This is a genomic window from Pseudolysinimonas sp. (assembly GCF_039912695.1).
In the GTDB taxonomy this organism is placed as follows: Bacteria; Actinomycetota; Actinomycetes; order Actinomycetales; family Microbacteriaceae; genus Pseudolysinimonas_A.
On the sequence record NZ_JBDSPJ010000004.1, the window covers coordinates 1 to 55,763 of the forward strand.

A 55,763-nucleotide genomic window follows, 5' to 3' on the forward strand; every position below is an offset into this window, starting at 1 on the left:
AGGGCGGTTTCAAGCGGTGGAAGCAACAGGGGCTCTCCCTGTGTTCGAGAGTAGCTCGCTGAGCAGGCCGGCTGGCGTTCTGCGTCCGAGTGTTTTGCGGGGTCGCTCGTTGAGTTCGGTGGCGACGTCGAGAAGGTGCCGGGCACTGTGGGCGTTCAGATCGGTGCCTTTCGGGAAGTACTGCCTTAAGAGCCCGTTCATGTTCTCGTTTGATCCGCGTTGCCAAGGGGAGTGTGGATCGCAGAAGAAGATCGGAACTCCAGTGGCTTTGGTGATTTCAACGTGCCTGGCCATCTCGGTTCCTTGATCCCACGTCAACGACCGCCGCAGCTGAATGGGCAGAACGTTGAGGGCGCGAATCAGGGCGTCACGCAGCGCCGGCGCGCTGTGACCGTTCGGCAGCTGAACCAAGACCACGAACCGGGTAGTGCGTTCCACGAGCGTGACGACCGCGGATCCAGAGGCCGAACCGACGATGAGGTCACCCTCCCAGTGCCCCGCAACCAGTCGGCCGGTGGCCTCTGCGGGCCGCTCGCTCAGTAGAACTTTGTCTCGGATGCGACCTGGAGAAACGAGATGTAAACCGCGTGGTTTCCGGGCCGAGCGGCCCCGCCTCAGGTGACGGTGCAGACGCAATCCCACGTATCCGCGGCCCTGAACGAACAAGCTCTGATAGATCGTCTCGTGCGATACCTGCAGTTCTGGCCGGCCGGCGAATACCACAGCGAGGTCATCGCTGATCTGCTGCGGACTCCAATTCTTTCGAAGCCGTTCCTCGACAACTGCCGCCAGTTCTCTTTCATCGAGCCTGCCCGGTTTGGGGCGGCACGCTCTGATCTCCGACCGTTTCTGCGCAGCATACGGCCGGTAAGAACCAGTCGACGGGTGTGCGTTTCGGCGCAGCTCGCGACTGATCGTCGAAGCGGCCCGGCCCAGATCCCGAGCGATCTCCCGTACGCTTGCGCCGCTCACGCTCAGATCCGCCACTCTCAGCCGTTCATCCAGTCCGAGGTAGCGTCCGGACGACGCGACCTTCGGAACAGGTATTCGTCCGCCGGCAGCCTTGATCCACCGGTATCCCTGCTTACGATTCACTCCAATAGATTCACACGCGGCCGACGCCGACAGACCTTCTCGAACCCGATCCCAGAACGCATTCTCGCGATCGTTCAGAACTACTCTCGACGCCATTCCAACCACCTCACACAGCAGGTGTTGCAACGACCCCTTGAGACCAATCAAGCCTCCGGAGTCACCAGGCCTCCAACCGCAGACCCAGCCACTCCGCGAGATCTTCGATCTCGAGCCGCACGATCTCGTGTTCCTCAGGGTCGAACGGCAGCATCTCGTGCACCGCGTTCACCTTCAGCACCTCGCGTTTGCGGTCGACCTCCGCGTCGAGCTGCCCGATGAAGCGGTCGCCGAACAGGATCGGGTGCGCGAAGTAGCCGTAGATGCGCTGTGCCTTCGGTTTGAACTGTTCCAGCACGTACTCGAAGTCGAACAGCTCTTTGATAGCTGCCCGGTGAAAGAGCATCCCGTCATAGGGGCTGAGGAACGCGACCCGCCCGCCGGGGTCGTCGTCGAGGGCGGCGACCGCTTCGGGATCGACCCGCCACTTCCAGTCCGATCCTTCGACCGTCGCGGGTTCGCCCGCTGTGCCAACCGGAATCCACGGGGAGTTCTGCTTCGCGATGCCGTAGGAGCGCAGCCGCGCCTCGTTGAGAAGCTGCTCGGCTTCGGCCGTTTCATACACCGGGAGATTCTGCGGGTAGATGCGCTCGGCGAGATCCCAGCGGCGGTGGCGGCCCTCGCGACCGGCGATCGCCACCACCCCTTGCCGGGCCAAGAACTCGAGCATGATCCCGGTCTGGTTCGAACCTGACCAACCGTCCGGCGGGCGACTCACCTCGGCGATGTCCGGGATCTCGCTCGCGAACAACGGCCCCTCCGCCTTGAGCCGGGCAAGCACGTCGGCGCGGAACTTCGCGTTGGCCTCGAGCCACTCCTTCGTCGACGCACGGCGCGGCCAGGCGCGCATCGAAGTCTGCATCGGCGCCAGGCGCGAGATCGGGCGAAACGACCCGTCGAACTCGAAAAGCAGTCGGTCGCGCTCGACGGCCTTCGACAACTGTGCGGGTTCGTAGCCACGACCGAGGCGCGACCAGAGGATCGTGTGCTCGGCGGGGGCGATCGCGGTAGTCGGGTCAATCTTGATCGCGCCGAGGTCTTCGGCGATCTCCACGACATCCCCCGCCCGCTCGGCGTCGAGCCGCTGGGCTCGCACCGCGAGGCGCCGCGCCTCGTCGCGCGTCAGGTGGTGCGTCACGGTTCGAGGCTAGTCAGGGGCGACGACGTTCACCACGAGAGAGACCGGTGCCCTCGCTGGGGTTCGAACCCAGACTGAAGCGATTTTAAGTCGCTCGCCTCTGCCAATTGGGCTACGAGGGCGCGCTCGAAACCCTACGCCTTGGGACGCGAAGCGAACTCTTCGAAGGCAGCCCGCGGCACATCCCGAGCAGGGATGCCGACCAGGTCGCGGCGCACCAGGAAGTTGATGATCCAGTTGCCGAAGACGCGGATCTTGCGCTCCCACATCGGCATCGCGAACCCGTGGTAACCGCGGTGCATGAACCAGGCGATGAGGCCCTTGAACGCGATCGGGCCGCTCTGGAAGACGCCGTAGTACAGACCGATGCCGGCCACAGCACCCTGGTTGTTGTGGCGGTACTCACGCGGCGCTTCACCGCGCAGGTCTGCGACGAGGTTCTTCGCGAGGAGCTTGCCCTGACGCACGGCGTGCTGCGCGTTCGGAACGCAGTAACCGCCCGGTCCGGGAGTCTTCGAGATGTCGGGTACTGCCGCGACGTCGCCAGCTCCCCAGGCATCAGCTACGACTCCGGCGTCGTTGACGACGCGCAGGTCGGTCTGAACGCGGAGTCGACCGCGATCGTCGATCGGAAGATCGGTTCCGCGCACCACCGGGTTGGCCATGACGCCCGCGGTCCACATGATGGTGTCCGACTCGAACTTCTCGCCCGTCGAAAGCTCGACGACCCCTCCAACGGCGCTCGCGAGCTGGGTGTCGAGGTGCACGGTGGCGGCGCGCTGGGCGAGGTTCTTGATCACCCAGAGGCTGGTCTTGAGCGACACCTCGGGCATGATGCGGCCCGCCGCCTCGATGAGGTGAAAGTGCGTGTCGTCGATCGTGAGGTTGCGGTACTGCCGCAGCAGCGCCGAAGCGTAGGAGCGCAGTTCGCCGAACAGCTCGATGCCCGCAAATCCTCCACCGACGACCACGAAGGTCAGCAGCCGCTGACGTTCCGGCCCGGCCGGCAGATTGGATGCCCGGGCAAAGCAGTCGGCGACACGGTCGCGGATCGCGATGGCCTCTTCGATGTTCTTAAGGCCGATCGCCTCGTCGGCAACACCCGGGATCGGGAAGGTGCGCGAGACGGCGCCGGCGGTGACGACGATGGTGTCGTAGTCGATCTCCCACGACTCTCCGACCGGCGGGGTCACGGTGACCTTCTTCGCGGCGTGGTCGACCTTACTCACGCTCGCGGTGATGACGGTGGTCTTTGTGAGGTGACGGCGGTGTGAGACGACAGCGTGCCGGGGTTCGATGGACCCTGCCGCGACCTCGGGGAGGAAGGGCTGGTAGGTCATGTACGGCAACGGGTCGATGATGGTGACCTGCGCCTCGCCACGGGCGAGCTGCTTTTGCAGCTTTTTGGCCGTGTAGAAGCCGGCGTAGCCGCCGCCGACGATCAGGATCTTGCGCACGATGTGAAAACTCCTCGCTGGAAGAACAACAATCTACCGTGCCCGAGGGGGGCGAAATCGCCGCACCGCGGCAACGGTGAGTCCGCCCGCCACGAAAGCGAGAATGGCGAGCACGAGCGCCGGAAGTCCGTACACCTGGAGGTTCGTGAGACGGGGGAGCAACGTCCCGGTTGGATCCGCAACGCCGTCCTCGGGAACAGCCTGCGGGGTCGGCTGGAAGGTGTCCGTCGGCTCCGGGGTCGCGGCCGCTGCCCGCCGGTTCACCCGGATCCAGTCAGCCAGGTCGCCCATCGGGTTCGCGGTCACCGTTGGCACGTCGGCCGAGACCGCGGCGGCTGCGTCGACGTAGCCGAACCCGTAGGTGAAGTCGTCGCCAGGAGGGCCGGCATCCCGTGCTGTCGCGATCAGCCGGTTGATGACGTTCGCCGCATCTAGTTCGGGGTGCGCAGCCCGCACCAGCGCGACGATGCCCGCCACGATCGGCGTTGCGCCACTCGTGCCCGCCCAGGTAACGACGCTTCCGCTCGGCGTGACCCCGACGAGCCCCTCGCTCGGAGCGGCGACCGCGATCGTGATCCCCTGCGACGAGGCCTTTGCCGAGGCGACGCCGTTGCGGTCAACGCCGCCGACCGTTAGCACTCCGGGCATGGTGGCCGGCGCGCCGACCTCCTCCGTACCGTTGCCCCGGTTGCCTGCCGCCGCGACCACGACCACGTCGTGTTGTGCGGCGTAGAGAAACGCGGTATCCCACGAGGGCGGCCACTCGAGGGTGTTGCGGGTGAGCGACAGGTTGATCACGTCGGCACCGTGATCAACGGCCCAGGTCACGGCATCCGCGACCTGGGTGTCGGAGTCGCGGGCGCCCGCGCCGAAACTCATCGAGATGGACAAAATGGATGCCTCCGGCGCCGATCCGATCACGCCTGTTCCCGCGCCGGTGCCGCGCCCCGCGAGCAGTGACGCGACCATCGTGCCGTGGGAGGGGAGGTCGCGGCCGACCGGGGTTCGACCGTCAGCTGCGCCCAGCCCCGAGAAGTCGGTGCCCCCCACGACCGCATCGCCAAGGTCGGCGACTCGGGCGACTCCTGTATCGATGATCGCAATCGTCACCCCGGCACCGCGGGTCACCGACCACGCGTCGCCGATGCCGTAATCGTCGAGCCAATACTCCTGGTCGCGCGCCGCGTCGTTCGGGCTTGCGTGGTCGGTCGCAACAGCGGGTTCGGTCGGCACGGCGCGGCTGGATGCCGCGGGCGCCAGCACGGTGATCGCGACCAGCGCGACGGCGAGCAGCGCTCTCATGCCGACCGAGCCGCGCCGGGGTCGGCACATTCGCACCGTTGTGGCGACCAGGCCGAAAGTTTCAGGGCCGCATCCCCGACGGGGTTGACCCCGGGACCCGCTGCGAGAGCGTGGCCGACGAGGGCATGCAGGCACTTCACCCGGTCGGGCATTCCCCCCGCCGAGTATCCGGCGATCTCGGGAACGATCTCGATGCTCTCGCGATCGGCCAGGTACGACTCGTGAGCCGCACGGTACGCGGCGGCCGCATCGGCATCCTCAAGCTGCGCCGCCAGAATCGGCATCATTCCGGTGGCTTCGAGGGTCGAGATCGCGGCCGTCGCCGCCGGATGCGACAGGTAGTACAGCGTCGGAAACGGCGTGCCGTCGTCGAGGCGCGGCTGGGTCGCGACGACAGTCGGATTGCCGCACAGGCACCGGGCGGCGATCCCGATCACACCGCGGGCAGGGCGACCGAGTTGTGCTGAGACGACCGAGATCTCGGCCGAGGTCGGCGCCGGAAAGGGCGGGCGCATCAGCCGCCCTGAGTGGGGCTGCCGACCTGACCGCCGTCGAGCTGGTCAGGGGTCGCGTCGGTGAGGCCCGCACGGTAGACGGTGTCGAGGAGTGCGTGCACCCAGTCGACTGTTCCGGTTTGGATGCTGCCGCTCACCGGCAGACCGTCAGGACTGCCCGTGGCCGGGTCGTCACCGATCACCAGAAACGTGATGTCCCCGGGATAGACGTAGTACAGCCGGTCGCGGGCTTGCGACTCAATGTAGGCAGGGTCGCTCCAGCGCGCGATCTCGCCATTCAATTCGTCGACACTCGTTTGAGCGTCGGTGAGCGATTTCTCGAGCTGAGCGATCTGCTGTTGCTGTTCCACAAAGGTCTTCAGATTCGGCGCCAGCACGACGAGCGCGCACACGACGAGCAGGAGCAGCGAGAGCGCAAAACCCGACATGCGGAAGTTGCGCAACCAGGCGGCCGCGCGTGACTCGGGTGCCATCGCGACCGGAATCTGTCGCTGCTTCCGGGCCATGCGTCAACGTTAAGTCGTTAGGCCTTCCAACGGGGGAAGGCGGACCGGCCGGCGTAGACCGCGGCGTCGCCCAACTCCTCTTCGATGCGCAGCAACTGGTTGTACTTCGCCACACGGTCGGTGCGTGCCGGGGCACCCGTCTTGATCTGACCGCCGTCAACCGCGACCGCGAGGTCGGCGATCGTGGTGTCTTCGGTCTCCCCGGAACGGTGAGACAGGATGGCGGTGTAGCCAGCGCGCTGGGCGAGAGCCACGGCATCCAGGGTCTCGGTCAGGGTGCCGATCTGGTTGACCTTCACCAGGATCGAGTTCGCGACCTTGAGGTCGAGACCCTTCTGCAGACGCACCGGGTTGGTGACGAAGAGGTCGTCGCCGACGATCTGCACCTTGTCGCCGAGCTTTTCGGTGAGGTGCACGTAGCCGTCCCAGTCGTCTTCGGCCAGCGGGTCTTCGATCGTGGCGAGCGGGTAGTCCTTGACCAGCGCCTCCCAGAATTCGGTGAGCTGCTCACCCGACAACTTCTGCTTCTCGAACGAGTAGACGCCGTCGGCGAAGAACTCGGTCGCGGCGACGTCGAGGCCGAGCACGAAGTCGGTGCCGGCCTTGAAGCCTGCAGACCCGATCGCCTCGACGATGAAGTCGAGCGCGGCGCGCGCACCCGGGAGGTCAGGGGCGAAGCCGCCCTCGTCGCCGAGGCCGGTCGACAGGCCTTTCTTCTTCAGCAGACCCTTGAGCGTGTGGTACACCTCGGAGCCCCAGCGCAACGCGTCGGCGAAGGTGTCAGCCCCGACCGGGATGACCATGAACTCCTGGATGTCGAGTGCGGTGTCGGCGTGAGCGCCACCGTTGATGATGTTCATCAGAGGCACCGGAAGGGTGTGCGCGTTCACGCCGCCGATGTAACGGAACAGCGGCAGGTCGACCGAATCGGCGGCAGCCTTCGCGACGGCGAGCGAAACGCCGAGGATCGCGTTCGCGCCCACTTTGCTCTTGTTGTCGGTGCCGTCAGCGGCGATCAGTTCGGCATCCACCAAGCGCTGGTCGGTCGCGTCGAAGCCTTCGATGGCCGGGCCGAGAATGTCGAGAACCCCGGCGACGGCCTTCAGAACACCTTTGCCGCCGTAGCGGTTCGGGTCTTCGTCGCGCAGCTCGTAGGCCTCGAACGCCCCGGTCGATGCACCCGACGGAACGGCAGCACGTGCGACGGTGCCGTCTTCGAGGAGTACCTCCACCTCGACGGTGGGGTTGCCTCGGGAGTCAAGAATCTCGCGAGCGCCGACGGCTTCGATAGCAGACAATTTTTCCTTCATTCTGTTCGTGAGGGCTGGTGGCGTGCCCGCGTCGATCCTAAGGCTGGCTGGTTTGGGTCAGAGGACGCAGGTCGATGGATGCCGCGGTACTTCCGCCGGAAACGAACGCGAACCTGGTGAAGCCTTCGATCGCGAGGGCTTCGAGGGTGGGCTTGGTGTTCTTCGGACGCACAACGAGCCGCACCCGCGAGCCTTCGGCGATCAGAGCCGCTTTGAGGCTCATCAACTCCCCGAGTGGGACGTCGGCGTCGTGCAGCAGCGCAACGGCATCCGCCCCTTCCGCTGCGGTCAGGGTGACCAGGTCGACCAGGCGCTCGAACCCGAGCGAGAACCCGGTGGCGGGCACCTCCGTGCCGAGGAAGCGACCGATCATCCCGTCGTAGCGGCCGCCGCCGCCGAGCGAGTAGTCGACGCTCGGGTGCGCGAGTTCGAAGATCGGGCCGGTGTAGTACCCCATGCCCCGCACCAGGAAGGGATCGAAGCGCAGGAGGCTCGCATCGGGATCGGCACCGCGAGCCGCGAGCACAGCGTCACCGATCGCGACGAGCCCGGCGAGGGCGTCAGTGTTCGGGTTGGCGGGAAGAGCCTTGCGGATGGCGGCCTCACCGAAGGGCAAAAACTCCTTCGTCGTCGGGCGTCGGAAGAACTCTTCGAGCGCATCCACGGCGGCGGGAGTGACACCCCGCTCGCGCAGTTCGGCGATGACGCCCGGCTGCGCGATCTTGTCGAGTTTGTCGATCGTGATCAGCACGCCGTCGAACTCGGACTCAGCAAACCCGAGGGTGGTGAGCATCCCGATCAAAAGTCGGCGGTCGTTGACGCGGATGAAGCCGTCGTTCAGACCGAGGGCATCGAGAGCGTCGAGACTTGCGACCAAAAGTTCAGCCTCGGCGAGTGGGCCCGGTTCGCCCAGGATGTCGATGTCGCACTGCACGAACTGGCGGTAGCGACCCTTCTGCGGGCGCTCGGCGCGCCACACCGGGGCGATTTGGATGGCGCGGAACACCGCCGGCAACTCCGCACGGTGCGAGGCGTAGAAGCGGGCCAGCGGCACGGTCAGATCGAAGCGCAGCCCGAGATCGGCAAGCTCGAGCGGTGCGGTCGCAGCCTGCAGGTCGTCGCGGGTCAGACCGCGTTTGAGGATGCCGTAGGCCAACTTCTCGTTGTCGCCGCCGAGGCCAGCGTGCAGGCGCTCGGAATCTTCGGCGACCGGAGTCTCAATCTCGTCGAATCCGTGCGCCCGATAGACGTCGCGGATGACGGTGAGGATCGCCTCACGGCGGGCTTTCTCGGCGGGGAGGAAGTCGCGCATCCCGCGGGGCGGGTTCACCTGCTGTGCCACAGATCCATTCTGGACGTGCGACGCAGTGCGACATGCGGCTACGTCCGACTACGCTTGACGCATGACCCTTGTTGCCGCGCGTGAACTCCGCAACAACACCGCCGATCTCCTCCGACGTGTCGCGCGGGGCGAGAAGATCACGATCACGTTGAACGGGGTCGAGGTGGCGGAGATCATCCCGATCAAGAGTCGCGGCAAACGCCGTTTCATCTCGAAAGAGGAGTTTTTCCGCACGGCGCGCTTTGCCGACCCTGGTCTACGCGAGGATCTCGCCGAGCTCGCGGGCGACACGACCGACGACCTGGGCCTCTTCGAGTGACCACCTACGGGCTCCTCGACACGAGTGCAGTCATCGCGTGGGAGCAGCGTCACATCGGTGATCTCGATGGCATCCCCGACCAGGTTGCGATCAGCGTCGTAACGCTCGGCGAATTGCAGCTCGGGATCTACGCAGCACGTGACACGGAGATACGAGCCCAGAGAATGGGAACACTCGATTGGGTCAGCGGCTTCGAGACCCTCGACGCGGACGCCGATGCTGCCACCGAATGGTCGAGACTGACCTACCGTCTGCGGGAGCAAGGGCGGCGGATCAACGTGAACGACCTATGGATCGCATCCATCGCACTTGCTCACGGACTGCCGGTCGTCACCCAGGATGACGACTTCGGGGTGCTCGAAGACCTCGGCGGTCCGGTAGTTATCAGGGTCTGAGGGCGAGCGCCCGGCCCATCTGAACTTTCGTCAGCCGAGCGGCGGGCAGCCGAGCCCTTGCACGACCCGCGCCCAGTAGTCGACCTGGGCGACTGTGGTGGCCAGCACGACAATCTCGCGCTCGGTGAAATGTTCCCGAAGGCGATCGCCCATCTCCCGAGGCACGGCAATGGGGGTTGCCGTGAGCAGTCGGGAGTACTCGATCGCGAGCCGCTCGGCCGCGTCCAGCGAGGCCACCCCGACCGCATCCCGCCGACCCTGCACGACGGCGAGTTCGTCTTCGGTGAGGTGCTTCTCCCAGTCGCGACCGTTGAATCCGATGCAGAACGGGCATTCCACGGCTGACGACACCGTCATGCGCACGATCTTCAGCATCCGTTCGTCGACCCGTCCGACGCCTTTCGCGACCAGCGACTCAAGCACCCCTGACCCGATTGCCGCCCGCGGGTACCAAGTCAACAACCGCGCGACGAGCACGTCTTCGCCGGTCGCGCGGCGCGAGATCCACAACCCGAATCGCAGCAGCAGGGGGACGCGGCGCGGCGGCGCAATGAAGGCCTCAGTAAGCGCGCCCGCGGTCATGGCGCGGGGTCGACGGCGACGTCTTCAGCGTGCCGCGAGAGGTGTCGCGCGTATCGCTCGGTCAGCTGCACCATCAGGTCGGGCGTCTCGCGGTCAAGGCCGAACACGTAGCCGGGAAAGTCGAGTTCGCTCTGCCGCGCCCAGATGTCGTCGTGCCGCTCGGGCGAGAGGATGTCGACCGGATCCCCGACCGCAACCCACCCGATCGGAACCGTCGAGTTCGGCGGCAGCACCGTGCGCAGATGCACGACCGCATTGATGCGCACCTCGCTGCCGTCACCGATCACCGCGCCATTGAAGACTCGGGCGCCGGTGGCGATGAAGACCTCGTTGCCGATCCTCGCCCCCGAGATGGATGCCAGCGGGCCGACCAAGCAGTGGTCGCCGATCCTCAGCGGGTCGCTCGCACTGGCGCGCAGAACCGCGTTCTCCATCACGATGACGTGCTCGCCCAGCACGATTGGACCGCCCTCGGCGCTGATCACAGCACCGTGCAGCACCTGGCAGTCGGCGCCGATCGTGACATCGCCGCTGATCAGTGCCCCGGGCGCTATGACCGCGTCGGGGTGAATTTTCGGGGACCGCCCCAGGTGTTCGACGAGCATGCGCTCACCCTAACTCTGCGGTCACAACCTCAGTACGGAGTTGCCGAATCGCCCCTCGTAGGGCGCGATCGGCATCCAGCCCTGCGGCTTTCGCCCCCGACACGAGGGCGAGCAGTTCGGCGCCGAGTTCTTCTTCGGTCGCTGGCACCGCAGCCGGGTCGCGAGTGACGCCGAGCTTCGCGGCACGCCCGAGAGTCTTGTCGGCGAGTGCGAGCGAGGGCATCCCGTCGGGGATCCCGTCGAGCACGCTCGTGCGGTGAGACTTCTCGACCGCTTTGATCGCCTCCCAGTTGGCGACGACCTGATCGGAGGTGTCGGCCACGACATCCCCAAAGACGTGCGGATGGCGCCCGATCATCTTCTGCGTCATGTGCGCCGCGACGTCTTCCAGGGTGAACTCCCCCGCCTCGGCAGCAAGGTCGGCGTGAAACAGCACCTGGTAGAGCACGTCCCCGAGCTCCTCGACGAGGTCGTCGCGGGTGCCCGACTCGATCGCCTCAACCAGTTCGGCGCTCTCCTCGACGAGGTACTGCACGAGCGAGGCGTGGGTCTGCTCGCGATCCCAGGCGCAGCCGCCGGGGGCGCGGAGGCGCTCCATGGTCGCGATCAGCTCATCCATCCGGGGATGCGGCGCGTCGGTCATGCGACCATCCTGCCGTCAGCTAGACGCCGGGGCCTCGACCGGTTGCGTGCGGCCCGGCAGGGCGATCGCCGCGGCCAGCAGCAGAACGGCAACGACGGCCGCGCCGATGAAGACGGCACTCGACGCCGCGATCAAGGTGGCGCGGTCGGTTTGGTCACCACCGTGGCCGGCGATGACCGCGTTCGCGATGGCACCCAGAATCGCGACCCCGAATGCCTGACCGATCGAGCGACCGAACATATTCAGCCCGGTCACCACTCCGCGCTCCTGCCATTCGACGCTGGACTGCGCGGCGACAAGACTCGGTACGGCGCTCAGGCCGAATCCAAATCCGATGACGAAGCACGAAATCGCGACGAACGCGATCGATGGTGTTGCGGCAGTCGCGGCGAGGAACGCCGTTCCCACCAGGACGAGCGCCGCGCCGACGAGCACGACGGGGCGAAACCCGAAACGCAGGTAGAACCAGCCCGAGATCGCGGCCGCGAGGGGCCACCCGATCGTGAGGGTAGCCAGTGACAGACCGGCGATCACCGGACTCGTCGGCACGGTGCCTTCGAGATAGGTCGGAACGTAGGCGGTCAGGCCGACGAGTGCGGCACCGATCGTGACACCCAGGATGACCGAGGTCGACACGATCCGTCGCCGGAACAGACCGAGAGCGATGATGGGATCGCTCGCACGGAGCTCGACCGCGACGAAGCCCATGAGCAGTGCCGCGCCGACGACGAAAATACCGACGCCGAGGGGCGACCCCCATTCCCATCCCCGGCCGCCTTCGAGCACTCCGAGCAGAATGAGCGACGAGGCGGAGGTGAGCAGAACGGCACCGGGGATGTCGAGCGAGCGTTTGCGTCGTTCGACCTTTTCCCGGTAGGCGCGAATCAGAAGGAAGCCGGACACGAGAGCCAGCGGGATGTTGATGAAGAAGATCGCACGCCAGATGTTGAACTGAGCGAAAAGGCCGCCCAGGGTCGGGCCGAGCACGCTCGCAACGCCCCAGACGCTCGCGACATAACCCTGCACCCGAGCCCGCTCCTGAAGCGAGTAGATGTCACCGATGATCGTGATCGAGATCGGCAGGATGGCGCCAGCGCCGATGCCCTGCACGACGCGAAAAGCGATGAGCGACTCCATGTTCCAGGCGAGACCGCAGAGCACCGACCCCAACAAAAAGGCGGCGACGCCAAACAGGATGACCGGCTTTCGCCCAATCGTGTCGGCGAGTTTGGAGTAGACCGGCACCGTCACCGCCGAGGCGAGGAGGTAGCTCGAGAACAGCCAGGGGAAAGAGGCGAAACCGCCCAGGTCGCCGACGATCGACGGCACGGCGGTCGCGAGGATCGTCGCGTCGATCGCAACCAGCCCGGTAACGACCATGACGGCCAATAGCACCGGACCGCGCTCCGACCGCAACCCGACGCCGTTCGACACGAGTCCACCCTTCTGCGGCGTGCGAGCCACACCCTCGTGATGAAAGGCGACCGGCGCGTCAGGTATTCCCGACTGGCGACAGGGAGGATGGGGTCATGGATTTCACCGCCCTTGCCCTGCTCGGCGTTGTGGTCGGCATCCTGGTCTGGCGGGCGGCGAATCGGGAGCGCGGCGAGTACGCACGCTTCAAGCTCCTGCGCGCGACGGAGGCGCGGCAGAAGGTCTACCGGCGCTGGGTGATCGAAGCGGCGATCACACTCGGTGGTCTGTCGATCGCGGTGATCGTCGCGACCTGGGTCGACATCCCGGCGCTGCTGGCCGACGCCCAGACCTGGCCACCGGTTGCGGCGGTGCACGCGCTCCTCAGCACCCCGGTCGGCCTGACCGTCGCGATCGGGGTCGCCGTTCTGGTGCTGGCTGCTCTCGTGGTGCCGGTGCTGCTCATCCGCAATTCTGGGGAGGAGCCGCCAGCCCTCGGCGACATCCGCGCGCTGCTGCCGCGCGCTCGTGCGGAGTTGCCCTACGGGGCCGCGCTCTCGTTGGGTGCTGGCGTCTACGAAGAGCTGCTGTTTCGGCTCGGGATGCCGGCCCTGATCTTCGCGGTCACCGGCAACGCGATCGTCGCGTTCGTCGGCGCGACGGTGCTGTTCGGGTTGCTGCACGTTTACCAGGGACCGGTCGGGGTCCTGTTCGCGACGTTGCTCGGTGTCATCTTCGCGTTCCTGTATCTGGTGACCGGAAGCATCCTGGTGGCCATCGTCTTTCACGCGCTCATCGATCTGCGCTCGATGGTGCTCATCCCGGTGGCGCTCGGCTGGGTTCGGCCGACCGGTGTGACGCCCGAGCCACCCAAACCGCCCGAACTCTAGACCGCGTCGGCGGTCGGTGGGAAGGTGGGCACATGCTCACAACGACCGGTGCTTTCAGCGGAATTTCTGTCGACGATCAGGCGGCCGCACTCGCCTTCTACCGCGACACTCTCGGCCTCCCCGTCGACCAGACGCCGATGGGGCTGCGTCTGACGCTCGACGGCGCGACAGTCTTTCTCTACGAAAAGGGTGACCACCAGCCCGCGTCGTTCACGGTGCTCAACTTCGAGGTGCTCTCGATCGACGCGGCGGTGCGCGAACTGGTTGAGGCCGGCGTGACCCTCGAGCGTTACCCCGGGATGCACCAAGACGACGACGGCATCCTGCGCGGCAAGAAAGCCAACATGGGTCCCGATATCGCGTGGTTCACCGACCCGGCGGGCAACATCCTCTCGGTGCTCGAGGCTTAGTTCGCCAGGTTGTCGCGAAGCCGCTCGAGCGCGGGCAACAGGGAACGGGGTTCTCGGATCGCTCGACGCGCCTCGCCAAGAGCGCCACGCGGTGGTATCTCGGGACGGGCGGCAGCGATCTGACGGGTGAGGGCGATCCAGCGTCCGTTGCGGCGGGCGCGGGCGATCGGGATGCGGGCAAGCGCCCGCCACGGCTTCGCCACCTCTTCGAGTCTCACGAGCGCACGATCGACCGGACCGTACGAGGCATCGGGAGTCGCCCAGGCCTCCCCCACCGCTTCGAACACCGCCGCGATCCGCAGCCGCAGCACGCCATCCGATCGGATCGGCAACACGAACCAGGCAACGAGGATGCCGATGAGGCAACCCGCGGCGATCGCGAGCACGCGCATCGGGAGGTCGACCGGAGCGCTCACGAGCTCCTGCTGCAGGATCGTCACGACGAGGGTCATGATCAGCGCCCACCAGGCGTAGCTGAGCGACCGCAGCAGGACTCCGATCCCGAGCAGCGCGACGATGAGCGCCGCGACCGGCCAGCCATCGAGTCCCGGCAGTGCGGAGACCGGGAGGGCGATCAGACTGCCGGCCAGCGCGCCGCCGAAGCGGAGACCAGCGGTATGGATGACGTCGGCGCGGCCGCGGTTGCGCGACAGCACCAGGTACGCCGACAGCACGATCGAGGTCGCGTGCTCGGGGATCACCAGCAGGCCCAGCACCCAGGCGAGGGCGACCGCGAGGGCGAGTTGGATCGCCATCCGCGTGCTCGGGATCGGGCGCAGCCGGCTCGGTGCGGGCGGGTCCTGGTCGGCGGGATCGGCGGGTTCGGTCCGCGGAATCAGGCGCACCGCCTGCGCACCGACTCGAACCGCGACGACCACGATGAGGGCGAAGATCGCAACGAGCGGCACAGCGACCGCGACGTCGGCGAAACCGCCCGCGACGTTCACTCGCACAGGCGTCACCAGCAGGGTGATGAACGGCACCGCGATCAGCGCCCCGATACGTCGACCCTGCTCACCGAACCGTCGCATCCATACCGAGGCGAACATTGCGAGTGTGAACAGTGCGGCGCCCAGCCACGGGTTGACGTGTGTCGCCAGGCCGACCCCGGCAACAGCAACGGCGAGCACGGGCAGCGCGACCAGCGCCTCGACGCGGCCGCGCCAAGATTCAACCAGTCGACTGCGCGAGAGCATGAGGGCGATCGCGGCGCCCAGGATGACGACATCCCCCCGCGGGAACAGCAGCCAGGTGACACCCGCGACCACCGCCATCGCGACGGCTGCGCACAGTCCCACCCCGGAGGCTGCCCGCAGCGTCGCGCGCATCAGTTCACGGGTTCCTCGGGTGCGACGACCGGCGCGACGACCTCGGGTGCGACGACCGGGGGCGGGAAGAGTGCGGTGAGCACCCCGGCGACCCAGGCGATCAGTTGGGTGTCGGTTCCGGTCGGCAGCGGGATGCTGAGCGCCTTCGCCTGCACGAAGATCTTCGATCCCGGATACATCCGCTGCAGCCGCACCTGCTTGGAATCGGGAAGGTCGGCCGGCGCGACGCGGAGGTTGCCGCCGACGGCCACGACATCCGAGAGTCCTGCCTTCTGCGCGGTGCGCCGCAGCCGCGAGATCGCGATGAGGTTCGACACCGCTTCGGGAAGGTCGCCGTACCGATCGGCGAGTTCTTCGGCGACCGAGTCGATCGCGTCATCAGGGGAAGCTGGGGCGGCTGCCGTCGAGAGCTTCTGGTACGCCTCGAGCCGCAGTCGCTCGCTTTCGAGATACTCCTCCGGGATGCGCGCATCCACGGGCAGTTCGAGCCTGAGTTCGGTCTGCCCTTCCGCGACATCCCCGCGGAATGTGGCCACGGCCTCACCGATCATCCGCAGGTAGAGGTCGAAGCCCACCCCGGCGATGTGGCCCGACTGCTCGCCGCCGAGCAGGTTGCCCGCGCCGCGGATTTCGAGGTCCTTGAGCGCGACCTGCATGCCCGAGCCGAGCTCGGTGTTCGCAGCGATCGTCTCGAGGCGATCTTGGGCCGTCTCGGTCAGCGGCTTGTCATCGTCGTAGAGGAAGTAGGCGTAGGCGCGCTCCCGGCCGCGCCCGACCCGTCCCCGGATCTGGTGCAACTGCGACAGGCCGTACTTGTCGGCGGCGTCGATGATCAGGGTGTTGGCGTTGGCGATGTCGATGCCGGTCTCGATGATCGTCGTCGAGACGAGCACGTCGAATCTGCGCTCCCAGAAGTCGACGATGACCTGCTCGAGCACGCTCTCGGGAAGCTGGCCGTGCGCCACTGCGATCCGCGCCTCGGGAACCAGGTCAGCGATCTGCGCGGCGACTCTGTTGATCGACGAGACCCGGTTGTGCACGAAGAACACCTGCCCTTCGCGCAACAGTTCGCGGCGGATCGCGGCCCCGACCTGCTTCTCGTTGTACGGCCCGACGAAGGTGAGAATCGGATGCCGGTCTTCGGGCGGAGTCGCCAGAGTCGACATTTCGCGGATGCCGGTGACCGCCATCTCGAGCGTGCGCGGAATCGGGGTGGCCGACATCGCCAGGATGTCGACGTTCGTCTTCAGTTTCTTGAGCGCGTCCTTGTGTTCAACGCCGAACCGCTGCTCCTCGTCGATGATGACGAGCCCGAGATCCTTAAATCGGATGCCGTCGCTCAGCAGTCGATGGGTGCCGATCACGACATCCACCACTCCACTCGCGAGACCCTCGATCGTGTCTTTCGACTCTTTGTCGGTCTGGAACCGGCTGAGCGCGCGCAGGTGCACGGGGAACCCGGCGAAGCGTTCGGCGAAGGTCTCCATATGCTGGCGAACCAGCAGCGTCGTCGGGACCAGCATTGCGACCTGCTTGCCGTCTTGCACGGCCTTGAACGCCGCGCGAATCGCGATCTCGGTCTTGCCGTAGCCGACGTCGCCCGAGACCAGGCGGTCCATCGGGATCGGCCTCTCCATGTCGGCCTTGACCTCGTCGATCGTGATCAACTGGTCGGGCGTCTCGACGAACGGGAACGCCTCTTCCAGTTCCCGCTGCCACGGGGTGTCGGGCGGGAAAGCGTGCCCGACGCTCGCCATGCGGGCCGAGTAGAGCTTCACGAGTTCGACCGCGATGTCGCGAACAGCCTTGCGGGCCTTGCCCTTCGCCGCGGCCCAGTCGGAGCCGCCCATCTTCGACAGCGCAGGTGCCTCGCCGCCGACATAGCGGGTGAGCAGATCGAGTTGGTCGGTGGGGACCGACAGTCGGTCGGCGGGATGTCCACGCCTCGACGAGGCGTACTCGATGACCAGGTACTCGCGCACGACCTTCGCGTGAGTGCTGCCCAGCGGCCCGCGCGCGGTGCGCTCCCCCGACGCGACTTCGCGCTGGATGAGTTCGACAAACCGCCCGATGCCGTGGGTCTCGTGCACCACGTAGTCGCCCGCCTTCAGTTGTAGCGGGTCAACGACACTGCGCCGCTTGCTCGCCAGGCGCTTCACCTGCCGGGAGTCGACCCCGGCAGCGCGACCGTAGAACTCCGCCTCGGAGAGCACCGCGATCTTCTCTCCCTGCAGAGCGAACCCGGCTTCGACGCTCGCCTGCTCAACCCGAGGCTCGACCCCTGCCTGCGCCAAAACGTCACGCGCGCGCTCGACCATGCCGGTGCCGGCGGCGGTGACCGTGACATCCCAGCCGTCACGCACCAGGTCGGCGACGTAGTCAACGGCGCCGTCGACCTGACCGGCGAAGGCCGGGATCGAGAACGCCTGCACCCGGATCACCTCATCCGCGTCGGAGTCGAACGGGCTGAGTGTCCACCAGGTGCGACTGCCGGCGGCCCGCCTCAGTGCGTTGACGGTCAGGAAGTCGCCCGACCCCAGGTCGATCGGTGCCTGGGCGCCCGCGGTCGCTGCGCTCCACGCTGCTTCGAGAAACTCGCGGTTCGTCTCGGCCAGATTGACGGCTCGAGTCGCGACGCGCTCAGGAGCCAGGATGGCGACCGCAGCATCCTCGGGGAAGGCATCGGTGAGCGGCACCAGGGTTCCGAGCAGTGCCGGCGCGAGACTCTCCATCCCGTCGGCCGGGATGCCTTCCGCAAGTTTGGCGAGCATGCCCGACAGGTTCGGAAACTCGCGCTCCATCTCGCGGGCACGCTGCCGCACACTGTCGGTCAGCAACAGCTCCCGTGCCGGGAGTAGTTCAACGGTCTCAACATCCCCCGGCAACGACCTCTGGTCAGCAACCGAGAACTGGCGAAGCTGCTCGAGCTCGTCGCCAAAGAACTCGGCGCGAACGGGATGCTCGGCGTCCGGCGGGAACACATCGAGAATGCCGCCGCGCACCGCGAACTCACCGCGACGGGTGACCAGATCGACCCGCGCGTACGCGAGCGAGGCGAGGCGAAGCGCCAGTGCGGCGAGTTCGTAGCCGCGACCTTTGCCGGTCAGAACGATCGACTCGATCTCGGCCAGTCCCGGAGCCATCGGCTGGAGGGCGGCCCTCACACTTGCCACAACGATCAAGTGACCTTTTCGGTCCCAGGCTTTGATCTGCCGAAGGGCGCGCAGGCGCGTGCCCACAGTCTCGGCGCTCGGGCTCAGGCGTTCGTGCGGCAGCGTCTCCCAGGCGGGAAACTCGAGCACTGTCGAATCTGGGGAGTAACAGCGGAAGGCCGCGGAGACCGCCTCGACGTCGCGACTCGTGGCGACAACCGCGAGCAGTGCCTGCGCGGACCCCCGGGTGCCTAGGAGGGAAACCAGGAGCGGAACCCTCAGGCCGTCGACGAGGCTAAAGTCAGCATCCCGGTCTGCCGCATTCAGGGCGTCGTGGAGCTCGGGGGCGCGCGTCAGCGCCAGAATCGTCGTCTCGAGACCCACTCGTTCGAGCTTAGGCGGGTCCTCCGACCCTCGCCGCTCAGTCCTTCGGGGAGTGGTGACGCTGTTGCGCGGCGACCAGACCGTCGCGGATGACATCCTCAACCGCGTCGGCGGCATCCGACAGCAGGTTGGGCAGCACCTTCTTTTCCGCGGTCGAGAAGGCGGTCAACACGAAGTCGGCGGGATCCTGGCGGCCCGGAGGACGCCCGATCCCCACCCGTACGCGGACGAAGTCGGGCGTGCCGAGGGCAGCGATGATGTCTTTCACGCCGTTGTGGCCGCCCGGTCCGCCGCCGGTCTTCAGTCGCACCTCGTCGAACGGAATGTCGAGTTCGTCGTGCACGACGATGATGCGGTCAGGCGAGGTCTTGTAGAACTTCACCAGCGCGGCGACGGGCCCGCCGGAGTTGTTCATGAAACTCGACGGCGCCGCGAGAACGACGCGGGCTCCGCCGGGAGCGAGTCGCCCTTCGGCGACCGACGACCGGGTTTTGTGCACCTTGAAGCGTGCTCCAAGACGTTCGGCGAGCGTGCCGATGACCATCTGCCCGACGTTGTGACGGTGGGCGGCGTAGCCAGGCCCGGGATTCCCGAGCCCGACCACGAGCCAGCCGTCAGCAACGTCGGCCATGAAAGGAGAGAACTACTCGGCGGCGGGAGCGTCGGCGTCGGCCGACTCGCCCTCAGCGGTCTCACCCTCAGCGGTCTCGCCCTCAGCGCCCTCCGCCTCGGCCTCTTCGCCGAGGTCAACTTGCGCCTCGCCCGTGATGCCGACGATAAGAACCTCGGGGTCGGTGATGAGGGTCGCGCCGGAGGGAAGCTTGACGTCTTTCGCGTAGATCATCGAGCCTTCGCGCAGGCCTTCGATGCTCACGACAACGTTTTCCGGGATGTGCGTGGCTTCGACCTCAAGCGAGATCGTGTTGGCATCCTGGTTGACGCTCGTCTCGGGGGCCGACTCGCCTTCGAGGTGCACGGGGATGTCGACGGTGACCTTCTCGCCCTTGCGCACGACGACCAGGTCGAGGTGCTCGATGATCTGACGAACCGGGTCCTTCTGCACGTCCTTGACGAGCGCGAGCTGGCTCTTGCCGGCAATGTCGAGTTCGAGAACCTGGTTGGCCTTGCGCAGGATGAGCCCCACCTCGTGACCGGGGAGCGCGACATGCTGCGGCTCGGTGCCGTGGCCATAAATGACGGCGGGAATCTTGCCGGCGGCGCGGAGGCGGCGGGCGTAGCCCTTGCCGAACTCGGTGCGCAGTTCGGCGTTGAGCTTGTTGTCGTCGTTGTGGTCGACGACCTTCTTGGCGGCCTTGCCGTATTCAGCCATGGCTGTACTCCTTGGTATTCGGGGCGTCGCCCCGTCGTGGCTCTTGTGTCACAAGACTGGTTCAACTCAAGCGCTTCGCAAGCGCGAGGAAGACGGATGCCGCCCACCGCGTCGATCACGGCTTCCCAACGGAAGCCCTCGCCGAAGTTCAGTGGCCCATGCTACAGGGCGAGAGTGTGCCCGGGAACCGCTGTTCGGGAGCGAACCGCTCCCCCGATGGCGACCCCGAGAAATGTGAAGCCCAGCAGCACCAGCTCGCCATAGGCGACCGGAAGTTGTGCCGTTACGGCGGCGGGGAGCATCCGATCCCCCAGGATCGCGACGGTTCCGGCGATCGCGACCACCAGACCACTCAGAATCGCGCCCCTCGAACTCCATCGAAGGCACAGGCCCGCCACCCCGGCGAGCGCCGTCGCACCCACCAACAGAACCGCAGAAACCAGGTCGTACTGGAACAGGGTCACGTACTGCTGGCCGAACCATCCGCCCGCAAAGACCACGAGGAGCACCGCCCCGATCAGCGCGGGGCCGCTCACGATCGCGGCGACGACCTGCGACCGCTTGGTGGCAGAACGCGACGAGAGCCGCGACCTCACCCCGAGCGCCGCGGCCGCGAGGAAGGTGCCCAGCACGAGTGCCGTACCGCTGAAGTAGAAGATCGCCGAGGGTGCGCCGAAGTCCGAGCTCACCCCGCCGAGCATCTCCGAGATCTCAAGCACCGGATTGAGGGTGCCCGAGAACATCCCGAAAGTCGGTGCGAGCAGCACCGCTAACGCCCCCAGCAGCGCATGCACGGCACCGACCGTGAAGATCCCGAGCCAGTGGAGGGCGACCGTTGCGCCGGCAGCCGCCAGCAGCAGACCGCCGATTCCGACGAGGCCGGAGCCAACGAAATCGGCAACGAGGCCCGTGGTCGCGCGCTGGTGGATCCCGATTCCGATCCAGGCCGCGACCAAACCGACGACGGTCGCCCCGGAGGCGGCCAGCAGGCTCAGCAGGGGGCGAAACACGGCGTCAGCCTAGCGAGCCAGTACGCGAGCGGTCACGGCTGATCCGGGGCGTTCGTGACCTGCGCGACGATCGACGCGACCAACTCTGCAAGCGGCAGCGCGACATCCACCTCGATCGGATGCTCGTCGGCCCCCGGCACCTCGAGAGTGGCGAGTTGCGAGTCGAGCAGCGACGCCGGCATGTAGGCGTGGTGGCGGGCGGCGATCCGCGACGCCAACAGTTCGCGTGACCCGTGGAGGGAGACGAGCAGCAGGTCGGGGGCGGCCCGACGCAGACGGTCGCGGTAGGCCCGCTTGAGTGCCGAGCAGGCGACGACGCACGGGTCATCGGCGAGCACATCGGCGATCCGGTCGAGCCACGGCGCTCGGTCGGCGTCGGTCAACGGGATGCCGTGCGCCATCTTGGCGCGATTGGCCTCGGGATGTAGGTCGTCGCCTTCCACGAACGGAAGACCCAGCGCTTCGGCGAGCGCAGCCCCCACCGTGGACTTGCCCGAGCCCGAGACGCCCATCACAACGACGGAGTGAGGGAACGACATCGGCCCACGCTAGCCTGAATCCGTGGCCTCATCCTCTTCAGCAACCGCCAATATCGGAGTCGTCGGACTCGCCGTCATGGGTTCGAATCTCGCCCGCAACCTCGCCAGTCGCGCGGGGAATGTGGTGGCGATCTACAACCGCTCGTACGAGAAGACCCAGACCCTGATGGATGACCATCCCGAGGCTGGGTTCGTGCCCTCCCCCGACTACGCCGCATTCGCCGCGTCGCTGTCGAAGCCGCGCGCCGCGCTCATCATGGTGCAGGCCGGTGCAGGCACCGACGCTGTGATCGACGAACTGGTCAAGGTTTTCGAGCCGGGCGACATCATCGTCGACGGCGGCAACGCTCTGTTCACCGACACCATCCGCCGCGAGAAGGCCGTTCGGGCGACCGGGATCAACTTCGTCGGGGCCGGCATTTCCGGCGGCGAGGAAGGCGCACTGCTCGGTCCGTCGATCATGCCCGGCGGATCCGACGAGTCGTGGGTCACACTCGGCCCGATCCTGAAGTCCATCGCTGCCATCGCCGAGGGCGAGCCCTGCGTCACCCACGTCGGCCACGACGGCGCCGGGCATTTCGTGAAGATGGTGCACAACGGCATCGAGTACGCCGACATGCAGCTCATCGCCGAGGCCTACGACCTCATCCGTCGCGGCACCGGCAAGTCGCCCGCCGAAATCGCGGAGATCTTCGCGGAGTGGAACAAGGGCGAACTCGAGTCGTACCTGATCGAGATCACCGCCGAGGTTCTGCGCCAGGTTGATGCGTCGACCGGCACACCACTGGTGGATGTCATCCTCGACCAGGCGGGCGCGAAGGGCACCGGTGCCTGGACGGTGCAAACCGCTCTCGACCTCGGGGTTCCGGTGTCGGGAATCGCGGAAGCCGTGTTCGCCCGGTCGCTGTCGTCGAAGCCGCTGCAGCGCGCGGCCGCGGGAAACCTCCCAGGACCGTCGGTGCCGATGGTCCCGGATGCCGACGCGTTCGTCGAAGACGTGCGCCAGGCGCTCTACGCCTCGAAGATCGTCGCCTACTCGCAAGGTTTCGACGAGATTGTCGCCGGCGCCCAGCAATTCGGCTGGGACATCAAGAAGGGTGACATCGCGAAGATCTGGCGTGGCGGTTGCATCATCCGCGCCCGGTTCCTCAACCGGATCACCGAGGCGTACGCCGACGATCCGGGTCTGGTCGCACTCATCACCGCACCGTTCTTTCGGGGAGTCGTCACCCAAACCCAGGATGCCTGGCGTCGCGTCGTCGCGGGCGCAGCGCTCGCCGGCATCCCCGCCCCGTCGTTCTCGTCGTCGCTGTCGTACTACGACGGCCTGCGCGCGGAGCGACTTCCCGCCGCACTCATCCAAGGCCAGCGCGACTTCTTCGGCGCCCACACCTACAAGCGCGTCGATAAAGAAGGCACCTTCCACACGCTGTGGAGTGGCGACCGTTCTGAAATCGAATCGTCCGACAGCCACTGAGCGGGTCCCGGATCGGATCCTCGAGTCGATCGGGGTAGGGGTCCCCGCTCCTTCGGCTCAAGGTTCCGATCCGGGATCCGCGACCTGAGGTGCTAGCCCTGACGGTGCCAGGTCGTCAGGATCGGGCTGTCCTCGGGCTTCATCGTCATCGTGTCGCCGGAACAGGTCACGGCCGTCGGCACGTTGTGAGCCGAGCTCTGCGGGAGGTTTGATGTGCTGGTTGAACTGTGGCCGTCGATAACCGTCGTGCTGGAGATCTGGTAGTTCGCGGTGTCGAAATTCGCATACGCCATGACATCGTCGGGACCGATTGTCCAGTCGGCCGTCAGACGACCCGAGTGATTCTGCACGATCTGGACGGTCGGACCGGAGCTCGGTGCAACGTCGAACGTGAACTCGAGGTTGTCGTCGTAGGAGAGGTGGGTGGCCGCGATCGTCGCCTTCTCCGTCCCCGTTCCGGTCGCGGAGGCGGTACCCAAGGAACTCAGGGCGTCGACCATCTGATTCGCGATGTCTTGTGGGTCAGATGCCCAGTCGCCGACCATGCAGGACGCGGTATCGACGGCTGCCGCTGTCGAGCCGCCGACTCCGCCTCCGCCGCACCCGGCCAGCAGCAGGATCGCTCCCGGGACGACGATGAAGGTGAAGGGCATCCTGGCGGTCATGCGGGCTCCTCGGTCAGTTCGGATTTTGCGAACTCGTTAACACGACGCGCGAGGGGTCCCGACGGGTTGACCGATCGTCAGAACAGTCCGATGAGGATGCCGCCCGCGGCCCCGACCAGAACGACGATCCACGGCGGGACGCGCCAGGCAACGAGCAGTGTGAAGCAGATCACCGCGAGCAGAAACTGGGGTGCCCCGGTCACGGCGCTCGTGAACACCGGGTCGTAGAGCGCGGCCGCGAGGATGCCGACCACGGCCGCGTTCGCGCCCCGCATCCCGGCCTGGGCCAGCGGGCGGGTGCGCAGCGAGTTCCAGAACGGGAGCACCCCGATCAGGATGAGGAAGCCGGGCAAGAAGATTGCGACCAGTGCAATTGAGGCACCCAGGATGCCGTTAGGCCCCGGTTCGAGAATCGCGCCGAGGTAAGCCGAGAAGCTGAACAGCGGGCCGGGCACCGCCTGCGCCGCGCCGTAGCCCGCGAGAAAGTCGCCCCGGCTGACCCACCCCGGATCGACGACCTGAGTCTCCAGCAGGGGAAGCACGACATGACCGCCGCCGAAGACGAGTGCCCCCGACCGGTAGAACGCATCGAAGACAGCGACCGCCGGCGCTCGAACCGTGGCCGCGAGGATCGGCAGGCCGACCAGCAACAGCCCGAAGAGGCTCAACGCCACCACGCCTGCCGTCTTCGAAACGGGGAACCGCACCGAACTCACGGCGTCGGGAATCACGGCGCGACAGAAAATCACCCCCGCGATCGCTCCGAGCACGATCGCCCCGACCTGTCCGAACACGCCGCCCACCAATACGACGAGTGCGACGGCAACGACGGCGATCGCGGCGCGCTGGCGATCCGGGATGAGGGTGCGCGCCATCCCGAGAACGGCCTGTGCAACGACGGCGACCGCCACGACCTTGAGACCGGCGAGAACCCCGGCGCCGATCGGCCCGGCGACCCAGGCTGCACCGAAGGCGAACGCGACCAGCAAAATCGCCGACGGCAGAGTGAATGCGAGGAAAGCCAGGATCGCGCCGAGCGGCCCAGCGCGCAGCAGCCCCATAGCGAACCCGACCTGACTGGAGGCCGGCCCCGGGAGGAACTGACTCAACGCGACAAGGTCGCCGTAGCCCTTCTCGTCGATCCACCTGCGCTTCTCGACCAGTTCGGCGCGGAAGTACCCGAGGTGAGCGATTGGACCGCCGAACGAGGTGAACCCGAGCTTCAGAAAGGTCGCCGCAACCTCGCCCGCAGTGCCTCGCGGCGCAGCGGGGAGTTCGGTCGACATCTCGGTCACGCGGGCATCGTACCGAGGCGACGTGAACGCGGTGCTTAGCGACCGCCCGCCACCAGAGGCAGTACCAGGAACAGGGCGACGAAAGCGAACGGTGCGATAAACGCGGCGATCACCGCCCAGGAGCGGCCTCCGCGCAACGTCGATCCGGCGGCAGCGACGACGTCGAGCGAACGGTTGCCGACGCGAGCGTCGCTGTAGTGCTCGGCTTGCTCGCGGAAGTCTCGCGCGACCTCGACGAGGTGGAAGGCGCGCTCGTAGTCGCTCGCGTCGGAGAGGGCGAACGGCCGGCTGAGGGTGAACAGCAGCCAGTCACCGTCGGTCTCGGCAGTCCACCCGGCGCCCCCGTCGATCATTGCGGCCATGACGTCAGGAGTCATGATTTGGAGGGCGTCGCGCTCGTACCCGGTCGGACAATAGAGCGTGAAATGGCGATCCCATTCGCCCTCGAGCGACAGCACCTGGGTTGTGTCCGCGACCCTAATCGAGCCCCCCGGCGCACGGGACTGAAGCAGGATCGCAGGCAAGGTGCGCGGCAGGCGCACCGCCACGTAGCCGATCACATAATCGGCGATGCCCCGATTTCCTCCGCCGTAGTCAGCGCGCCAATGGAAGTCACCGAGCTCAAACGCGGCCGGAACCGTGGGATCGAAATCTGCAGGGCGAAGCCGACACCGCACGCGCCGATCAAGGATCTTCATACTGGGGGTCGGTTCGATGATGGAGACCGGAATGTCGGTCGATTCTGCTTCGAGGCGAAGCCCGTTCGCGGCGGCGAACGCTGGCAGGCGGGGAGGCATCACAACGCTGCTGACCCCGTACCGGCGGCGGCGGTAGAGCGCCCGAATGATCGCGCCGGCGATGAGCGCAATCGCCATCAGACCGAGAATCAGGTAAATGGTCGCCGTCACCGGGCGGCCCGCCTTGGACCACGAGACCGCCTCCCACATCCCGATCCCTAGCGCGAAAGCCCCCAGCACACCGATCAGAACGTTCGCAACGTAGCTGGCGAATGACCCTGGGGGCATCCGCAAAAAGGTGCGCTCATCGGGGCGAGGCGGGGCGGTCAGCGCGCTGAAGTCCATTCCCCCATCTTCGCGTGAATGCCATTGGGGTGGTTCGATAGGTCGTGATGACCGACGACACTGACCACGACCATCCCGAGCTGCGTGACTACGTTCCCAGCGAGGGGAAGCCGTTGCGCCATCCCATGACCCTCCGAGTGATGCGGATCGTCATCGTGCTCGGGGTATTCGGGCTCATCGCACCGACCGTTTACACGACGATCGGGTTGCAGGTGCACACCGCCAATTCGGTCTGTTCACGCATCGTGACGGGCTCAAATGTCGGCGCCGTTCCGGTCGCACGATTCGAACTGATGGGGGCCGTCGGGCCGTCGTGGTACTGCTACGCGCGTACCTTCGACGGCCACGAAGTGCTCGTGCGCTCCCTGGGACTGATCCCCGGCTGATCGCCACCACGCCGGAGACGCGCCCAGGTTGAGCCCGAAAACCTGTGTTACCGTCCCCTCGCAATGTTCTCTGTCTCACCGTTCCACAGCCGCCGCGCCCTTGGGGCGACGGTAGGTGCGTTCATCCTGGTCACCGGTATCGCGATGGCGCCGCTCGCCGCACCCCCTTCGCTCGCCGATGCACGCGCCAGCTACGCCGCCGCTCACGCTCAGGAATTCGTGGTCGCCAAGAGCGTTACCTCCGCCAATTCGACGCCCGTCGATCGGGACGACTTTTCGGCCACCGCGGGACCTGCGACCCTCATCGCGAGCGGAACCAACTACGACTGGGCCAAGCTCGTGCTCTTGTACGCAGGCTGGCCGGCTTCCGACAACAACGTCACCGTTTTGACCCGCTGGATGCGTCAAGAGAACGGCGCGGACAGTTGGTGGACGCGCAACAATCCCCTCAACATCGGGATGGGCGGCTTCGCGTCGTATTCGAGTCTTGATGAGTCGGCACACATCGTCGCGAAGGCGCTCAGCACCAGTGCCGGCTACCGTGCGATTGCCGCAGGCTTCGCCACCAGCGCCGACCCGGCCACGACGGAGTACGCGATTTGGGCCTCACCGTGGGCCGGCGGACACTATGCCTGGGGCGGACACTGGCACTACTCGCCGGTCGACGTCGTCACGGCACCCGCATCCTCCTGGCCGTAGCACGTCGCGGCGCCCCTCGTACAATGGGGAAATGCCTGACTACGCTTTCGGCGGCCCCGACGACATCGACCGAGCCATCGCCTACCTCGTCGCACTTGACGATCAGCAGCGCAACGCGCTCGCCGTGATCGAGATCGACGAAGCGATCGATGAAGCGCAGGCCGAGTTCGAAAAGTCGAGCGCCGACCCGTCCTACGTGCCGACCGACGATTTCATCGTGCGGCTCAGCGGGTATCTCGAGCGCGCGGACGACGCAGAACGCCCGTAAGGCTCGGCCGGCGGTTGTCGGCCTAAGCCGCCCCGTCGAACATCGACGACTCTGCCTATGCGGCCCCGTCGAACATCGACGACTCTGCTTAAGCCGCCCCGTCGAACATCGACGTGACGGACCCGTCGTCGAATACTTCGTGGATGGCGCGCGCGATCAGCGGTGCGATCGGCAACACGGTGAGGCGGTCCCAGTACTTTTCCGGCGGGATCGGCAGGCTGTCGGTCACGACCACGGAGTCGATGAATTCGCTCTGCAAAATTTCGGTGGCGGGCGCCGAGAACACAGCGTGCGTCGCCGCGACGACGACACCCAGCGCCCCGGCGTTCTTCAGCGCCTCGGCCGCCCTGACGATCGTGCGCCCGGTGTCGATCAGGTCATCAACGATCAGGCAGATGCGACCGTCGACCGGCCCGATGATCTCGTGAACGCTGACCTGATTGGGGACCAGCGGATCACGGCGTTTGTGGATGATCGCCAGCGGCGCACCGAGCTTGTCGCTCCAGATGTCGGCGACCCGTACCCGACCCATGTCGGGCGAGACCACGGTGAGGTTCGCGGGGTCGAGTTTCGTCTTGAAATGCTCGAGCAGCACCGGCATCGCGAAAAGGTGATCAACCGGGCCGTCGAAGAATCCCTGAATCTGCGCGGCGTGCAGATCCACGCTCATGATCCGGTGCGCGCCCGCAGCCTTGAAGAGGTCGGCGACGAGTCGGGCTGAAATCGGCTCCCGGCCGCGACCCTTCTTGTCTTGCCGCGCGTAGGGGTAGAAGGGGGCGACGACCGTGATGCGCTTCGCGCTCGCGCGTTTGGCCGCGTCGATCATGATGAGCTGCTCCATGAGCCACTCGTTGATTGGCGCACAGTGCGACTGGATGATGAAGACATCCGAACCGCGGATGCTGTCGCCGTAGCGCGCGTAGATCTCACCGTTAGCAAACGTGCGGTTCTCGGTCGGGACGAGCTCGGAATCCAGCTCTCGGGCGATCTCTTCGGCGAGCCGGGGATGAGCCCGACCGCTCACGAGCACGAGGCGCTTCTCGCCACTGATCTTGATGGCCGACACTCGTGCCTCTCGCGACTTCGGTGCTGTCTGGAAGCCCCAGTTTAGCTGCTACTCCTGGGCATCCGAGGCAGCCTGCGCCGAGTGGGTTCCGGCCCGGTTGCGCTCGGTCCACCCCTCGGTGATGCGCTGCTGCGCGACGCTCACCGCGAGCGCTCCGGCGGGAACGTTTTTGCGCACGACGGTGCCGGCGCCGATCTTCGCGCCGTCTCCAATCGTGACCGGCGCGACGAACGAATTGTGCACACCCGTGTGCACGTGAGCGCCGATCGTGGTCGGGTGTTTGGCCACGTCGTCGTAGTTCGCGGTGATACCGCCTGCTCCGATGTTGGTGCCCTCGCCGATTGTGACGTCGCCCATATACGACAGGTGCGGAACCTTCGCCCCGGCACCGATCTTCGCGTTCTTGGTTTCGACGTAGGTGCCGATCTTGCCGCCGTCACCCAGTTCGGTACCGGGCCGAAGGTAAGCGAACGGGCCGACGGATGCCTTCGCGCCGATCACCGCGAGCGTCGCGTCGGTGCGGCTGATGACGGCATCCCGACCCACCTCGCAGTCACGCAGCGTCGTGTCGGGTCCGATGCGAGCGCCCGAAGCCACCGTCGTCGAGCCCGCAATGTGCGTACCGGGCAGCAGCTCGACATCCTCAGCGAGGGTCGCGCGCAGGTCGATCCAGGTGGTCGCGGGGTCATGAACGGTCACTCCGGCGAGCTGCCAGCCGCGCACGATCATGGCGTTGAGCCGGGCTGCGGCGCGAGCCAACTGCACCCGGTCGTTGATGCCTTCAACGAGCCAGGCGTCTGCGGCGGCGACGGCCTCGACCACATCGCCGGCGTCGTGCAGGAGCCCGACGACGTCGGTGAGGTAGCGCTCGCCCTGATCGTTGCCGCTGCCCAAGCGGGGCAGCTGGGCACGAAGCGGCCCGACGGAGAAGACGTAAGTGCCGGAGTTGATTTCGACGATCCCGCGCTCGTCGTCGTTCGCATCGCGGTGTTCGACGATTCGCAGCATGGCCCCGGATGCGTCCCGCACGACGCGACCGTACCCGGTGGCGTCGTCGACAATGGCCGAGAGCAGGGTCGCCGCGGCGCTCGCCCGTCGATGAGCCTCCACGAGATTGGTGAGAGTGTCGGCGTCGAGAAGTGGCACGTCACCCGACACGACGACCACATCGCCCTCGAATCCGGCAGGCAGGGCGGCAATCGCAACTTCGACCGCGCGTCCGGTGCCGGGAATCTCGTCCTGGTCGACGACGATCGCTTCGGGCAGGTACTCGAAGACGGCGGCGGCCACGACATCCCGATCGTGCCGTACGACGGTGAGCACGTGGGCGGCGGCCAGTTCCCGCGCGGTGGCGAGCACATGACCGATCAGCGGGATGCCGGCCAGCTCATGCAACACCTTGGGACGGGATGACTTCATCCGGGTGCCCTGCCCTGCGGCGAGAACGATGATGGCGAGCCGGGAATCGGTCATGCGCCCATTCTCCCCTCTCGCCGTCGAACCCGGTGCCCCCGAAGGAGTTCTCGCGTGACCTAGTGAAGAACCATGAGGATCGGCAAGAACGGGATAATCAACAGGGAGAAAAAGGCAATAAACGCGAACCGTCGGTCGGCCTTCTTGAACGCGGGCGAGCGGTTCCGCCCGAACTCGCCGTGGGTCGCGAGGTTGGCTAGCCCTTCGACGGTAGCCACCCAAAACAGCCACGACGCGGTCAAGGTCAAGATCGGCAACGCAATGGCGAGGGCGAGCGTCGCGCCGAGTCCCGCCGAGATCGTCAGCCTTCCGGTACCCAGCATGACCGCCAAGAAGATATCGACGCTCAGGAGGGCGACGAAGCCGAGGGTGGTCACGATCGCGTAGGCGATCGTCCAGAACGGCTTGCGCCGCCACAGGCGGTACATGCTCAGGTCAAGGGGATCGCTAGGGGGCGCGAGGGAATCGTGAGGGGGCACTTCGCTATAGGGGTTCGACACGCTCCGCCCCCAGGATTCGAACCTGGTCCTAACGGCTCCAAAGGCCGTCGTGCTGCCGTTACACCAAGGCGGATAAGCCCCGAAGGGCGCGGTCTAGTTTGACAGAGAGGGCGCGCGATAATGGACGGATGACCGCATCCGACGAGGTCGACCGCATCGTCGACGCGTGGTCGCGGGAACGTCCTGACATCGACTTCGCCCCGCTCCAGGTGCTTTCCCGTGTGGGGCGACTCGCTCGTCACGTTGACCGATCGCGACGAATGGCGTTCGCGGCATCCGATTTGGAAGTGTGGGAGTTCGACGTTTTGGCGGCGCTACGTCGCGCAGGGGCGCCGTACCAGTTGAGCCCCAAAGCGCTGCTGCAGCAGACTCTGGTCTCAAGCGGCACCATGACCAATCGGATCGACCGCCTCGTCGAACGGCGGCTCGTCGAACGGCGCACTGACCCGCACGACGGCCGCGGCGTGCTCGTCGTCATGACGGCTCGGGGTCGCGAACAGGTGGATGCCGCCATCAGCGGTCTCGTCGCAGAAGAGGCGGAACTGCTGGGCGGTCTGTCGCGCGTCGACCAGGATCGGCTCAGCTCACTGCTGCGGAAGTTGAGTCTCGACTTCGACGACTGACCCGATGCCGGTCATAGGGGAGACTCTAGGCATGAGCCATCCTCGTCGTCTTCGTCTCCTGCCTGCGTTCCTGGCCCTCGTCGGGTTGTCTCTGGCCGGGTGTGCACCGCTCCCCACCCCCGCCGCGTCGCCGATCGCCACCGGGACCCAGACCGCGACCGAGACCGGCGCGCCGATTCCCAACGTGCAAGATTTCCAGTTCACCTCCTTCAACGCGAACTACCAGTTGAGCCGTGACGCCGCCGGTCGCTCGGTACTGCTGACCACCGAACGTCTCGTCGCCAAGTTTCCCGAATACGACCAAAATCGCGGGATCAAACGTGACCTTCCGACGGTGTTCAACGGGCACCCCACTGACCTCGAAATCGTCGCCGTGACGGATGCCCGCGGGCGGCCCATCGCGTACGACTCAACCCCGGGCTCGGACGCTCTCTCGGTGGTCATCGCCGTGCCGGCCGGCCAATACGTCCACGGCGAGCAGACCTACGTCATCGTCTACCAGCAGCACTCGGTAATCGGCGACTTCGGCGACGGTCAGAAACTGACGTGGGACGTTAACGGCACCCAGTGGGGGCAACCCTTTGGGGTCGTGAGCGCCCGAATCGAGGTCGATGCCGAGCTGGCGGGGAACCTCATCGATGGGGCAACCTGCTCGTATGGGCTGACCGGGTCGACCCATCAATGCGACGTCCAAAGCGCCAAGGGCGTGTTCTCGATGGCTGCCAAAGACCTGGGGCCCGGCGCCTCGCTGACCTTCGCCATCCCGTTCATGGCGGGCACCTTCTCCGAGTGAGGCGCGGCGGGCATCGACGGTGAACCCGGCGGGCCGGTACGCTCGCGACGTGCGCGCTCCGAAAATCACCCGTGCCCTCGCTGTCCTCGCGGGAGTGTTCGCCCTCTCAGCCCTCGGGGCGGCTCCCGCCCTCGCCGACGAGGCTCCCTCGGCATCCGGTGCATCGGGCGCCTCCTCTGTCGCCAGCTGCGCGTCGTCGCCGACAGCGAGTCAGTTCGAGTTCCAGTCGTTTGACGGAAAGTACGAACTCGGGCGCGATTCCGGCGGGCGCTCCACCCTCCACGCCACCGAGACCCTGGTCGCGACCTTCCCGGCAACCAATCAGAACCGCGGCATTCGGCGCGACCTGGTCACCAGCTATGACGGGCACGACACGGGGCTCAAAGTGGTCGGGGTGACCGTCAATGGCACACCCGCGTCCTACGACTCGTCGAAGAGCACGGACAGCAACGACCAGGCCGTGCTGTCGCTCACCATCGCGCTGCCCTGCGGCCAGTACCAACATGGCGACACCACGTACGTCATCGAATACACGCAGCAGGATGTCACTCATAAGCCGAACAACCTCGACGCCGACGAGTTCTACTGGGACATCAATGGCGACGGCTGGGGTCAGCCGTTTGAGGAGGTCAGCGCGACCGTTGAGCTCGCGCCGGAGCTGAACGGCTCCCTCAACGCCGGTATCACGCCGAGCTGCTACCTCGGCCGCGCCGGGTCCACCGATCAGTGTTCGATCAGGGCCGACGGCTCGACGTTTAAAGCCACCGCCACGAATGTGCTGTCGTACCAGAACATGACCATCGCGATCGACTTCACGAAGGGCACCTTCGCCGGGCCGCCGTGGTGGGCGATCGTGCCGATCATCCCCCTGCTTCCGCTGTTCTTGACAGCCCTCCAGCTCATCGCCGCGATTCTCATTCGCGTCGTGTTTTGGCGCAACGCTGCGGGCCGCGGCATCGTGGTCGCGGAGTACACCCCGCCGGAGGGCGTGAGCGCCCTCATCGCGGCGAACCTCGTGGGCAGGGCGAGCAAGGGGATGGCTGCGTCGGTCGTCGACCTTGCTGTGCGCAAGAAGTTGAAGATCCTCGAGCATGACGCCGGCTGGAGCAAGGTCTTCGGCGTGCAGTACATCGACAACGCGGGGCTGGATCCCGACGAGCAACGTGTGATGGGCGCACTGTTCTCGGTCAACCCATTCTCAATGGGCAGTTTCTTGCCCGGGCTGCGCACCATTTTCCAGATGAGCGGACAGTCCGCTCAGCCGATGCCCACCTCTGACGGCGGCGGCGAGGTGCGCTGGCTCACCAAGGGCGACACCATCCTCGGGCAACAGGTCGTCGCCCTCACCAAGGCGGTCGCGCGTGAGGTCGAGGCGGGTGGCCTGCGACGCAAGCCGTCTCCGTGGCCGATCACGCTCGTCGTCCTGATGGGCGTGCTGGCCGGCATCATCGCACTGGGCTCGACCATCTTCGGCGGTGACAGCGGGACGTCGGTTGCGCTCGGCGTCGTCTCACTTAACGTCATCCCGTGGGTCACGATTATCTGCGCGGGTCTGCTCGGCGGTCGGCGTCCCCTGACCCCGAAAGGTGCCGAACTTAAGGAGCACCTCGACGGGCTCAAGGAGTACATCCGACTCGCCGAGGCCGATCGGTTGCAGATGTTGCAGAGCGTCTCGGGTGCCGACCGGATCACCACGAGCGACGGTAATCAGATCGTCAAGATCTACGAGCGACTGCTGCCCTACGCCGTACTGTTCGGGCTTGAGAAGCAGTGGGCCGTCGAGATCGCCAAGTACTACGACACGACTCCTCCCGACTGGTACTCGGGCACCAGCGGCTTCCAGGCCGGGGCGTTCGCGGCCGGAATCGGTTCACTCTCTTCGAGCGTCTCGACGTCGTTCTCGGGGTCATCCTCCGGGTCGGGGTCGGGTTCGTCGTCGAGTGGTGGCGGCGGCGGTGGTGGCTCGTCAGGTGGCGGCGGTGGCGGTGGTGGCGGCGGCGGCGTCTAGTCCGCGGCTTCTCGCACCACTTCAGGGTCGCTCGAGCAGCGCCCCGAGTTCGAGCCAGCGCTCTTCGAGAGCTGAGGCATCCGATTCGAGCGCCGCGATCGCCTGCTGTGCCGCGCCCAGCGCGACGTAGTCACTCGCGTCCATCAGGGCGAGCGCTTCCCGTTGAAGATGGATGGCGCTGGTCGCTTTCTCGAGTCGACGAGCGATGGATGCCCATTCCTTCTCGAAATTCCGACGATCCGCGCCGCTCAACCCCGCTGGCCGAGCAGCCCGCGAAACGGACGTCTCGGAACCCCCTCGAGCACGGTTCTTGCGGATCTCCAGGTACTCGTCGACCCCGCGCGGGAGGTGCCGGAATGCACCGTCGAAAATCGCGTACTGCTGATCGGTGACCCGCTCGAGCAGGTACCGGTCGTGCGAGACGACGAGCAGCGTGCCCGGCCAGGTGTCGAGCAGGTCTTCCATCGCGGCGAGCATGTCGGTGTCGAGGTCGTTGGTGGGCTCATCGAGGATGAGCACGTTCGGCTCCTGAAGCAGGATGAGCAGCAGTTGCAGGCGACGCTTCTGGCCACCGCTGAGGTCTTTGACCGGGGTGGAAAGTTGCGCGCTCGTGAAGCCGAGTCGCTCGAGCAACTGGCCGGGGGTGAGTTCGACTCCACCCGACACGTACGAGGACTTCTGCTGGGCGACGACCGCGCTGACCCGGTCATTCATGACATCATCTAGTCCGACGAGCCGCTGGTCGAGTACCGCGATCTTGACGGTCTTGCCGCGCTTCACCCGCCCTGTCGTGGGATGCACGGTGCCGGCCACCAGCCCGAGCAACGTCGACTTGCCGGCGCCGTTCACTCCGATGACGCCGGTACGCTCCCCCGGCGCGATGAGCCAGGTCACGTCGTCGAGCACAGTCTTGTCCCCAGCAGAACCATCGGCTTTCCCTGCGGGAAACGAAACCGAGACGCCTTCGAGGTCGACGACATCCTTGCCGAGGCGCGTCGTCGCGAGTTGCGAGAGCGACACCTTGTCGCGCACGGGCGGTTCGTTCTCGATCAGCTGGTTCGCGGCCTCGATGCGGAACTTCGGCTTCGTCGAGCGCGCCGGGGCTCCGCGCCGCAACCAGGCCAGCTCTTTGCGCATCAGGTTCTGGCGCTTCGACTCGCTCGCCGCCGACATCCGGTCGCGTTCGACACGTTGCAGGATGTAGGCCGCATAGCCACCCTCGAAGGGTTCCAGGATGGTGTCGTGCACCTCCCAGGTCGTCGTGCACACCTCGTCGAGGAACCACCGATCGTGGGTGACGACCACGAGGGCACCCTTGCCTGTCGGCCACCGCCGCTTGAGGTGTTCGGCGAGCCAGGCCACGCCCTCGACGTCGAGGTGGTTGGTGGGTTCGTCGAGAAAGACGACATCCCAATCGTGGGTGAGCAGTACGGCGAGAGCCACTCGACGCTGCTGGCCACCCGAAAGGTCGCCAACGCGGCCCTCCCACGGCACGTCGCTCAGCAGACCGGCGATCACCTCTCGGATGCGAGAGTCGCCTGCCCACTCGTGTTCCAAACGGTCACCGACGATCAGCTCCGCGACGATCGCATCGGAGGGAAGCGTGTCGCCCTGGTCGAGCATCCCGAGCGTGACCCCACCGCGGCGCGTGACGTTGCCGGTATCGGGCTTGAGGCGACCTTCGAGAAGCTTGAGCATCGTTGACTTGCCGTCGCCGTTACGCCCCACGACACCGATGCGGTCGCCCTCGTCGATGCCGATCGTGAGGGATGAGAACACGACGCGCGTCGGGAACTCCAGCCCAACGCCCTCCGCGCCGAGCAAGTGGACCATCTGTCGAGCGTAACCTTGCCGGACCAGCCCGCCCGTTCAAGTTGCACCGCGCGGTTAGGGCACGCGGAGGATGCGCACCGGATCCGCACGCGCCGCGCGGACTGCCGGGCCGATCGAACCTACGATGCTCGCCAAGACCATGAGTACCCCGACGCCCACCGTGAATCCCACTCCCGGGAGTTGGTGCGCGACGAAAGCGCTGATGATCAGACCTGCGATGGTTCCCGCTGTCGCGCCAACGAATCCACAGACTGCAGCGTTAGCGACAATCTGACCCACAATGGTGCTGCGGGTCGCGCCGAGAGCGCGCGCCCGACCGATGTCTTTCGCCATACTCGTGACACGACCGAACTGGACGGCGGCGATGAGAATCGCGACAGCAACCAAAAGACCACTCACTGTGAGTTGTGCGGTGCGTGCGAGATCTGCCGTGACATCGGCGCTGAGCTGCGCGAGTTCACTCGAAGTATCGATCCGGACCACGCCGGGATTGGTGGTGATGAGTGCATCCCGGACTGCGGCAGAGACCTGTGCGAGTTGAGTGACATCCGAGACGCTGACCCAGAGCGTGAGGAGTCGACCCGTCGAGGTTGCTGATTGCGCGACCAGGAAGTTTGAGTTCAAAGACGCGAGCGGCGTATCCGCAACGAAACTTCCGACGACGACAGACTGGCCGTTCCTGCCAGTAATGGGCCCGACTCCCTCCTCGAGACTCAGGGACTGCGTGAGACCCGGCCCCGCGATGGCAAGACCGTCGACCAGGCGCCGACTAGTGCTCGTGTGGATCGGGGGCGGCAACTCTCCGTACAGTGCGCGGGCCGGCTGAGTGGTGCCGCCGGGGATGCCGGTGTTGTGGACGTCGGTCGCAGGGCCGACACCGACCGCCCACTCGACTCCGCTGATCGACGAAACGATGGCGACGGACTCGGGAGAGAGACCCGCCTGACCTTGAGGGTCTGTCACGGTGATGAGACGACCTTCTGGAGAGTTAATCCGCTCAAGGGCGCTTTGCTGGCCGGCGACAGCGATTCCCGTCGTGGCGAAGACAGCAACGGTGCCGGCCAACACGATTGTCGCCGCGATGACAGTAGGCGTGAGGGGACGCCGGAACCGATGCACGGCGTCAGCCAGGAAATAGGACGGGCGCGGATACCCGGAGTTCATCAGACAAGCCTCAGATGGTTGTCCGACTTGCGCGCCCGCTTCGCGTCATGAGTCGCGACGATCACAGTCGCGCCAGCGTCTGCAGCCTCGCGCATCGCGGCCCAGACGGTGTCCGCGGATTCGACATCCAAGTTGCCGGTGGGTTCGTCGGCGAAGATGACATCCGGGGATTTCACGAGCGCACGACAGAGGGCGACTCGCTGAGCCTGTCCGCCAGACAACTCGCCGGGGAGATGATCCGCGCGTTCCTCAAGTCCGAAACGATCGAGCAACTCGCGACCCCGCGGTCGAGCGAGGTCGGGGTCCATACCCGCGAGCCACGCTGCCTCCATGACGTTCTGGAGCGCAGTGCGCGACAGATCGAGCACAGCGTCTTGGAAGACGAATCCTGCATGGCGTGCTCGAAGTCGGGCGCGGTCAGCATCGCGCAGCCCGTGCACGTCGTCGTTTCCCCATCGCACGACTCCGGTGTCAGGTGTGAGCATGAGGGCGGTGAGGTAAAGAACGGTCGACTTGCCCGAACCGGATGGTCCGGTGACTGCGGTCAGGGTGCCCGGCTCGAATGCGTGGGTCAGCGGACCTACCACCGGATCAGCGCTGAGACGGTACCGGTGTTCGAGTCCCTCGACTGCGATGCGCACGGCTCAGCCTGCCGCCGATGCGACGAGCACGATCCGGTCGCCGACATCGACGCCCTTCACAATGCTCTTGCCATCGCTGGAGGCAAGCACGGCGACGGGGACGCGCGTGCCGTCGGCGAGAGTCACCATCGTCGACCCCGACGCGTCTGTCGAAATCGCAGCGGTTGGAATCTGCGCACCCGTCGTCTCAGGTACAAGGATGAGGCGGCCGGCAAGTACGGCCTTCCCGCCGAGAGTGACCGCGGTCGCACAGTCGACAGCGCAGATGGACGCAGCGCCCTCCACGGGGCCGAGGATTGCGATCGTTGTGCCCGTGTCATCCGTCGCTGAGCCCAGACGGTTGACTTGTGCGTTCCACGTCGCGCCGTCGACGTCGATCGACACCTGCATTCCCGTGGTGATCTGACTCACAGCCTCGGGCAGCACGGGAAAGCTGAACTCCGGATCCGCCGTCGCCCCCACCAGCACCGAGTCACCGGGCGCAACGGACATGCCGACTCGCACGTCCGGCGCGGGAGCGAGGATCGCAGGGAGCGTGGGGATGAACACGACTCGACCTAAGGGCACGGTGCCGGTCTTCGCCACCCCGAGAGCTGCCGACCATCGATTGACGGCGGACGCAGTGACCGGGCCGTAATGACCGTCGGCTGTCCCGGCGAGGTATCCGCTCGCGATGAGAAAGCTCTGAAGCTGTTCTACGTCTGCCCCGCTCATCCCCGTGGCCATGTCTCGGAATGCTGGCACCGCACCCTCGATCGCAACCGCGGGGTTGAGATCGACCGTGTAAACGACCGCGCCAACTTCGATCGTGCTGCCGGACGGCACCACATCGATCGAGGTGAGCGTTCCACCCAACCCATTCACCCCCGCTGGCGCGGCAAGCCAGGAGACATTAATGCCGTACGACTGCTCAACCGAGACGCTCCCCGATACCACTTCGACGGTCGTCGGGGTCGGCCGTGGAGCGGCAACCTGCGGGGGCTGGGTTGCCTCGACCGCGGCCCACCCGCCTACGATCAGCGCGATCACCACGCTGGCGACCCAGAGAGCAACGACAACCGGACGACGGCGCCAGAATGAGGCCTCGTTCACAGAGTGGAACCGAGCTTCTCCGCGTCCCGTGGTTCTGGTTGAGGGCACAGGTTGTCAGCTTCCTGAACGTCGCGCCCCGCAGAGTAGACATCCATCAAAGGGTTCCAGGAAGAGCCATCGTAGTTCTCGACCCAGTCGTCGCGCGACGGCGGACCGCTAATCGTGTATCCATGCTCCCGCAGGCAGTCGGCTTGCTTCAGATACAACTCGTACAAGCCCTTCATGAACGCGTCCGTAGGCGCGGGAACATCCGGCGGGTCCCCCACGGTGTCGAGGCACCCCGCATCGAGACCTTCCCGCGTCTCACGGCCGGGTACGATCGAGTTCTGAATGGTGCCCTGCGGGCCCAGCTGGGCGTCGACCCCGTATCCGCGGACGCACGAGATGTAGGAGTTCGCCCAATCTGCGTACAGGGCGTCGTATTGCTCATAAGACGTCGAAGTCGGCGCGGGAGCCTCGTGAACGCCCGTGCAGCTCGTCAGCAGCGTGGCGCCAATCAGGACCAGTGCCTGGAGCAGCCATTTGCGCCGACGAATCAGCCGCCGGGTGAGCATCCCGGGCTGGCAGTCGTGTAGTTACCGTTCGTCACGTTGCGCCAGTTCCCTCCGCCCGAACCTGCGTTCTGCGTGTCGTAGATCCAGCGGTAGACACTTGAGGTGGGGTTCCATTGGGGACTCGTGCTCCAATCGCCCGGTGCCCACGAGTTGCCCGACCCGAGCTGATAGACCGACAGTTTGCCGAACTGGCCGCCGCAGGAGTACGAATGCACCCCGCTGTCAGTGGCAGCTTGGGCCGCGCCCGCCAACCCCAACACCGCCGCGAACGTCAAACATACGGCGGCAGCTGCCACAGTCTTTTTTTTCATCACATTCCCCCTGCGGAATAGGTGAACGAAAATCAATGACTACTTTGACAGAAGCATGCCACAGCGCGTCGGGTCCAGCAACGCCCTCCGCACCCGATCCCATTGCTTGCACCCGACGCGGACGACGAGCGTAACGTTGCGCGGGTGACCGATTTGCCGTTCGAGCTCGACGTGGAGATCGTGGCGCTCCTCGCCTCGCCGGCGCATCGCTACGAGGGACGCCCGTCCGACGGCCCGGCTCCTGAGACCGACGGCGACCAGCGCGACCACCTCGAGTTCGTCGGCGGACTCGGCATCGTGGGTGACCGGTACTTCAACCAGCACGCCCACCGCGCGTCGAGCGTCAGCATCCAGGCGATCGAATCGCTGGAGAAAGTCTCGATCGAACTCGATGTGGCGATGCCGGGTCTCGCGCAGACGCGGCGCAACGTGCTGCTGCGCGGGGTCGACATCGACGCCCTCGCACAGGTCGAGTTCAGCCTCGACAGCGGGGATGGCGCGGTGCTGTTCACCGACGCCCGCCCGTGCAATCCGTGTGCGTGGATGAATGTCACCGTCGGCGAGGGAGCCCATCGCGCGTTCCGCCGCCGCGGCGGGCTGCGCACCGGGCCGGTCAACGACGGCATCCTCCGTGTCGGCCCCGCCATCCTGCGCGCTGCTGTGCCGATCGCAACACTCGGCTATTTGCCCAACTTGGGGCTCTCAGCCCGCCCCGAGACCCCCAAGTCGGGCAAATAGCCCGGAGTCAGTCGGGGATGAGGCGGGCCCCGTGCACAGGACCGGTCGCCCGCACGACGTTGAATCGCGCCGCCGAGAGGGCGACCTGTAATTCGAGCGCTGTGTCGAGGTCGGCTGCGAGGAACGCCACCGTCGGCCCCGACCCCGAGATGATCCCCGCAAGGGCACCGTTGCGTTCCCCGGTTTCGATCACGTTGGCGAGCGACGGCTCAAGGTGCAGTGCCGGCGCCTGAAGGTCGTTGTGCATGGCCGCGGCGAGCATCCTGGGGTCTCCCGCGCGCAAGGCTTGCAGCACATCGGCATCCACGCTGGGTGCCGGGTTAGCCGGAGACATCTCGCTCGCGTGCCGCTCCCGGTGCCGGTCGAGTTCGCCGTAGACGGTCTGGGTGGAGAGACCGAAATCGGCGAGCGCGAGTACCCACTGGAACGTTCCCTGGGCGAGCGCGGGCGAGAGTTCATCCCCTCGGCCGGTTCCGATTGCGGTGCCACCGGTGAAGGCGAACGGCACGTCGGCCCCGAGTTGCCGGGCGAGGTCGAGCATTTCGTCGCGGGGCAGGTCGGTGCCCCACAGCGCGTCGCAGGCGAGCAGGGTCGCCGCGGCATCCGCCGATCCGCCGCCCATCCCGCCGGTGACCGGTACGTGTTTGTCGATCTCGATCTGCACGCCTCCGGCGTATCCCGTGTGGAAGGCCAGAAGTCGAGCCGCCTTGATGGCGATGTTGGTGTCGTCGAGCGGCACCCGGCCGAGTTCGACCGACCCCGACACCGAGATCGTGAAGTCGTCGGATTCGCTGACCCGCACGTCTTCGTAGAGCGCGACAGCTTGGTAGGCGATCGCGACGTCGTGGTACCCGTCGTCTTGCAGAGCGCCAACAGACAGGAAGACGTTGATTTTGCCCGGAGCCCGCACGCGAACGGTGCGCGGCTCCTCCCGGCGGATCATTCCTCCACCCTAGCTACGGGCGATGGCCAGAAAATCCGCGACCCCGAGCTGCTCGCCGCGCAGGGTCGGGTCGACTCCGGCGGCCTCGAGGCGGGTAGTCGCAGCGGCAGAACCGCCGAACTGGTCGGCGAGCGCCTGGCGCAGCATTTTGCGGCGCTGTCCGAAGGCTCCGTCGATGATCGCGAAGGTGCGGATGCGTTCCGCTTCGGTTCCGGGCAGCTCACCGCGTTCGAACGAGATCAGGATCGAGTCGACGTTCGGCACCGGCCAGAAGACCTGTCGGCTCACCGAACCGGCCGACGACCACTTTCCGTACCAGGCGGCCTTCGCGCTCGGAGAGCCGTAGACCTTCGACCCCGGTGCGGCGGCAAGCCGTTGGCCTACCTCGGCTTGCACCATGACCAGGGCGGTCTCGAGCGACGGCACGGTCGACAGCAAGTGCAGCAACACCGGAACGGAGATGTTGTACGGCAGGTTCGCGACCAGGCGGCGGGGCGCGCCCGGCACCTCGACCCGGAGGGCGTCGGCGGTCAGAACGGTCAGGTCGGATGCCGGGGCCAGCTCGGCAACGGTGCGCGGCAGCAGGGCGGCGAGTCGGGCGTCGATCTCAATCGCGGTGACGCGGGCTCCGGCTTCGAGCAGGCCGAGGGTGAGCGAGCCGAGACCCGGACCGACCTCGAGTACCTCATCCCCCGGCTCGATGCGCGCGGCCTTCACGATCTTGCGAACCGTATTGCCGTCGACGACGAAGTTCTGACCCAGTCGCTTCGTCGGTTGCAGGTCGAGGGCCGCGGCAAGGTCACGGATCTCCGCCGCGCCCAGGAGCGCCACTAGCGCGCGTCCGACGGGGTGTCGACCGGGTGGGCATCCCAGTGCCCGTAGACCAACTCGGTGTTCGACGAAATCTGGGCGGCCAGCATCGAGGCGTCGGTGCCGAGATGGTCGGCCATGAATCGCAGGGTGTGCGGCAGGAGGTAGGAGGAGTTGGGCCGCCCGCGCCACGGCGCCGGGGTGAGGAAGGGGGCATCCGTTTCGATCAAAATGCGCGACCGCGGGATGGCTTCGAGAGCCTCCCGGAGGTTCGGCGCGTTCTTGAAGGTGACAACTCCGGCAAACGACAGGTACCAGCCGGCGTCGGCGACCAGTCGCGCGAACTCGGCATCGCCCGAGAAGCAGTGGAACACCGTACGTTCCGGAGCCCCGACCCGGTTCAGCACCTCGACGATCTCGCGGTGCGCGTCGCGGTCGTGAATCTGCAGGGCCAGGTCGTGCTCCTTGGCGATCGCGATGTGCGCCTCGAACGAGCGCACCTGGGCATCGCGCCCGTCTTCGCCGGTGTGAAAGAAGTCGAGCCCGGTCTCGCCGATCGCGCGCACCCGAGGCCTCGCGGCGAGTTCGGCGATGCCGGCGATGTGCTCGTCAAGCTCACCCGAGCGGTCGAGTTCGGGCGCATGATCAGGATGGATGGCGACCGCCGCCAGCACGCGCGGCTCGTGCGCCGCGATCTCGGCACTCCAACGCGAGGTCTCGAGGTCGGTACCGACCTGCACAACGCCGCGCACCCCGACGGTCGATGCTCGGTCGAGCTGTTCGTGCCAATCCAGCGGGTTGTCACCGTCGGCGAACTCGAGGTGCGTGTGGTTGTCGTAGACCCCGACCGTCAGCGCTTCGGGCAGCGGCGGGTAGTCGGCGACTTTGTCGTCGGGTCCGCGCGACCGGGATCGCAGAAACGGCTCGGTCACGCGCTGTTCGGCTCCAGCTCGATGCGCGGAAACAGCGGCTCAAGCGTCGAGACGGTCCCACCGCCCGGACGATCCCAGGCGCGGTCGACCCGCACGTCGGTTACAGCGCCACCCTCACCGAGGGCCGCCCACAGGGTCGCCGTCGCCTTCGGCATCACCGGCGAAAACAGCACCGCCAACGTGCCGATCCCGTGCACGAGAGTCGCGAGCACGGTGTCGAGGCGGGATGCCTGTGCGGAATCTTTCGCGAGCACCCATGGCTGGTTCACGGTGACATAGAGGTTGAGAGCATCCACCAGCGTCGCGATCGAAGAAATCGCGTCATGGATGGCGAGCTTCCCGATCGAGGCGTGGGCGGCATCCGTCACCGTCTTCTCCAACTCGGTGATCGCCGGATCGAGCGGCGCGTCCGGTACCCGACCATCCCGATATTTCTGGACCATCGCGATCACGCGAGAACCCAAATTGCCGAAGCCGTTCGCCAACTCCGCCTGGTACCGAGCGCTCAGATCTTCCCAAGAAAAAGATCCGTCTTGCCCGAAGGTGATCGCCGACAGGAAGTAGTAGCGAAACGCGTCGGATCCGAAGACATCGGTGATCTGCTCGGGCGCGATGCCGGTCAGCTTCGACTTCGACATCTTCTCGCCGCCGACCAGCAGCCAGCCGTGTCCAAAGACGCGGGCCGGCACAGGAAGTCCTGCAGCCATCAGCATCGCCGGCCAGATGACGGCGTGGAAGCGCGCGATGTCTTTGCCGACGATGTGCACGGCGGGCCAACGCCGCCGGAAGGCGTCGTTGTCCGAGCCCCAGCCGATCGCGGTCACGTAGTTAAGCAGCGCATCGAACCAGACGTAGACGACATGCGACGGATCCCACGGCACCTTGATGCCCCAGTCGAAACTCGACCGCGAGATCGACAGGTCTTCAAGTCCCTGCTTCACGAACTGGATGATCTCGTTGCGCACGCTCTCGGGCTGCACGAAGTCGGGCTGCTCCTCGTAGAGGTTGAGCAGCGCCTGCCCGAAGTCACTCATGCGGAAGAAGTAGTTCTTCTCGGCGAGGATCTCGACCGGACGAGAATGGATCTTGCAGACGTACTGCCCGGCGAACTCGCCGTCGGTCGGAATCTCGAGATCGTCGAGCTGCTTGTACTCCTCGCAGCCGACGCAGTAGTACCCCTCGTAGACGCCCTCGTAAATGTGGCCGTCGTCGTAGAGCTGCTGCAGGAACTTCGCGACCGCAACCTCGTGCCGCTCATCGGTGGTGCGGATGAAGTCGTCGTTGGCGATGTCGACCGTCTTCAGCAACGGCTTCCACGCCTCTTCGACGAGTTTGTCCGCCCACTCCTTGGGGCCGACCCCGTTCGCGGCGGCGGTGCGCTCAATCTTCTGACCGTGTTCGTCGGTGCCCGTCAACAGCCAGGTGTCCTCACCGGACTGCCGGTGCCAACGCGCGAGAGTATCCACCGCGACCTCCGTGTACGCGTGCCCGATATGCGGGACGTCGTTGACATAGAAAATCGGGGTGGTTATGTAGAAGCTCTTGTTGGTGCTCTCGGCCTGGTCAGACATCGTGATCGAGCCTAGCTTTCGGAATCCTGTGTTACTCGGCAGCGCTCTTCGTCTTCAGCGCGCTTTTCGCTTTCAGAGCTGCTTCGTACAGATCGTTGGTCGAGAGCCCCGTTGCGTTGGCGACATCCCCAGCTGCTTCCTTGAGGCGGATGCCACCTGCAGCTAGAGAGAGAACGGTCGCGACGGCGGCGGGGAGATCTACGGTCGCGTCGCTTTCGGGTGCTCCGTCGACGACGATGACGATTTCACCCTTGGTTCCCTCTTTGTACCTCTCGGCGAGCTCTTCGAGGGTTCCTCGGGCGACCTCTTCGTAGAGTTTCGTGAGTTCTCGACAGACCGCCGCCTGACGGGTGGGCCCGAAGGCCGTTGCGAGGTCTTTCAGGGAATCGGCGAGCCGGTGCGGGGATTCAAAGAAGACCAGGGTGCGTGCCTCGGTGGCGAGCGGGCGAAGGGCGGCGATCCGCGCCTTGCGGGGCAGGAATCCCTCGAAGGCGAAACGGTCGGTCGGCAGGCCGCTGAGCGCGAGAGCGGTCAGCACGGCGCTCGGACCGGGGAGGGCTGTCACCGTCACCCCGGCGGCGATCGCGGCGAGCACCAGCGCGTAGCCGGGGTCGCTGACGGTGGGCATGCCGGCATCCGACAGCACCAGAATGTCGTCGGTGCGGGCCAGTTCGACCAGTTCGGCGGCCTTCTGGCGCTCGTTATGCTCGTGCAGCGCGACCAGCCGCGGCCGGTTCTCGATGCCAAGACCCCGCAACAAGTGAACGGTCACCCGGGTATCTTCGGCGGCGATCATCGACACCCGCTCGAGCGTTTCGACGAGGCGCCGGGACGCATCGCCGAGGTTGCCGATCGGCGTCGCCCCCAGGATGATCACTCCCCCATTGTCGCGGTTGCCTTTCCGTTTTCAGGAACCTGAGTTGCTCGTGTGACAGAAGTACAGCGGAAGGGTCGGGAATTGACTCCAGACCGGACTCCTGCACCAGGAATTCCTGAAAACGGAAAGGCACCAGAATATGGGTATGACCGTCGCCGGCTCCACCGCCGAGGCCGACTCCGCCACCCGGTACGAACTCCCGGGATCGCGACTCGATGACTGGTGGCAAGGGATGCTCGCCCGTCCGGGTGTGCGCACCGCGTGGATCTGGGGTGGTCCGGCACTCGTCCTCGGAGTGGCGGCGGCGACCCGACTGATCAACCTCGGGCATCCCGACAGCCTGGTCTTCGACGAGACGTACTACGTGAAGGACGCCTACTCGCTCTCGCAGCTCGGCTACGAAGGCAGTTGGCCGAAGGATGCCAACGCCGCGTTCAACTCGGGGATCGTCAGCAACTATCTGCCGAGCGCCTCATTCGTCGTGCATCCGCCGGTGGGCAAGTGGATCATCGCGGCGGGCATGGCTGTGTTCGGCGCGAACAACGCGTTCGGGTGGCGCATCAGCGTCGCGATCGTCGGCATCCTGTTGGTTGCCCTCACGATGGCGATCGCGCACGGCCTGTTCAAGCGACCGCTCCTGACCGTCATCGCGGGCGGGCTGCTCGCCATCGACGGCAACGCGATCGTGATGAGTCGGGTGTCGCTTCTCGACAACATGTTGGCGTTCTTCGCCCTGCTCGGTTTCGGCGCGATCCTGCTCGACCGGGAGTTCGCGAAACGCCGGCTCAACCGGTGGGTCGTTCGGCACGGCACCTCGGGATGGGGTCCGGCACTGTTCTGGCGGCCCTGGTTACTCGCCGCCGCCGTGGCCTTCGGGCTGGCTTCAGGCGTCAAGTGGAGCGGCTTCTATTTTCTCGCGATCCTCGGCATCTACGTGGTCGTCGGCGAACTGATCCTGCGCAAACAGGCCGGCATCGAGTTTTGGGCGACCGGCGCCTTGCTCAAGCAAGCGCCGGCGACGTTCCTGCTCCTCGTGCCTCTCGCCGCGGTGACCTACCTGCTGTCGTGGTGGAGCTGGTTTGCGGGCGACGGCGGCTACCACCGGCACTGGATCGAGAACGAGGGCGGCACCGCCTGGACCGGGCTGCTGTCGTGGGTGCCCTACGACTTCCAGAATTGGTGGCACTTCGAGGCCAACGTCTACAACTACAACATCAACGAGCACTCTTTCCACGCCTACCAGTCGAACCCGCTCACCTGGCTGTTTCTGGTGCGACCGACCAGCATGTACTGGTCAACGTCGGGCGGCAGCGTGCAGACCATCCTCGACCTCGCCAACCCGATCATCTGGTGGGCTTCGACGGCGGCCGCGTTCTTCCTGGTGGTGCGCGTGGTGCGCGGTCTGATGGCGCGCCGCAAAGTCTGGGTGGAGGCCGCCATCCTGAGCGGGCTGGCCGCCGGGTACCTCCCCTGGCTGCTCTATCTGAACCGCACAATCTTTACCTTTTACACGATCGCGTTTGAGCCCTACCTGATCCTGGCGCTCACCGCGGCAATCGGATTTCTGCTGGGCACCGCGGCGGATCCTGAATCCCGGCGCACGGTCAGCATCCGGGTGGTCGGGATCTTCCTGGCGGTGTGCGTGGTCGTGAGCGTCTTCTTTCTGCCGATCTGGACCGCGATGCCGATTCCCGACCTCTTTTTCCGGCTGCATCTCTGGCTGCCGACCTGGCTTTAGCCGTCACAACATGTAATTCAGCCGTAACACGCGACTAGTAGCATGTGTGCACCAGTGGGGGCCGGTTTGACTCGAAGAGGCCCATTCCCATGCACAAAAATTCACGCATCGCCGCAATGGCGACGGCCTTTGCGCTGCTGACCGGCGGCATCCTTGCGGGCGGAGCACTGTCGGCCAACGCTGACAACGGCCTCGAATTCACGACGACGACTGTCACCTGGACCGGTGCCGCGTTCGCCGTGTCGGGCACGGCCGACGGCGCGAACACGGGCGGGATCGAGATTCATGACGGGGCCGACGAGACGGGCACGCTCCTCTGCTCAACCGCCTACGCGGACCCCTGGACCTGCAACATCTCCTTTGCGCCCGGCACCCACACAATCACCGCCTATCAGGCCCCGGGCCTCGGCCCGGCGAGGACCGCCACCGAGGTACTGACCGTCGTCCCACCCCAGCCGACGTACACCAGCGGTGACCCCTACAACGTGACGACCGGCAACACCGCGACCTTCAGCGGCCTAACGACCGCGCCGAATGCGACAGTCTGGGTCGACGTTCCCTCGGTCGGCAGCTGCAACATTGGCCCCTACCCGACCGCCGGCACCGCGTGGAGCTGCGGCTTCTCGGTGTCCGCGGCCCCCGGCGACTGGGCAGCCGCCTACTACCAGGTGTCCGGCGGCGTCGAGAGCACGCACGGCGGCTTCACCTTCCACGTCGACGCGCCCCCGGCGTCTGCGCTCTCGGTCACCTCGCCGGTGGCCGACGACGTGCTGATCGCGAATCCCGACGACTCGTTGACGATCACCGGTACAGGGGACCCATCCAGCACGGTTGGCGTCTACTACGACGGAGAAGTGACGGCCTGCTCGAACGTCGCCGTCGACGCGGGCGGCAACTGGACCTGTCTGGGAACGATCCCCCCGGGACTTCATTCGGTCGACGTCTACGACGGGGTGACGGCGAGCCCGGGCGTTTCGTTCGAGATCATCCTTCCTGCCCCCGACCTGTCGGGCCCGGCGACCTACACCGCAGGTTCCGGGGTGACGGCGTTCACAGGCACCACGACGTACCCCGGTGCCTCGACCCGGGTGACGCTGTACCAGAACGGTGACGGGATCGGACCCGAGGTCGCGACCGCGGAATGCCCCGACAACGCGAGCACGTTCAGCTGCGCCGTAGACCTCACGGGCTTGACCGACGCAAGCTACGTCGTGCGCGTCGAGCACTTCTTGCCCCTGGGTGAGGGCATCCGCAGCGCCTTCTTCGACTCGTATCTCGGGCTGGACCCGGGAACACTCACCTGCAGCTACGGCCCGGCGTCGGCGACGATCACCGGCGGACCGTCGATTTACCTCCTGACCCCGTGGGCCGGTCAGGGCGAGGGCCCGTACTACCTCGCGCCGAACATCCCGTGCGGCGGCAACGCGGGCACCACCTTCCCCGAGGGCACCGGCTTCTACGACCAGTTCCTCGCCGACTGCTCGCCGACCTGCGCGCTCACCGGGCTCGCACCCGGCGCCTACGAGGTGTACGCGAGCCTGCCTGACGAGAGCTCGTACGACTACGTCTTCACCGTGCCGAACACCCCGTCGATCGGCACAGCGGTGAGCACGGGCACGACCGTTGCGATGCGCGGCTCCGGTACGGCAGGCGACCGCATCCGCATCGTCAACAACGCGGACAGCCAGCTCTGCACGACGATCGTCACCGGACTCGGCGCGTGGGCCTGCTCGTTTACTTCGACCTCGTCGGTCGCGGCTCGCGCTCTCGACATCGACGCGGCGTCCGGCGCCATGTCGGCCTACTCCGCGACCAAGCTCATCACGATCGTTGCGCCCGCTCCCGCGCCTGGAACGCCCGAGGTCACACCCCCCGTTCTCGAGGATTGGGTGCTGACGTTCGACGGAGACCTCAGCAAGCTCAAGCCCGGTGATCACTTCTCGGTTACCTTGGCGGGCATCCCGGCCGGGTGGACGGTGCAACTGATCATGCACTCCGATCCCTACGTCCTGGGAACCGTCGTATCGACCGGTTCCCCGATGAAGCTCAACCTCGTCGTACCCCAGGACATCGACGGCGGAAAGCACACCCTTCAGGTCGTGGCAACAACCCCGCTCGGCACGAACTACTTCAAGAATCTGGATGCCAACGTCCTCGTCTCGGCCACGACCGGCGACCCCACTCCCGCACCAACCGATCCGGGAACGGGCGACCAGAACGGTGCTGGTGATCGTTCGCAGCCGGGTGGGCCCTCCGCGTTGACCGGGTCCATTGCGACGATTGCGGATATTGCCAGTAACCCGATCACGGTTGCGTTCGCGAGCCTTCTGGCGTTGGCCCTGTTGCTGCTGGTGGCACTGCCCACCGAGTTGCTGAACTCCTCCCTGGAGTCCAACTCCTCACGTCTCGGACGCGGTTACAGCGCGATCGACCGGACGTTGAAACGTGCCCAAGCCTGGTTCATCAAGACCACCCGCTCGCCAGCACTCGCGGCGGCAGTGATCGTGACCGTGATCTCGATCGTCTACGGCTTCATCGACCCACACTTCGGCTTCGACCTCGTGTCGCTGCGACTCGTCCTGTCACTCGCGATCGCGTTCTTCATCCTCAGCTACGGCGCATCCTGGCTGGCCGCCCTCATCGTGCGCCGATTCTGGGGAGCGATGGCGGTCGTCCAACTGCAACCCACCATCATCCTGTTCGCGATCGTCGGCGTCATCGTCGCCCGCATCCTGGACTTCTCACCCGGCTTCCTCATCGGCATCGCGATCGGCCTTGAAGTACTCAACGCGAGTCGCAAAGTCGCCGCCCGAGCCGTCATGGTGCAACTGGGTGTCATCGCATCCCTCGCCCTGATCGCCTGGATCGCCTACTCCCTCTTCACCCCCGGGAACGACTTCTTCGGAATGCTCACCGAAGACGCCCTCGTCGCCACCACCGCCGAAGGCCTCACCGGCGCCATGATCGCGATCTTCCCCCTGCGATTCCTCGAAGGATTCGAACTCTGGGAATCCTCCCGACGACGCTGGATCGCCATGTTCATCGCCATCAGCATCCCCTTCGCCCTCATCGTGCTGCCCACCGCACTCGACGGCAGCGAAGTCCGCGACTACGGCATCTGGGTCATCGTCCTGGCCATCTTCGGCGCCATCAGCCTCGCCATCTGGTGGATCTTCGCCCGCGCCGACAAACGCGACGAAACCGCCGAAGAAGAAGCCCACCAAGAACATGAAAAGGCTCACTCGGGTAACGCGGAGAAACACTGATCGGGGCTGCCGATAATCTGGCGGGATGCCCGACAGCACTTCGCCGACCCACGACCGCGAGTACGGATTCAAGACCCGCGCCATCCACGCCGGGAACATTCCCGACGCGGTGAGTGGCGCACGCGCCCTGCCGATCTACCAGTCCAGCGCGTTCGTCTTCGATGACACCGCGGATGCCGCAGCCCGCTTCGCGCTTCAGAAGTACGGCAACATCTACAGCCGGCTCGCGAACCCGACGGTGGCCGCATTCGAGGAGCGGGTCGCGAGTCTCGAAGGTGGCCTCGGTGCGGTGGCCACAGCATCCGGTCTCGGCGCGGAGTTCATCACGTTCGCGTCACTGGCCGGTGCCGGCGATCACATCGTGTCGGCCGCCTCGCTCTACGGCGGCTCGGTGACCCAGCTTGACGTGACGCTGCGCCGCTTCGGAGTCGATACGACATTCGTCACCGGCACCGACCCGAAGGACTACGACGCCGTCATCACCGACCAGACGAAACTGATCTTCGCCGAGTCGATCACCAATCCGTCGGGCGACATCGCCGATCTCGAAGGCCTCGCCGAGGTCGCGCACTCGCATCACCTCCCCCTGATCATCGACTCCACGGTCGCGACCCCCTACCTCAACCGGCCGATCGAGTGGGGAGCGGATGTCGTCATCCACTCGGCCACGAAGTTCCTGGGCGGGCACGGCACGACCCTCGGCGGTGTCGTCGTCGAGTCGGGTCGCTTCCACTGGGCGAATGAGCGCTTCCCGCTGTTCGACACCGAGGTCGCCCACTACGGCGGACTCAACTGGCACGGCAACTTTGGCGAATACGCATTCCTGACCCGCCTGCGGGCCGAGCAGTTGCGCGACATCGGACCGGCCCTCGCCCCACATTCCGCCTGGCTGCTGGCGCAAGGCGTCGAGACCCTCCCCTACCGGATGCAGGCTCACGTCGACAACGCCCGCGCGGTCGCGCAGTGGCTGGATGCCGACCCCCGCATCGAGTTCGTCAACTGGGCCGGCCTGCCGAACCACCCGCATTTCGAGCGGGCGACGAGGTACTTCCCGAAGGGACCCGGTTCGGTGTTCTCGTTCGGCGTGAAGGGTGGCCGGCCTGCTGGCCAGACGTTCATCGAGAGCGTCAACCTCGCCTCCCACCTGGCCAACATCGGCGACGCGAAGACCCTCGTCATCCACCCGGCGTCGACCACCCACGCCCAGCTCAGCGAACAGCAGTTGCTCGACGCCGGGGTGCTGCCAGGACTCGTGCGCATCAGCGTCGGCATTGAGGATATCGAGGACATCATCGACGACCTCGATCAAGCGCTCACCGCGGCCTCGAAGGGAGAATAGCGACATGGCGACCGACACTCTCGAAACTGTCCAGCTCTCCAACGGGCTCACCTGCGACATCCCGTCGTCGTCTCCGCTGGCGAAGCTGCTGAAGTCGCAGCGCACCTGGGTGGGGCCGTCGGCGAAGGAACGGATGTCGATCCTGCAGAAGGCGAAGACCGTCGCGATCGTTGGCGCCTCGCCGAACGTGACCCGGTCGTCGTACTTCGTCGCGACGTACCTCGACCAGTCGAGCGACTACGAACTGTTCTTCGTCAACCCGATGGCCGATGAGATCCTCGGCCAGAAGGTCTACAAGAGCCTCGCCGACCTGCCCGTCGTGCCCGACATCGTCGACGTGTTCCGCAAGGGCAGCGACATCCCGGCGGTTATCGACGAGGTTCTCGCGATCGGCGCGAAGACCATCTGGGTGCAGCTCGGCATCTGGAACGAGGAGGCTGCGGTCTACGGCGAGTCGAAGGGTTTGACGGTCGTCATGGACCGCTGCATCAAGATCGAGCACGCCCGCTTCCACGGTGGCTTGCATCTGCTCGGCTTTGACACCGGCCAGATCACGGCCCGCAAAGTTCTGCGCTAAAGAGTTCGCGCGCGCCAATCGGCGCGCTTGAAGCACTCGCGCGCGCCAATCGGCGCGGATGGACGTTACCTTGCATTGCGGTCGCGACCGCGACCAGAGGGGCGCCGAGTTAGCGTGGGCGCATGCCCGGACCCGCGTTGCCGTCGACCCTGGTCTCAGCCCAGTGGCTGGCCGATCACCTGGGTGCCGATGACCTCGTCGTCGTCGACGCGTCGGTCGTCTCGTTCACTCAGCCCAACGGCAAGGCGGGGTCACTCAGCGGCCACGAGCAGTACATCGCCGAAGGGCATATTCCCGGCGCGGTGTTCGCCGATCTGATCGACGAATTCTCGGATCCGAACGGCGCCTTTCCGTTCACCCGGCCCGACGCGGCCCGATTCGCCGCCGCCGCGGGAGCCCTCGGGATCGGTACCGACACCACCGTCGTGATTTATGACACTGCGGTCGGCCAATGGGCGTCTCGCCTCTGGTGGTTGCTGCGCGCCTGTGGACATGACAACGCCGCGGTTCTCGATGGCGGGTTCACCGCGTGGAGCGCCGAAGACCGGCCCGTCGACCGCGGCCACGTCGAACCTGTCGCGACCACCTTCACCGCTGTCGAGCGACCCGACGCCTGGGTCGACAAGGCCGAGGTCGAACGGGTGATCAGAGGCGAAGTGGATGCGGCGCTGGTCTGCGCGGTGCCGCCGAAAGAGTTCACCGGCGAGACTCCGTCGCGCGCCCGAGCGGGACACATCCCCGGGTCGTCATCCGTTCCTGCGGCGCGCTTGGTCGACCGCGAGGCTCGCACGGCGCTCCCCGACGCACAACTGCGCGAACTGCTGTCCCCGGTTCTCGGCGCGCCCCGAATCATCGCCTACTGCAACGGGGGGATTGCCGCGACGGCCGCCGCTCTGCAGCTCATCCGCCTCGGCGAGAAATCGGTCGCGATCTACGACGGCTCACTCAATGAGTGGGCTGCCGACCTCGAGGCTCCGCTCGCGACGACCCTCTAGCGGCGCGCCCTAACTGAACTGGTTGCCGATCCCGTTGTCGGCCTTTTGGTCGATGCCGTCGCCTGCCGTGACCGTGTTGGTGTTGCCGTCGATGATCACCGAGTGGATCGTCTGCTCGGCATTGACCAGGTTCTGGTCGCCACGAATGTGGAGCGTGCCGAGGGTCACGACGTCGATCTCGTCGCCCTGGCCCGAGAGCTGCACGTCTCCGAGGTGTTCCCCGCTGAGTCTCGCGCCATTGCCTCGGATCACGAGATTCTCAATCGAGCCGAAGGAGACGTCGATGTTCGAACCCTCGATCGTCACGGTGGTGCAGTCGCCCAGCGCATAGGTACCCGCCCTGTTGATCAACAGGTTGTTGCACTCGGCAGACGTCTGCTGCGGAGGTGAGGTCGGCGTTGGTGTGGCGGTTTCGGTCGCGCTCGGCGACGGAGGCGGCGCATCGGTGGACGGAGAGCCCCCGCCCCCCACCAGAAAGTTGCTCGTGCAGCCGCCCAGAAGCAGCACCGCAAGGGCAGCGGGCATGAGCACGAGACGTGAGTTGCCTGCGGCCCGACGAAGAGTCATACCGCGAGCCTATCCGCGAGGCGCCCGGCATCTGAGAGCGGAGTTTCGCAGACGAACCGTTCGCACAGGTACGCGGTGGGCATCCCGCGGGTCGTGGTGCGATCCGCAAATAACTCGAAGCCCGCGAGCGCGAAGGCCGCCGCGCGATCATCGGTGACCAGTGCGAGCACGCGAACCGGACCACCCCACCGGCGCGCGACCGTCGCAAGAGAGGATGCCGGATCGCCAACGATCACGAGTTGCGCGACAGGTCGGGCCAGTCGCACCGCGATTGCGAGTGCTCCCCCGAACGAAATGGGCTGCTCGGTCGCCGCACGAAGGGCGGGGGCGGCGACAGTCTCGGCGATCACGCGGTGCTCATCCCGGCCGGTGAGGGCGGCCAGCAACAGGGCTGCATCGGCAAGCAGGGCACGCCCGGACGGGGTCGCGCCGTCCGAGATCTCGGGAGGCAGCGCGAGCCCGCGCGCGGCGAGAACCGCATCCGTTCCGCCGGGAGGCGCAATTACCTCCCCGCTGGCGCAGGCCTCGACCAGCGCTCGGGCGAGCGTCGCGTAACGCGGTTCGCCCGATGCCAGGGCGAGCCGAAGCAAGCCGCCGGCGAGCCCGCCGTAGTCCTCCAGGGTGGCAACGGCATCCGACGTGCTCCCCTCTCGGGATGCCCGCCGAAGTGGAGCGCGGTCGCCATGTACCGCGAGGAGGTCGTCGGCGCACTCGCGCGCGGCCGCGATCCACTCGGGGCGATCGAAACGCACCCCGGCGTCCGCGAGCGCGCCGATCGCGATGCCGTTGAGGCCGACCAGCACCTTGTCGTCGAGGCCGGGTTGAGGCTGGCGCGCGCGACCTTCGGCGTCGAGCGCGTAATAGCCCCCCTCGACCCGGACGCCGTCGACGTCGCTCTCGCTGTCTTGACCCGACGCGAAGCCACCCGGTACCCGCAGCACGTCGATCAAGAAACCTGCGATTCCCGCCGCCGTCAGCTGATCGGCGATCGCCGCGTAACAGGCGAGCAGCTGCGCGTTGTCGGTCAGCATCCGCTCGTAGTGTGGCTCGCTCCAGTCGCGCTGCACGGCGTACCGGAAGAAGCCGCCGCTGATCGCGTCGCGCAGCGGCGATGCCGCCATCGCCCGCAACGTTCGTTCCGCCAGCGAGCGCGCTTCGGCGGACCCTTCCTCCAGCAGGAAGGCGAGCACCGGCGTCGTGGGAAACTTCGGGGCCGAGCCGAAGCCGCCGAACTCGGAGTCCTCCAGACGGGCCAGGTCGTGCACCGCGACGGTGAGCGCCGCGCCGTCGATCTCGACGCCTGCACTGGTGTCGCGGGGAGCGGTCAGCGCTTCGAGGACCGCGGCTGAGGTGGCTTCCACCTCGTGTCGACGGTTCACCCAAGCGTCCGAGATCGCCTCGAGAACCTCGCGAAAAGCCGGAACCCCCTGCATCGGGCGCGGCGGAAAGTAGGTGCCGGCATAGAAGGCGGCACCCGCCGGCGTCGTGAAGACGGTGAGCGGCCAGCCGAGCGACGGGGTGAACGCGCTCGCCGCGGCGAGATAGGTCGCGTCAACATCCGGATGCTCCTCGCGGTCGACCTTGATTGCGACGAATCCCGCATTCAGTTGCGCGGCGATCTCAGGGTCCGAAAAGCTCTCCCGCGCCATGACGTGACACCAGTGGCAGGTCGCGTACCCGATGGAGATCAGCACCGGAACATCGCGGCGAACGGCCTCG

The 55,763-nt window shown here is 66.3% G+C and carries 54 protein-coding genes and 2 tRNA genes (1 of these 56 running past the window's edge); 17 read left to right on the top strand and 39 right to left on the bottom strand.

The genetic code is table 11. The annotated features are described in order from the left end of the window. Positions 1–9: 9 nt before the first annotated feature. From ABIR17_RS01600 to ABIR17_RS01640, 9 genes are all read right to left on the bottom strand, one after another. Complete coding sequence (locus ABIR17_RS01600) at positions 10–1,095, bottom strand: IS30 family transposase (protein ID WP_348002611.1); 1,086 nt, start codon at positions 1,093–1,095, stop codon at positions 10–12. Positions 1,096–1,252: 157 nt separating this feature from the next. Next, on the bottom strand, positions 1,253–2,329 hold the full coding sequence (locus ABIR17_RS01605; protein ID WP_348002612.1) for a crosslink repair DNA glycosylase YcaQ family protein: 1,077 nt from the start codon (positions 2,327–2,329) through the stop codon (positions 1,253–1,255). A 48-nt stretch (positions 2,330–2,377) separates the two neighbouring features. Next, positions 2,378–2,451 (bottom strand) — tRNA-Leu (locus tag ABIR17_RS01610). 12 nt (positions 2,452–2,463) lie between these two features. Continuing rightward, positions 2,464–3,786, bottom strand: a complete 1,323-nt coding sequence (locus tag ABIR17_RS01615) for an NAD(P)/FAD-dependent oxidoreductase (protein ID WP_348002613.1) — start codon at positions 3,784–3,786, stop codon at positions 2,464–2,466. A gap of 33 nt (positions 3,787–3,819) precedes the next feature. Then, positions 3,820–5,088 carry a S8 family serine peptidase gene (locus ABIR17_RS01620; RefSeq protein WP_348002614.1) on the bottom strand — a complete coding sequence of 423 codons (1,269 nt, stop codon included), beginning with the start codon at positions 5,086–5,088 and terminating at the stop codon, positions 3,820–3,822. Continuing rightward, complete coding sequence (locus tag ABIR17_RS01625; RefSeq protein ID WP_348002698.1) at positions 5,085–5,606, bottom strand: DUF501 domain-containing protein; 522 nt, start codon at positions 5,604–5,606, stop codon at positions 5,085–5,087. The genes ABIR17_RS01620 and ABIR17_RS01625 overlap by 4 nt, the downstream gene beginning before the upstream one ends. After that, positions 5,603–6,109, bottom strand: a complete 507-nt coding sequence (locus tag ABIR17_RS01630; RefSeq protein WP_348002615.1) for a septum formation initiator family protein — start codon at positions 6,107–6,109, stop codon at positions 5,603–5,605. Before ABIR17_RS01630 ends, ABIR17_RS01625 begins: the two co-directional genes overlap by 4 nt. Before the next feature lie 17 nt (positions 6,110–6,126). After that, on the bottom strand, positions 6,127–7,407 hold the full coding sequence (gene eno, locus ABIR17_RS01635) for a phosphopyruvate hydratase (protein ID WP_348002699.1): 1,281 nt from the start codon (positions 7,405–7,407) through the stop codon (positions 6,127–6,129). A gap of 49 nt (positions 7,408–7,456) precedes the next feature. Continuing rightward, positions 7,457–8,731, bottom strand: a complete 1,275-nt coding sequence (locus ABIR17_RS01640) for an ATP phosphoribosyltransferase regulatory subunit (protein WP_348002700.1) — start codon at positions 8,729–8,731, stop codon at positions 7,457–7,459. Positions 8,732–8,822: 91 nt separating this feature from the next. Here ABIR17_RS01640 and ABIR17_RS01645 point away from each other — a divergent pair, with 91 nt between their 5' ends. Together ABIR17_RS01645 and ABIR17_RS01650 are read left to right on the top strand one after the other, a co-directional pair. Continuing rightward, complete coding sequence (locus ABIR17_RS01645) at positions 8,823–9,080, top strand: type II toxin-antitoxin system prevent-host-death family antitoxin (protein ID WP_348002616.1); 258 nt, start codon at positions 8,823–8,825, stop codon at positions 9,078–9,080. Further along, entirely contained in the window at positions 9,077–9,475 is a 399-nt protein-coding gene (locus tag ABIR17_RS01650) for a type II toxin-antitoxin system VapC family toxin (RefSeq protein ID WP_348002617.1), read from the top strand. Before ABIR17_RS01645 ends, ABIR17_RS01650 begins: the two co-directional genes overlap by 4 nt. Before the next feature lie 30 nt (positions 9,476–9,505). Here the strand turns inward: ABIR17_RS01650 and ABIR17_RS01655 are convergent, their stop codons facing one another. Genes ABIR17_RS01655 through ABIR17_RS01670 form a run of 4 tightly spaced genes read right to left on the bottom strand, consistent with a single transcriptional unit; the run spans position 9,506 to position 12,739 of the window. Beyond that, positions 9,506–10,057 (bottom strand): hypothetical protein, encoded by a 552-nt coding sequence (locus tag ABIR17_RS01655; protein WP_348002618.1) that lies wholly within the window; start codon positions 10,055–10,057, stop codon positions 9,506–9,508. Further along, entirely contained in the window at positions 10,054–10,662 is a 609-nt protein-coding gene (locus tag ABIR17_RS01660; protein ID WP_348002619.1) for a gamma carbonic anhydrase family protein, read from the bottom strand. Before ABIR17_RS01660 ends, ABIR17_RS01655 begins: the two co-directional genes overlap by 4 nt. A gap of 4 nt (positions 10,663–10,666) precedes the next feature. Further along, on the bottom strand, positions 10,667–11,305 hold the full coding sequence (locus tag ABIR17_RS01665) for a MazG family protein (protein ID WP_348002620.1): 639 nt from the start codon (positions 11,303–11,305) through the stop codon (positions 10,667–10,669). A 15-nt stretch (positions 11,306–11,320) separates the two neighbouring features. After that, positions 11,321–12,739 carry an MFS transporter gene (locus ABIR17_RS01670; protein ID WP_348002621.1) on the bottom strand — a complete coding sequence of 473 codons (1,419 nt, stop codon included), beginning with the start codon at positions 12,737–12,739 and terminating at the stop codon, positions 11,321–11,323. 95 nt (positions 12,740–12,834) lie between these two features. On the opposite strand from ABIR17_RS01670, the gene ABIR17_RS01675 reads away from it, so the two are divergent. Further along, positions 12,835–13,608 carry a CPBP family intramembrane glutamic endopeptidase gene (locus ABIR17_RS01675; RefSeq protein ID WP_348002622.1) on the top strand — a complete coding sequence of 258 codons (774 nt, stop codon included), beginning with the start codon at positions 12,835–12,837 and terminating at the stop codon, positions 13,606–13,608. 32 nt (positions 13,609–13,640) lie between these two features. Then, positions 13,641–14,018 carry a VOC family protein gene (locus ABIR17_RS01680; protein ID WP_348002623.1) on the top strand — a complete coding sequence of 126 codons (378 nt, stop codon included), beginning with the start codon at positions 13,641–13,643 and terminating at the stop codon, positions 14,016–14,018. On the opposite strand, the gene ABIR17_RS01685 is transcribed toward ABIR17_RS01680, so the two are convergent. The 6 genes from ABIR17_RS01685 to ABIR17_RS01710 all read right to left on the bottom strand — a co-directional run bounded on the left by ABIR17_RS01685 (position 14,015) and on the right by ABIR17_RS01710 (position 21,761). Continuing rightward, positions 14,015–15,346 (bottom strand): FUSC family protein, encoded by a 1,332-nt coding sequence (locus ABIR17_RS01685; protein ID WP_348002624.1) that lies wholly within the window; start codon positions 15,344–15,346, stop codon positions 14,015–14,017. The two genes, ABIR17_RS01680 and ABIR17_RS01685, sit on opposite strands and share 4 nt — an antisense overlap. Then, positions 15,346–18,882, bottom strand: a complete 3,537-nt coding sequence (mfd, locus tag ABIR17_RS01690; protein ID WP_348002625.1) for a transcription-repair coupling factor — start codon at positions 18,880–18,882, stop codon at positions 15,346–15,348. The genes ABIR17_RS01685 and mfd overlap by 1 nt, the downstream gene beginning before the upstream one ends. A gap of 37 nt (positions 18,883–18,919) precedes the next feature. Further along, entirely contained in the window at positions 18,920–19,513 is a 594-nt protein-coding gene (gene pth, locus ABIR17_RS01695) for an aminoacyl-tRNA hydrolase (RefSeq protein ID WP_348002626.1), read from the bottom strand. 12 nt (positions 19,514–19,525) lie between these two features. Continuing rightward, the gene (locus ABIR17_RS01700; RefSeq protein ID WP_348002627.1) at positions 19,526–20,212 is read right to left on the bottom strand and encodes a 50S ribosomal protein L25/general stress protein Ctc; all 687 of its coding nucleotides are present in this window, start codon (positions 20,210–20,212) and stop codon (positions 19,526–19,528) included. A 161-nt stretch (positions 20,213–20,373) separates the two neighbouring features. Continuing rightward, on the bottom strand, positions 20,374–21,222 hold the full coding sequence (locus ABIR17_RS01705; protein WP_348002628.1) for a hypothetical protein: 849 nt from the start codon (positions 21,220–21,222) through the stop codon (positions 20,374–20,376). A gap of 32 nt (positions 21,223–21,254) precedes the next feature. After that, positions 21,255–21,761 carry a gluconokinase gene (locus tag ABIR17_RS01710; protein ID WP_348002629.1) on the bottom strand — a complete coding sequence of 169 codons (507 nt, stop codon included), beginning with the start codon at positions 21,759–21,761 and terminating at the stop codon, positions 21,255–21,257. 22 nt (positions 21,762–21,783) lie between these two features. Here ABIR17_RS01710 and gndA point away from each other — a divergent pair, with 22 nt between their 5' ends. Beyond that, a complete protein-coding gene (gene gndA / locus ABIR17_RS01715; protein ID WP_348002630.1) occupies positions 21,784–23,238 on the top strand; it encodes an NADP-dependent phosphogluconate dehydrogenase in 1,455 nt (484 codons plus the stop codon). 92 nt (positions 23,239–23,330) lie between these two features. Here gndA and ABIR17_RS01720 read toward each other — a convergent pair whose 3' ends face one another. From ABIR17_RS01720 to ABIR17_RS01730, 3 genes are all read right to left on the bottom strand, one after another. Beyond that, positions 23,331–23,903, bottom strand: a complete 573-nt coding sequence (locus ABIR17_RS01720; RefSeq protein WP_348002631.1) for a hypothetical protein — start codon at positions 23,901–23,903, stop codon at positions 23,331–23,333. A gap of 77 nt (positions 23,904–23,980) precedes the next feature. Continuing rightward, the gene (chrA, locus tag ABIR17_RS01725; protein WP_348002701.1) at positions 23,981–25,189 is read right to left on the bottom strand and encodes a chromate efflux transporter; all 1,209 of its coding nucleotides are present in this window, start codon (positions 25,187–25,189) and stop codon (positions 23,981–23,983) included. Between the two features lie 44 nt (positions 25,190–25,233). Further along, complete coding sequence (locus tag ABIR17_RS01730) at positions 25,234–26,280, bottom strand: hypothetical protein (protein WP_348002632.1); 1,047 nt, start codon at positions 26,278–26,280, stop codon at positions 25,234–25,236. A 47-nt stretch (positions 26,281–26,327) separates the two neighbouring features. On the opposite strand from ABIR17_RS01730, the gene ABIR17_RS01735 reads away from it, so the two are divergent. The 3 genes from ABIR17_RS01735 (at position 26,328) to ABIR17_RS01745 (ending at position 27,633) form a co-directional block, all read left to right on the top strand. After that, the gene (locus ABIR17_RS01735; protein ID WP_348002633.1) at positions 26,328–26,666 is read left to right on the top strand and encodes a hypothetical protein; all 339 of its coding nucleotides are present in this window, start codon (positions 26,328–26,330) and stop codon (positions 26,664–26,666) included. Positions 26,667–26,729: 63 nt separating this feature from the next. Beyond that, complete coding sequence (locus ABIR17_RS01740) at positions 26,730–27,365, top strand: hypothetical protein (protein WP_348002634.1); 636 nt, start codon at positions 26,730–26,732, stop codon at positions 27,363–27,365. 31 nt (positions 27,366–27,396) lie between these two features. Beyond that, the gene (locus ABIR17_RS01745; protein ID WP_348002635.1) at positions 27,397–27,633 is read left to right on the top strand and encodes a hypothetical protein; all 237 of its coding nucleotides are present in this window, start codon (positions 27,397–27,399) and stop codon (positions 27,631–27,633) included. 88 nt (positions 27,634–27,721) lie between these two features. Here ABIR17_RS01745 and ABIR17_RS01750 read toward each other — a convergent pair whose 3' ends face one another. The 4 genes from ABIR17_RS01750 to ABIR17_RS01765 form a co-directional block, all read right to left on the bottom strand. Continuing rightward, positions 27,722–28,699, bottom strand: a complete 978-nt coding sequence (locus ABIR17_RS01750; RefSeq protein ID WP_348002636.1) for a ribose-phosphate diphosphokinase — start codon at positions 28,697–28,699, stop codon at positions 27,722–27,724. 48 nt (positions 28,700–28,747) lie between these two features. Then, entirely contained in the window at positions 28,748–30,172 is a 1,425-nt protein-coding gene (glmU, locus tag ABIR17_RS01755) for a bifunctional UDP-N-acetylglucosamine diphosphorylase/glucosamine-1-phosphate N-acetyltransferase GlmU (RefSeq protein WP_348002637.1), read from the bottom strand. Positions 30,173–30,231: 59 nt separating this feature from the next. Next, complete coding sequence (locus ABIR17_RS01760) at positions 30,232–30,600, bottom strand: hypothetical protein (RefSeq protein WP_348002638.1); 369 nt, start codon at positions 30,598–30,600, stop codon at positions 30,232–30,234. Positions 30,601–30,673: 73 nt separating this feature from the next. Beyond that, positions 30,674–30,745: transfer RNA gene (locus ABIR17_RS01765), tRNA-Gln, on the bottom strand. Between the two features lie 55 nt (positions 30,746–30,800). Between ABIR17_RS01765 and ABIR17_RS01770 the strand changes: the two genes are divergently transcribed. The 3 genes from ABIR17_RS01770 to ABIR17_RS01780 are packed head-to-tail and all read left to right on the top strand — an operon-like array spanning position 30,801 to position 34,096. Continuing rightward, complete coding sequence (locus tag ABIR17_RS01770) at positions 30,801–31,295, top strand: MarR family transcriptional regulator (RefSeq protein ID WP_348002639.1); 495 nt, start codon at positions 30,801–30,803, stop codon at positions 31,293–31,295. A gap of 31 nt (positions 31,296–31,326) precedes the next feature. After that, the gene (locus ABIR17_RS01775) at positions 31,327–32,088 is read left to right on the top strand and encodes a DUF2207 domain-containing protein (protein ID WP_348002640.1); all 762 of its coding nucleotides are present in this window, start codon (positions 31,327–31,329) and stop codon (positions 32,086–32,088) included. Between the two features lie 49 nt (positions 32,089–32,137). Continuing rightward, a complete protein-coding gene (locus ABIR17_RS01780) occupies positions 32,138–34,096 on the top strand; it encodes a DUF2207 domain-containing protein (protein WP_348002641.1) in 1,959 nt (652 codons plus the stop codon). 21 nt (positions 34,097–34,117) lie between these two features. On the opposite strand, the gene ABIR17_RS01785 is transcribed toward ABIR17_RS01780, so the two are convergent. From ABIR17_RS01785 to ABIR17_RS01810, 6 genes are read right to left on the bottom strand one after another with little or no spacing between them, the layout of a single operon-like run. Continuing rightward, positions 34,118–35,929, bottom strand: coding sequence for an ABC-F family ATP-binding cassette domain-containing protein (locus ABIR17_RS01785; protein ID WP_348002642.1), 1,812 nt, complete (start codon positions 35,927–35,929; stop codon positions 34,118–34,120). A 54-nt stretch (positions 35,930–35,983) separates the two neighbouring features. After that, complete coding sequence (locus ABIR17_RS01790) at positions 35,984–37,093, bottom strand: ABC transporter permease (RefSeq protein WP_348002643.1); 1,110 nt, start codon at positions 37,091–37,093, stop codon at positions 35,984–35,986. Continuing rightward, a complete protein-coding gene (locus ABIR17_RS01795; RefSeq protein ID WP_348002644.1) occupies positions 37,093–37,734 on the bottom strand; it encodes an ATP-binding cassette domain-containing protein in 642 nt (213 codons plus the stop codon). Before ABIR17_RS01795 ends, ABIR17_RS01790 begins: the two co-directional genes overlap by 1 nt. A 3-nt stretch (positions 37,735–37,737) precedes the next feature. Then, positions 37,738–38,826: a peptidoglycan-binding domain-containing protein gene (locus ABIR17_RS01800; RefSeq protein WP_348002645.1), complete on the bottom strand. Its 1,089-nt coding sequence runs from the start codon at positions 38,824–38,826 to the stop codon at positions 37,738–37,740. After that, entirely contained in the window at positions 38,823–39,380 is a 558-nt protein-coding gene (locus ABIR17_RS01805; protein WP_348002646.1) for a hypothetical protein, read from the bottom strand. Before ABIR17_RS01805 ends, ABIR17_RS01800 begins: the two co-directional genes overlap by 4 nt. Beyond that, complete coding sequence (locus ABIR17_RS01810) at positions 39,362–39,691, bottom strand: hypothetical protein (protein ID WP_348002647.1); 330 nt, start codon at positions 39,689–39,691, stop codon at positions 39,362–39,364. The genes ABIR17_RS01805 and ABIR17_RS01810 overlap by 19 nt, the downstream gene beginning before the upstream one ends. 144 nt (positions 39,692–39,835) lie before the next feature. Here ABIR17_RS01810 and ABIR17_RS01815 point away from each other — a divergent pair, with 144 nt between their 5' ends. Then, on the top strand, positions 39,836–40,429 hold the full coding sequence (locus ABIR17_RS01815) for a molybdenum cofactor biosysynthesis protein (protein WP_348002648.1): 594 nt from the start codon (positions 39,836–39,838) through the stop codon (positions 40,427–40,429). Between the two features lie 7 nt (positions 40,430–40,436). Here the strand turns inward: ABIR17_RS01815 and ABIR17_RS01820 are convergent, their stop codons facing one another. The 5 genes from ABIR17_RS01820 to rsmI are packed head-to-tail and all read right to left on the bottom strand — an operon-like array spanning position 40,437 to position 45,562. Next, a complete protein-coding gene (locus ABIR17_RS01820) occupies positions 40,437–41,372 on the bottom strand; it encodes a 4-(cytidine 5'-diphospho)-2-C-methyl-D-erythritol kinase (RefSeq protein ID WP_348002649.1) in 936 nt (311 codons plus the stop codon). 9 nt (positions 41,373–41,381) lie between these two features. Beyond that, the gene (gene rsmA, locus ABIR17_RS01825; protein ID WP_348002650.1) at positions 41,382–42,203 is read right to left on the bottom strand and encodes a 16S rRNA (adenine(1518)-N(6)/adenine(1519)-N(6))-dimethyltransferase RsmA; all 822 of its coding nucleotides are present in this window, start codon (positions 42,201–42,203) and stop codon (positions 41,382–41,384) included. After that, a complete protein-coding gene (locus tag ABIR17_RS01830) occupies positions 42,203–43,114 on the bottom strand; it encodes a TatD family hydrolase (protein WP_348002651.1) in 912 nt (303 codons plus the stop codon). The genes rsmA and ABIR17_RS01830 overlap by 1 nt, the downstream gene beginning before the upstream one ends. Beyond that, a complete protein-coding gene (metG, locus tag ABIR17_RS01835) occupies positions 43,111–44,685 on the bottom strand; it encodes a methionine--tRNA ligase (RefSeq protein WP_348002652.1) in 1,575 nt (524 codons plus the stop codon). The genes ABIR17_RS01830 and metG overlap by 4 nt, the downstream gene beginning before the upstream one ends. A 31-nt stretch (positions 44,686–44,716) precedes the next feature. Beyond that, entirely contained in the window at positions 44,717–45,562 is an 846-nt protein-coding gene (gene rsmI / locus ABIR17_RS01840; RefSeq protein ID WP_348002653.1) for a 16S rRNA (cytidine(1402)-2'-O)-methyltransferase, read from the bottom strand. A 145-nt stretch (positions 45,563–45,707) separates the two neighbouring features. Between rsmI and ABIR17_RS01845 the strand changes: the two genes are divergently transcribed. From ABIR17_RS01845 to ABIR17_RS01865, 5 genes are all read left to right on the top strand, one after another. After that, positions 45,708–47,300, top strand: coding sequence for a phospholipid carrier-dependent glycosyltransferase (locus ABIR17_RS01845; RefSeq protein ID WP_348002654.1), 1,593 nt, complete (start codon positions 45,708–45,710; stop codon positions 47,298–47,300). Positions 47,301–47,389: 89 nt separating this feature from the next. Continuing rightward, the gene (locus ABIR17_RS01850; protein WP_348002655.1) at positions 47,390–50,566 is read left to right on the top strand and encodes a hypothetical protein; all 3,177 of its coding nucleotides are present in this window, start codon (positions 47,390–47,392) and stop codon (positions 50,564–50,566) included. Between the two features lie 25 nt (positions 50,567–50,591). Next, positions 50,592–51,905 (top strand): O-acetylhomoserine aminocarboxypropyltransferase/cysteine synthase family protein, encoded by a 1,314-nt coding sequence (locus ABIR17_RS01855; protein WP_348002656.1) that lies wholly within the window; start codon positions 50,592–50,594, stop codon positions 51,903–51,905. A 4-nt stretch (positions 51,906–51,909) separates the two neighbouring features. Beyond that, positions 51,910–52,482 carry a CoA-binding protein gene (locus tag ABIR17_RS01860; RefSeq protein WP_348002657.1) on the top strand — a complete coding sequence of 191 codons (573 nt, stop codon included), beginning with the start codon at positions 51,910–51,912 and terminating at the stop codon, positions 52,480–52,482. A gap of 122 nt (positions 52,483–52,604) precedes the next feature. Beyond that, a complete protein-coding gene (locus ABIR17_RS01865; RefSeq protein ID WP_348002658.1) occupies positions 52,605–53,477 on the top strand; it encodes a sulfurtransferase in 873 nt (290 codons plus the stop codon). Between the two features lie 9 nt (positions 53,478–53,486). On the opposite strand, the gene ABIR17_RS01870 is transcribed toward ABIR17_RS01865, so the two are convergent. Further along, complete coding sequence (locus ABIR17_RS01870; RefSeq protein WP_348002659.1) at positions 53,487–54,044, bottom strand: hypothetical protein; 558 nt, start codon at positions 54,042–54,044, stop codon at positions 53,487–53,489. Beyond that, positions 54,041–55,763, bottom strand: the 3' portion of a protein-coding gene (locus ABIR17_RS01875) for a DUF255 domain-containing protein (protein ID WP_348002660.1). 92 nt of this gene lie beyond the right edge of the window; 1,723 of the gene's 1,815 nt are visible here — the last part of the coding sequence; its start codon lies beyond the right edge, outside the window; the stop codon is at positions 54,041–54,043. The genes ABIR17_RS01870 and ABIR17_RS01875 overlap by 4 nt, the downstream gene beginning before the upstream one ends.

What these genes read in the sequence shown, in the direction of transcription:
- ABIR17_RS01620 (WP_348002614.1), bottom strand. Translation starts at nt 5,088, where the DNA reads ATGAGAGCGCTGCTCGCCGTCGCGCTGGTCGCGATCACCGTGCTGGCG.
- ABIR17_RS01630 (WP_348002615.1), bottom strand. Translation starts at nt 6,109, where the DNA reads ATGGCCCGGAAGCAGCGACAGATTCCGGTCGCGATGGCACCCGAGTCA.
- ABIR17_RS01640 (WP_348002700.1), bottom strand. Translation starts at nt 8,731, where the DNA reads ATGCGCGACTTCCTCCCCGCCGAGAAAGCCCGCCGTGAGGCGATCCTC.
- ABIR17_RS01645 (WP_348002616.1), top strand. Translation starts at nt 8,823, where the DNA reads ATGACCCTTGTTGCCGCGCGTGAACTCCGCAACAACACCGCCGATCTC.
- ABIR17_RS01655 (WP_348002618.1), bottom strand. Translation starts at nt 10,057, where the DNA reads ATGACCGCGGGCGCGCTTACTGAGGCCTTCATTGCGCCGCCGCGCCGC.
- ABIR17_RS01660 (WP_348002619.1), bottom strand. Translation starts at nt 10,662, where the DNA reads ATGCTCGTCGAACACCTGGGGCGGTCCCCGAAAATTCACCCCGACGCG.
- ABIR17_RS01665 (WP_348002620.1), bottom strand. Translation starts at nt 11,305, where the DNA reads ATGACCGACGCGCCGCATCCCCGGATGGATGAGCTGATCGCGACCATG.
- ABIR17_RS01675 (WP_348002622.1), top strand. Translation starts at nt 12,835, where the DNA reads ATGGATTTCACCGCCCTTGCCCTGCTCGGCGTTGTGGTCGGCATCCTG.
- ABIR17_RS01680 (WP_348002623.1), top strand. Translation starts at nt 13,641, where the DNA reads ATGCTCACAACGACCGGTGCTTTCAGCGGAATTTCTGTCGACGATCAG.
- ABIR17_RS01685 (WP_348002624.1), bottom strand. Translation starts at nt 15,346, where the DNA reads ATGCGCGCGACGCTGCGGGCAGCCTCCGGGGTGGGACTGTGCGCAGCC.
- pth (WP_348002626.1), bottom strand. Translation starts at nt 19,513, where the DNA reads ATGGCCGACGTTGCTGACGGCTGGCTCGTGGTCGGGCTCGGGAATCCC.
- ABIR17_RS01700 (WP_348002627.1), bottom strand. Translation starts at nt 20,212, where the DNA reads ATGGCTGAATACGGCAAGGCCGCCAAGAAGGTCGTCGACCACAACGAC.
- ABIR17_RS01710 (WP_348002629.1), bottom strand. Translation starts at nt 21,761, where the DNA reads ATGTCGTTCCCTCACTCCGTCGTTGTGATGGGCGTCTCGGGCTCGGGC.
- ABIR17_RS01720 (WP_348002631.1), bottom strand. Translation starts at nt 23,903, where the DNA reads ATGACCGCCAGGATGCCCTTCACCTTCATCGTCGTCCCGGGAGCGATC.
- chrA (WP_348002701.1), bottom strand. Translation starts at nt 25,189, where the DNA reads ATGTCGACCGAACTCCCCGCTGCGCCGCGAGGCACTGCGGGCGAGGTT.
- ABIR17_RS01730 (WP_348002632.1), bottom strand. Translation starts at nt 26,280, where the DNA reads ATGGACTTCAGCGCGCTGACCGCCCCGCCTCGCCCCGATGAGCGCACC.
- ABIR17_RS01735 (WP_348002633.1), top strand. Translation starts at nt 26,328, where the DNA reads ATGACCGACGACACTGACCACGACCATCCCGAGCTGCGTGACTACGTT.
- ABIR17_RS01740 (WP_348002634.1), top strand. Translation starts at nt 26,730, where the DNA reads ATGTTCTCTGTCTCACCGTTCCACAGCCGCCGCGCCCTTGGGGCGACG.
- ABIR17_RS01745 (WP_348002635.1), top strand. Translation starts at nt 27,397, where the DNA reads ATGCCTGACTACGCTTTCGGCGGCCCCGACGACATCGACCGAGCCATC.
- glmU (WP_348002637.1), bottom strand. Translation starts at nt 30,172, where the DNA reads ATGACCGATTCCCGGCTCGCCATCATCGTTCTCGCCGCAGGGCAGGGC.
- ABIR17_RS01760 (WP_348002638.1), bottom strand. Translation starts at nt 30,600, where the DNA reads ATGTACCGCCTGTGGCGGCGCAAGCCGTTCTGGACGATCGCCTACGCG.
- ABIR17_RS01770 (WP_348002639.1), top strand. Translation starts at nt 30,801, where the DNA reads ATGACCGCATCCGACGAGGTCGACCGCATCGTCGACGCGTGGTCGCGG.
- ABIR17_RS01775 (WP_348002640.1), top strand. Translation starts at nt 31,327, where the DNA reads ATGAGCCATCCTCGTCGTCTTCGTCTCCTGCCTGCGTTCCTGGCCCTC.
- ABIR17_RS01785 (WP_348002642.1), bottom strand. Translation starts at nt 35,929, where the DNA reads ATGGTCCACTTGCTCGGCGCGGAGGGCGTTGGGCTGGAGTTCCCGACG.
- ABIR17_RS01790 (WP_348002643.1), bottom strand. Translation starts at nt 37,093, where the DNA reads ATGAACTCCGGGTATCCGCGCCCGTCCTATTTCCTGGCTGACGCCGTG.
- ABIR17_RS01805 (WP_348002646.1), bottom strand. Translation starts at nt 39,380, where the DNA reads ATGCTCACCCGGCGGCTGATTCGTCGGCGCAAATGGCTGCTCCAGGCA.
- ABIR17_RS01810 (WP_348002647.1), bottom strand. Translation starts at nt 39,691, where the DNA reads ATGAAAAAAAAGACTGTGGCAGCTGCCGCCGTATGTTTGACGTTCGCG.
- ABIR17_RS01820 (WP_348002649.1), bottom strand. Translation starts at nt 41,372, where the DNA reads ATGATCCGCCGGGAGGAGCCGCGCACCGTTCGCGTGCGGGCTCCGGGC.
- metG (WP_348002652.1), bottom strand. Translation starts at nt 44,685, where the DNA reads ATGTCTGACCAGGCCGAGAGCACCAACAAGAGCTTCTACATAACCACC.
- ABIR17_RS01845 (WP_348002654.1), top strand. Translation starts at nt 45,708, where the DNA reads ATGACCGTCGCCGGCTCCACCGCCGAGGCCGACTCCGCCACCCGGTAC.
- ABIR17_RS01850 (WP_348002655.1), top strand. Translation starts at nt 47,390, where the DNA reads ATGCACAAAAATTCACGCATCGCCGCAATGGCGACGGCCTTTGCGCTG.
- ABIR17_RS01855 (WP_348002656.1), top strand. Translation starts at nt 50,592, where the DNA reads ATGCCCGACAGCACTTCGCCGACCCACGACCGCGAGTACGGATTCAAG.
- ABIR17_RS01860 (WP_348002657.1), top strand. Translation starts at nt 51,910, where the DNA reads ATGGCGACCGACACTCTCGAAACTGTCCAGCTCTCCAACGGGCTCACC.
- ABIR17_RS01865 (WP_348002658.1), top strand. Translation starts at nt 52,605, where the DNA reads ATGCCCGGACCCGCGTTGCCGTCGACCCTGGTCTCAGCCCAGTGGCTG.
- ABIR17_RS01870 (WP_348002659.1), bottom strand. Translation starts at nt 54,044, where the DNA reads ATGACTCTTCGTCGGGCCGCAGGCAACTCACGTCTCGTGCTCATGCCC.